This window comes from Streptomyces sp. NBC_00285 (genome assembly GCF_036174265.1).
Taxonomy (GTDB): Bacteria; Actinomycetota; Actinomycetes; order Streptomycetales; family Streptomycetaceae; genus Streptomyces.
In genome coordinates this window covers 281875-339545 of the sequence record NZ_CP108055.1, presented here as the reverse complement: position 1 = coordinate 339545, position 57671 = coordinate 281875, and the positions used below count along the sequence as shown (strand labels likewise).

Annotated in this window: 51 protein-coding genes and 7 pseudogenes (2 of these 58 only partly in view); 36 read left to right on the top strand and 22 right to left on the bottom strand. The window is 69.2% G+C overall.

Annotation, left to right across the window (positions count from 1 at the left end):
* A protein-coding gene (locus OHT57_RS01715; RefSeq protein ID WP_328744017.1) for a fasciclin domain-containing protein crosses the window boundary here: on the top strand, positions 1-103 show its 3' end. Its footprint begins 557 nt before the window's first position; the window shows 103 of its 660 coding nt (coding positions 558-660); its start codon lies off the left edge, out of view; it ends in the stop codon at positions 101-103.
* 164 nt (positions 104-267) lie between these two features.
* Here OHT57_RS01715 and OHT57_RS01710 read toward each other — a convergent pair whose 3' ends face one another.
* The 5 genes from OHT57_RS01710 to OHT57_RS01690 all read right to left on the bottom strand — a co-directional run bounded on the left by OHT57_RS01710 (position 268) and on the right by OHT57_RS01690 (position 6944).
* Complete coding sequence (locus OHT57_RS01710; protein ID WP_328744016.1) at positions 268-1461, bottom strand: RNA-guided endonuclease InsQ/TnpB family protein; 1194 nt, start codon at positions 1459-1461, stop codon at positions 268-270.
* Between the two features lie 186 nt (positions 1462-1647).
* Positions 1648-2907 carry an NAD(P)/FAD-dependent oxidoreductase gene (locus tag OHT57_RS01705; protein WP_328744015.1) on the bottom strand — a complete coding sequence of 420 codons (1260 nt, stop codon included), beginning with the start codon at positions 2905-2907 and terminating at the stop codon, positions 1648-1650.
* Positions 2908-3257: 350 nt separating this feature from the next.
* Entirely contained in the window at positions 3258-4964 is a 1707-nt protein-coding gene (locus tag OHT57_RS01700; protein WP_328744014.1) for an IS1182 family transposase, read from the bottom strand.
* Positions 4965-5258: 294 nt separating this feature from the next.
* Entirely contained in the window at positions 5259-5594 is a 336-nt protein-coding gene (locus OHT57_RS01695; protein ID WP_443053410.1) for a WhiB family transcriptional regulator, read from the bottom strand.
* 402 nt (positions 5595-5996) lie between these two features.
* On the bottom strand, positions 5997-6944 hold the full coding sequence (locus tag OHT57_RS01690; RefSeq protein ID WP_328744013.1) for a GlxA family transcriptional regulator: 948 nt from the start codon (positions 6942-6944) through the stop codon (positions 5997-5999).
* 160 nt (positions 6945-7104) lie between these two features.
* Between OHT57_RS01690 and OHT57_RS01685 the strand changes: the two genes are divergently transcribed.
* Positions 7105-8037 (top strand): NADP-dependent oxidoreductase, encoded by a 933-nt coding sequence (locus OHT57_RS01685; protein WP_328753086.1) that lies wholly within the window; start codon positions 7105-7107, stop codon positions 8035-8037.
* Between the two features lie 205 nt (positions 8038-8242).
* Here OHT57_RS01685 and OHT57_RS01680 read toward each other — a convergent pair whose 3' ends face one another.
* A complete protein-coding gene (locus tag OHT57_RS01680; protein ID WP_328744012.1) occupies positions 8243-9025 on the bottom strand; it encodes an MBL fold metallo-hydrolase in 783 nt (260 codons plus the stop codon).
* Between the two features lie 246 nt (positions 9026-9271).
* On the opposite strand from OHT57_RS01680, the gene OHT57_RS01675 reads away from it, so the two are divergent.
* Positions 9272-10219 carry a helix-turn-helix domain-containing protein gene (locus OHT57_RS01675; protein WP_328744011.1) on the top strand — a complete coding sequence of 316 codons (948 nt, stop codon included), beginning with the start codon at positions 9272-9274 and terminating at the stop codon, positions 10217-10219.
* Between the two features lie 138 nt (positions 10220-10357).
* On the opposite strand, the gene OHT57_RS01670 is transcribed toward OHT57_RS01675, so the two are convergent.
* A complete protein-coding gene (locus OHT57_RS01670) occupies positions 10358-10792 on the bottom strand; it encodes a hypothetical protein (protein WP_328744009.1) in 435 nt (144 codons plus the stop codon).
* Between OHT57_RS01670 and OHT57_RS01665 the strand changes: the two genes are divergently transcribed.
* The 4 genes and pseudogenes from OHT57_RS01665 to OHT57_RS01650 all read left to right on the top strand — a co-directional run.
* Complete coding sequence (locus OHT57_RS01665) at positions 10689-11474, top strand: IS5 family transposase (protein WP_443053584.1); 786 nt, start codon at positions 10689-10691, stop codon at positions 11472-11474. The two genes, OHT57_RS01670 and OHT57_RS01665, sit on opposite strands and share 104 nt — an antisense overlap.
* 61 nt (positions 11475-11535) lie before the next feature.
* Entirely contained in the window at positions 11536-12411 is an 876-nt protein-coding gene (locus tag OHT57_RS01660; RefSeq protein ID WP_328744008.1) for an RCC1 domain-containing protein, read from the top strand.
* Between the two features lie 192 nt (positions 12412-12603).
* Positions 12604-12798 (top strand): annotated as a pseudogene (locus tag OHT57_RS01655) (NF041680 family putative transposase); the annotation flags it as partial.
* 1 nt (position 12799) lies between these two features.
* Positions 12800-12979 (top strand): annotated as a pseudogene (locus tag OHT57_RS01650) (glycoside hydrolase family 3 N-terminal domain-containing protein); the annotation flags it as partial.
* A 23-nt stretch (positions 12980-13002) separates the two neighbouring features.
* Here the strand turns inward: OHT57_RS01650 and OHT57_RS01645 are convergent.
* The 4 genes from OHT57_RS01645 to OHT57_RS47340 form a co-directional block, all read right to left on the bottom strand.
* A complete protein-coding gene (locus OHT57_RS01645) occupies positions 13003-15126 on the bottom strand; it encodes an alpha-galactosidase (RefSeq protein ID WP_328744007.1) in 2124 nt (707 codons plus the stop codon).
* A 27-nt stretch (positions 15127-15153) separates the two neighbouring features.
* Complete coding sequence (locus tag OHT57_RS01640; protein ID WP_328744006.1) at positions 15154-16296, bottom strand: Gfo/Idh/MocA family protein; 1143 nt, start codon at positions 16294-16296, stop codon at positions 15154-15156.
* Positions 16281-16943 (bottom strand): ThuA domain-containing protein, encoded by a 663-nt coding sequence (locus OHT57_RS01635; protein WP_328744005.1) that lies wholly within the window; start codon positions 16941-16943, stop codon positions 16281-16283. Before OHT57_RS01635 ends, OHT57_RS01640 begins: the two co-directional genes overlap by 16 nt.
* A 338-nt stretch (positions 16944-17281) precedes the next feature.
* Positions 17282-17971 carry a LacI family DNA-binding transcriptional regulator gene (locus OHT57_RS47340; protein WP_443053409.1) on the bottom strand — a complete coding sequence of 230 codons (690 nt, stop codon included), beginning with the start codon at positions 17969-17971 and terminating at the stop codon, positions 17282-17284.
* Positions 17972-18209: 238 nt separating this feature from the next.
* On the opposite strand from OHT57_RS47340, the pseudogene OHT57_RS01625 reads away from it, so the two are divergent.
* From OHT57_RS01625 to OHT57_RS01615, 3 genes and pseudogenes are all read left to right on the top strand, one after another.
* Positions 18210-18469, top strand: a pseudogene (locus OHT57_RS01625) (hypothetical protein); the annotation flags it as partial.
* On the top strand, positions 18467-18976 hold the full coding sequence (locus tag OHT57_RS01620) for a DUF5060 domain-containing protein (protein WP_328753085.1): 510 nt from the start codon (positions 18467-18469) through the stop codon (positions 18974-18976). The pseudogene OHT57_RS01625 and the gene OHT57_RS01620, both read left to right, overlap by 3 nt.
* Before the next feature lie 181 nt (positions 18977-19157).
* Positions 19158-19472: pseudogene (locus tag OHT57_RS01615) on the top strand (substrate-binding domain-containing protein); the annotation flags it as partial.
* Here OHT57_RS01615 and OHT57_RS01610 read toward each other — a convergent pair.
* Together OHT57_RS01610 and OHT57_RS01605 are read right to left on the bottom strand one after the other, a co-directional pair.
* Positions 19469-20965 (bottom strand): glycoside hydrolase family 43 protein, encoded by a 1497-nt coding sequence (locus OHT57_RS01610; RefSeq protein WP_328744004.1) that lies wholly within the window; start codon positions 20963-20965, stop codon positions 19469-19471. The pseudogene OHT57_RS01615 and the gene OHT57_RS01610 sit on opposite strands and share 4 nt — an antisense overlap.
* A gap of 47 nt (positions 20966-21012) precedes the next feature.
* Entirely contained in the window at positions 21013-23862 is a 2850-nt protein-coding gene (locus OHT57_RS01605; RefSeq protein WP_328744003.1) for a glycoside hydrolase family 3 C-terminal domain-containing protein, read from the bottom strand.
* A 335-nt stretch (positions 23863-24197) separates the two neighbouring features.
* On the opposite strand from OHT57_RS01605, the gene OHT57_RS01600 reads away from it, so the two are divergent.
* The 12 genes and pseudogenes from OHT57_RS01600 to OHT57_RS01550 all read left to right on the top strand — a co-directional run bounded on the left by OHT57_RS01600 (position 24198) and on the right by OHT57_RS01550 (position 39375).
* A complete protein-coding gene (locus tag OHT57_RS01600) occupies positions 24198-25868 on the top strand; it encodes a Tat pathway signal sequence domain protein (RefSeq protein ID WP_328744002.1) in 1671 nt (556 codons plus the stop codon).
* A 36-nt stretch (positions 25869-25904) separates the two neighbouring features.
* Positions 25905-26921, top strand: coding sequence for an ABC transporter permease (locus tag OHT57_RS01595; protein WP_328744001.1), 1017 nt, complete (start codon positions 25905-25907; stop codon positions 26919-26921).
* Complete coding sequence (locus tag OHT57_RS01590) at positions 26918-27874, top strand: carbohydrate ABC transporter permease (RefSeq protein WP_280883064.1); 957 nt, start codon at positions 26918-26920, stop codon at positions 27872-27874. Before OHT57_RS01595 ends, OHT57_RS01590 begins: the two co-directional genes overlap by 4 nt.
* Before the next feature lie 5 nt (positions 27875-27879).
* A pseudogene (locus tag OHT57_RS01585) lies at positions 27880-28745 on the top strand (LacI family DNA-binding transcriptional regulator); the annotation flags it as partial.
* A gap of 180 nt (positions 28746-28925) precedes the next feature.
* Positions 28926-30806, top strand: a complete 1881-nt coding sequence (locus OHT57_RS01580) for a beta-galactosidase (RefSeq protein ID WP_443053583.1) — start codon at positions 28926-28928, stop codon at positions 30804-30806.
* Between the two features lie 160 nt (positions 30807-30966).
* Positions 30967-33024, top strand: coding sequence for a glycoside hydrolase family 36 protein (locus OHT57_RS01575; RefSeq protein ID WP_328753083.1), 2058 nt, complete (start codon positions 30967-30969; stop codon positions 33022-33024).
* Between the two features lie 46 nt (positions 33025-33070).
* A pseudogene (locus tag OHT57_RS01570) lies at positions 33071-34645 on the top strand (cellulase family glycosylhydrolase); the annotation flags it as partial.
* Complete coding sequence (locus OHT57_RS47335) at positions 34633-34830, top strand: hypothetical protein (RefSeq protein ID WP_443053582.1); 198 nt, start codon at positions 34633-34635, stop codon at positions 34828-34830. The pseudogene OHT57_RS01570 and the gene OHT57_RS47335, both read left to right, overlap by 13 nt.
* A gap of 120 nt (positions 34831-34950) precedes the next feature.
* Positions 34951-36483, top strand: a complete 1533-nt coding sequence (locus tag OHT57_RS01565; RefSeq protein ID WP_328743995.1) for an alpha-N-arabinofuranosidase — start codon at positions 34951-34953, stop codon at positions 36481-36483.
* 246 nt (positions 36484-36729) lie between these two features.
* Entirely contained in the window at positions 36730-38361 is a 1632-nt protein-coding gene (locus tag OHT57_RS01560; protein WP_328743994.1) for a transposase, read from the top strand.
* 11 nt (positions 38362-38372) lie between these two features.
* Entirely contained in the window at positions 38373-38927 is a 555-nt protein-coding gene (locus OHT57_RS01555; RefSeq protein WP_328743993.1) for a LacI family DNA-binding transcriptional regulator, read from the top strand.
* Positions 38836-39375, top strand: a complete 540-nt coding sequence (locus OHT57_RS01550; protein ID WP_328743992.1) for a LacI family DNA-binding transcriptional regulator — start codon at positions 38836-38838, stop codon at positions 39373-39375. The genes OHT57_RS01555 and OHT57_RS01550 overlap by 92 nt, the downstream gene beginning before the upstream one ends.
* 74 nt (positions 39376-39449) lie before the next feature.
* On the opposite strand, the gene OHT57_RS01545 is transcribed toward OHT57_RS01550, so the two are convergent.
* The 3 genes from OHT57_RS01545 to OHT57_RS01535 form a co-directional block, all read right to left on the bottom strand.
* On the bottom strand, positions 39450-40475 hold the full coding sequence (locus OHT57_RS01545) for a LacI family DNA-binding transcriptional regulator (protein WP_328743991.1): 1026 nt from the start codon (positions 40473-40475) through the stop codon (positions 39450-39452).
* Positions 40472-41521 (bottom strand): substrate-binding domain-containing protein, encoded by a 1050-nt coding sequence (locus OHT57_RS01540; RefSeq protein WP_328743990.1) that lies wholly within the window; start codon positions 41519-41521, stop codon positions 40472-40474. The genes OHT57_RS01545 and OHT57_RS01540 overlap by 4 nt, the downstream gene beginning before the upstream one ends.
* A gap of 235 nt (positions 41522-41756) precedes the next feature.
* On the bottom strand, positions 41757-41996 hold the full coding sequence (locus OHT57_RS01535) for a hypothetical protein (RefSeq protein ID WP_328743988.1): 240 nt from the start codon (positions 41994-41996) through the stop codon (positions 41757-41759).
* Positions 41997-42070: 74 nt separating this feature from the next.
* Between OHT57_RS01535 and OHT57_RS01530 the strand changes: the two genes are divergently transcribed.
* Positions 42071-42616 (top strand): hypothetical protein, encoded by a 546-nt coding sequence (locus OHT57_RS01530; protein ID WP_328753532.1) that lies wholly within the window; start codon positions 42071-42073, stop codon positions 42614-42616.
* Here OHT57_RS01530 and OHT57_RS01525 read toward each other — a convergent pair.
* The 3 genes from OHT57_RS01525 to OHT57_RS01515 all read right to left on the bottom strand — a co-directional run bounded on the left by OHT57_RS01525 (position 42526) and on the right by OHT57_RS01515 (position 44295).
* A complete protein-coding gene (locus OHT57_RS01525) occupies positions 42526-42786 on the bottom strand; it encodes an LPXTG cell wall anchor domain-containing protein (protein ID WP_328743987.1) in 261 nt (86 codons plus the stop codon). The two genes, OHT57_RS01530 and OHT57_RS01525, sit on opposite strands and share 91 nt — an antisense overlap.
* Before the next feature lie 45 nt (positions 42787-42831).
* On the bottom strand, positions 42832-43422 hold the full coding sequence (locus OHT57_RS01520) for a helix-turn-helix domain-containing protein (RefSeq protein ID WP_328743986.1): 591 nt from the start codon (positions 43420-43422) through the stop codon (positions 42832-42834).
* Between the two features lie 159 nt (positions 43423-43581).
* Positions 43582-44295: an SDR family NAD(P)-dependent oxidoreductase gene (locus tag OHT57_RS01515; RefSeq protein WP_328743985.1), complete on the bottom strand. Its 714-nt coding sequence runs from the start codon at positions 44293-44295 to the stop codon at positions 43582-43584.
* Positions 44296-44450: 155 nt separating this feature from the next.
* Between OHT57_RS01515 and OHT57_RS01510 the strand changes: the two genes are divergently transcribed.
* A complete protein-coding gene (locus OHT57_RS01510; RefSeq protein ID WP_328743983.1) occupies positions 44451-45059 on the top strand; it encodes a TetR/AcrR family transcriptional regulator in 609 nt (202 codons plus the stop codon).
* A 343-nt stretch (positions 45060-45402) separates the two neighbouring features.
* Here the strand turns inward: OHT57_RS01510 and OHT57_RS01505 are convergent, their stop codons facing one another.
* The gene (locus tag OHT57_RS01505) at positions 45403-46047 is read right to left on the bottom strand and encodes a pentapeptide repeat-containing protein (protein WP_328743982.1); all 645 of its coding nucleotides are present in this window, start codon (positions 46045-46047) and stop codon (positions 45403-45405) included.
* An 88-nt stretch (positions 46048-46135) separates the two neighbouring features.
* On the opposite strand from OHT57_RS01505, the gene OHT57_RS01500 reads away from it, so the two are divergent.
* From OHT57_RS01500 to OHT57_RS01470, 7 genes are all read left to right on the top strand, one after another.
* Entirely contained in the window at positions 46136-46588 is a 453-nt protein-coding gene (locus OHT57_RS01500; protein ID WP_328743981.1) for a transposase family protein, read from the top strand.
* Positions 46589-46996: 408 nt separating this feature from the next.
* Positions 46997-47443, top strand: coding sequence for a hypothetical protein (locus OHT57_RS01495; RefSeq protein WP_328743979.1), 447 nt, complete (start codon positions 46997-46999; stop codon positions 47441-47443).
* 90 nt (positions 47444-47533) lie between these two features.
* The gene (locus OHT57_RS01490) at positions 47534-47698 is read left to right on the top strand and encodes a hypothetical protein (protein ID WP_328743978.1); all 165 of its coding nucleotides are present in this window, start codon (positions 47534-47536) and stop codon (positions 47696-47698) included.
* A gap of 150 nt (positions 47699-47848) precedes the next feature.
* Entirely contained in the window at positions 47849-49537 is a 1689-nt protein-coding gene (gene murJ / locus OHT57_RS01485; RefSeq protein WP_328743976.1) for a murein biosynthesis integral membrane protein MurJ, read from the top strand.
* Between the two features lie 368 nt (positions 49538-49905).
* Complete coding sequence (locus tag OHT57_RS01480; RefSeq protein WP_328743974.1) at positions 49906-51702, top strand: thiamine pyrophosphate-binding protein; 1797 nt, start codon at positions 49906-49908, stop codon at positions 51700-51702.
* Positions 51703-51769: 67 nt separating this feature from the next.
* Entirely contained in the window at positions 51770-52888 is a 1119-nt protein-coding gene (locus OHT57_RS01475; RefSeq protein WP_328743973.1) for a 3-oxoacyl-ACP synthase III family protein, read from the top strand.
* Positions 52889-53058: 170 nt separating this feature from the next.
* The gene (locus OHT57_RS01470) at positions 53059-53463 is read left to right on the top strand and encodes a transposase (RefSeq protein WP_328743971.1); all 405 of its coding nucleotides are present in this window, start codon (positions 53059-53061) and stop codon (positions 53461-53463) included.
* Between the two features lie 88 nt (positions 53464-53551).
* Here OHT57_RS01470 and OHT57_RS01465 read toward each other — a convergent pair whose 3' ends face one another.
* Complete coding sequence (locus OHT57_RS01465) at positions 53552-53920, bottom strand: VOC family protein (protein WP_328743970.1); 369 nt, start codon at positions 53918-53920, stop codon at positions 53552-53554.
* A gap of 64 nt (positions 53921-53984) precedes the next feature.
* On the opposite strand from OHT57_RS01465, the gene OHT57_RS01460 reads away from it, so the two are divergent.
* Entirely contained in the window at positions 53985-54446 is a 462-nt protein-coding gene (locus OHT57_RS01460) for a MarR family winged helix-turn-helix transcriptional regulator (protein WP_328743969.1), read from the top strand.
* Between the two features lie 200 nt (positions 54447-54646).
* Positions 54647-55081 carry a contact-dependent growth inhibition system immunity protein gene (locus OHT57_RS01455; RefSeq protein ID WP_328743967.1) on the top strand — a complete coding sequence of 145 codons (435 nt, stop codon included), beginning with the start codon at positions 54647-54649 and terminating at the stop codon, positions 55079-55081.
* A 54-nt stretch (positions 55082-55135) separates the two neighbouring features.
* Here the strand turns inward: OHT57_RS01455 and OHT57_RS01450 are convergent, their stop codons facing one another.
* Complete coding sequence (locus tag OHT57_RS01450) at positions 55136-55384, bottom strand: hypothetical protein (protein ID WP_328743966.1); 249 nt, start codon at positions 55382-55384, stop codon at positions 55136-55138.
* Between the two features lie 263 nt (positions 55385-55647).
* Between OHT57_RS01450 and OHT57_RS01445 the strand changes: the two genes are divergently transcribed.
* From OHT57_RS01445 to OHT57_RS01435, 3 genes and pseudogenes are all read left to right on the top strand, one after another.
* Positions 55648-55980, top strand: a complete 333-nt coding sequence (locus OHT57_RS01445; RefSeq protein WP_328743965.1) for a PadR family transcriptional regulator — start codon at positions 55648-55650, stop codon at positions 55978-55980.
* A 257-nt stretch (positions 55981-56237) separates the two neighbouring features.
* A pseudogene (locus tag OHT57_RS01440) lies at positions 56238-56470 on the top strand (telomere-protecting terminal protein Tpg); the annotation flags it as partial.
* Between the two features lie 368 nt (positions 56471-56838).
* Positions 56839-57671, top strand: partial view of a hypothetical protein gene (locus tag OHT57_RS01435; RefSeq protein ID WP_328743964.1) — the 5' portion only. Its footprint extends 229 nt past the window's final position; the window shows 833 of its 1062 coding nt (coding positions 1-833); its start codon is at positions 56839-56841; its stop codon lies off the right edge, out of view.

Below are 57671 nucleotides of genomic sequence, written 5' to 3'. Positions count from 1 at the left end.
GTCCTACACCGTCAACGACTCCGCCAAGGTGGTCTGCGGCAACGTCCAGACCGCCAACGCCACCGTCTACATCATCGACAGCGTCCTGATGCCCACCAGCTGACGCCGCGTCATCCGCGGGGTGCCACACGCGTGGCGCCCCGCGGATTGGTTTCCGGCCCCGCGTCACAGACGCGTCCGGGCCGGGTCTGACGAACTGAGAGCCCATCGAGAACGAAGCCGAGAGGAACCCGCATTGACGCTCCCCTCCCTGAAGGGAGGGGATTCCTACGGCTCGCGCCGTGAGGGTTCCTGTTTCTTCGCCGACTGCCCGTCCGGAGAACTCCGTTGAGGTCTTACACCGGCTCCACAGGCCGACACCGCCCGTCCGGCGGCCAGCAGGTTCTTCGCTGCGTTCACGTCCCGGTCGTGGGTCGTGCCGCAGTCGCACGTCCACGTGCGGATGTGCAGCGGCATCTTCTCCTTAAGGGTGCCGCAGGTGGAGCACAGCTTGGACGAGGGGAACCACCGGTCCACAGCGATCACTTCCCGCCCGTACCAGGCGGCCTTGTACTCCAGCAGGTTCCGGAACTGCGACCACGCGGCATCGCTGATGGCGCGGGACAGGCTCCGGTTCTTGACCATGGTGCGCACGGTCAGGTCCTCGATCACGATCGTTTGGTTCTCACGAACGAGACGAGTAGTCAGTTTGTGCAGCCCGTCACGACGCCGGTCGGCGATACGGGCATGGATCTTGGCGACCTTCCGGCGGGCCTTGGCCCGGTTCGCCGAGCCCTTGGCCTTCTTCGCCATGCGTCGCTGGGCCAGGGCAAGACGGGCGCGGTCGGTGCGCTCGTGCCGGGGGTTGGCAATCTTCTCCCCGGTGGACAGGGTCAGCAGATGGTCCAGGCCGACATCCACGCCCACGGCGTTGCCGGCGGCGGGGAGCGGTTTCACGGACGGGTCCTCGCACAGCATCGACACGAACCAGCGTCCGGCCGCGTCCTGCGAGACGGTCACCGTGGACGGCTTCGCGCCCTGGGGCAGAGGCCGGGACCAGACGATGTCCAGGTGTCCGCGCATCTTGGCCAGAGTCAGCGCGCCGTCACGGAAACGGAAACCGCTGGTGGTGTATTCGGCGGACCTGCGGGACTTCTTCCTCGACTTGAAGCGCGGGTACTTCGCACGCTTGCCGAAGAAGCTGGTGAACGCAACCTGGAGGTGCCGAAGGCACTGCTGGAGCGGAACGGACGAGACCTCGTTGAGAAACGCCAGCTCCTCAGTCTTCTTCCACGCCGTCAGCATCGCCGAGGTGGCGTTGTAGTTCACCCGCTCCTGCCGCGTCCACGCCTCGGTGCGGGCGGCGAGCGCCAGGTTGTAGACCTTGCGGACGCAGCCGAACGTGCGCGACAGCTCAGCCGCCTGCTCGTCCGTGGGATAGAAGCGGCACTTAAATGCCCGCTTCACACACGTCGTGGTCACGCTCGCAAACTAGTGCCAGGACAGGCGAAGTTCACACCTGCGGGTCAGAGCACGGTCTTTCGCTCTGACGGCGAAACCCCGCACCCTGCCCTGCCCCGCAGGGGCTTCGTTTCCTCCCCCACCTAAAGGCGAGGGTATCTACGAAAGGACTCTGATGACGGATCGTGCAGGCGTACAGGGCGGCGTTCACCAGCGCGCTCCCAGCGCAGCGGCGGCCTCGACGCCCGACCGGCAGCCGTCCTCGTGGAACCCCCACCCGTGATAGGCACCCGCGAACACGCAGACATCACCGGCCAGCTCGTGCAGCCGCCCCTGGGCGGCTACCGACTCCGGGGTGTACACGGGGTGTTCGTAGACCATGCGGGCCAGCACCCGGCCGGGATCGACGCGGTCCTCGCCGCCGAGGGTGACGACGAACGCCTCGGCTGCGTCGAGACGTTGCAGCCGGTTCATGTCGTAGCTGACCCGCACCCGGTCGGCGCCCGCCGTGCAGGACGGCATGAGGTAGTTCCAGGAGGCACGGGCTCCTCGGGCGCGGGGCAGCAGTCGGGTGTCGGTGTGCAGGAGGGTGGTGTTGCGCGAGTAGCGAAAAGCGCCGAGCACCTCCCGCTCCCGGTCGGTCGGATCGGCGAGCAGGCGCAGCGCCTGATCCGGATGGACCGCAACGACCACCGAGTCGTACGACTCCGTGGTGCCGTCGGCCGCGGTCACCTCGGCAGCGCCGGCGTGGCGGCGCACGGCCCGTACGGGGGTGCCGGTGCGGATCTCACCGATGTGCTCGGCGACCCGGTCGACGTACGCGCGGGAACCGCCGGTGACCGTGCGCCACACCGGCGAGCCGCCGACCGACAGCATCCCGTGGTGCTCCAGGAAGCGGAACAGATAGGAAGCCGGGTAGCGCTGAGCGGTGCCGGCGTCGCAGGACCACACCGCCGACACCACAGGTGTCATGAAGTGGGCGCGGAAATAGGCAGAGAAGCCCTCCCGGTCCAGGAACTCGCCCAGCGTCAGGCCCTGCTCGCCGCCGTAGGCCAGCAACCGCCTTGCCGCCCGGTGGAATGCAGGCACCTCCACCAGCAGCCGCAGATACGACCCGCGCAGGAGTGCCCGGGGCCGGGCGAGCAGTCCGGCGGGGCCGCGTGCACCGGCGTACTCCAGGCCGCAGCCCTCGCACCGCACCGACATGCTCATCTCCGACTCCTGCGTGGTGACGCCGAGTTCGTCGAAGAGCCGCAGCAGGTTCGGGTAGGTGCGGTGGTTGTGCACGATGAACCCGGAGTCCACGCGGTGCACCCGCCCGTCGTACGACGACGTCAGCTCATGCGTGTGTGCGTGCCCACCGAGCCGGTCATCGGCCTCGTAGAGCACGACGTGTCGCGTCCGGCCCAGAATGTACGCGGCGGTCAGCCCCGCGACACCGGAGCCCACCACGGCCGTCCGCCTCATCCACTTTCCTCCCGCGCTCGCGATCAGGTCCGCGCGTAATCCGGAACAGGTCGCGCCGCGGATTGGCGAATGGGCGGATCAGATATCGAGGAGCCTCACGGGCACAGTCGGCGAGCCGCGGGGCGGGGGCGTAGGACTCGATCACCCGGTACCAAGTCTGATGAGCCGTGGCGGGCGCTGTCCCGTCCGGCGGCGCGGCCCGACATCCACGGGGCGGTCATCTCCCGCACCCGCATCAACCTGCACCGGAAGATCGTCAAGCATGCGGCGTTCACCGGTCAGTACCCGATAGCGGTCATGTCCAACTGCGTCGTCTAGCTTGACTCTGTCGGGGATCTTGGAGATGCCGGTCAGGTTCCCAGGGTTCGCCAAGACTTCAGCCGGGGTATCTCGCGTTGGTCGAGGTAGTGCTGGAAGGCAGTCGGTCGACGGGACGTGGGTGCTTCTTCGGCCGGTGGCAGTCCGCTGAGGCGCTCGATGTTGACGGCAATGGCCGTCAGAACGTGCTGAATGTGGGCCTTTCCCTGTCCTCGGTAGCGGCAGCGCCGCATGCCGTGTCCGTGGGCGAACTCGTTGACCGTGCCCTCCACTCCCGAGCGGACCGCATAGCGGGTCTTCCACTCGGGCGTCTGTTGCTCCGCGCGGACGCGAAGTTGCAGGTCACGGAGTTCTCGCGGGGGAAAGCCCACGGTTCGGGCACTGTCGGCGGTGGAGGTGCACTGGGTGCGGGCCGGGCAGGGACGGCACTGACTCTTGGTGAACCTGGCCACGATCAGCGGGGCCGCGGTGGGTGACGAGGTTGGGTAGGGGCCGTGCCAGCCCGCACTGACCTGCCCCTGGGGGCACGTGACCTGCTGACGGTCGTAGTCGATGTGGAAGTCGTCCCGGGCGAAGCCCTCGTTCTGCCGGTGTTGGCGGGTGGGGTTGCTCCGCAGCGGCCCGGAGACCGTGACCTGGTGTTCACGGGTGGCTTGTTCGAGGTGGGGCAGGGACGTGTAGCCGGCGTCGACCAGATGCTCGGCGGGCAGCAGCCCGCGCCGCGCCAGACGGGTGTGGATGCCGGGCAGGACCTGACTGTCGTGGGTGGTGGCCGCGGTGGTGGCCACGTCCGTGATCACGTTGGGGCCGTCGGGAGCACAGGTCTCCGTCAGATGAGCGGCGAACCCTTTCCAGCTGATGATGTGCCCGTGCCTCGCATAGCGGGCCGAGGTGTCGTAGGGCGAGACGACTGCCCGGGACGAGGGCGGCAGCCCGGGTCCGCCTTCCTTCTCGGCGGTGCGCCAGCGTAGCCGGCCTGCCTGGTCACGGTGGTAGTTCTGCACCATGATCTGGCGCAGGGCCTGGACGCGAGGGCCGGACGGGCGGCCTGCTCCGTGCCGGTAGAGGTGTTCCAGGAGCCGGACGGCATCGTTCCCGGTGGCCAGGATCCTGGTCGTGGGCTTGGTGGGGTTCTTGCCCAGGCGGACCGGCCGACCGTAGCGGCGGCCCCACTCCTCATCGACCAGCTCGTCCAGCAGGTGAGGGGACATACCAGCGACTTCTTCGAGTGCGGCGCGGACCGCCTCGGTGACCAACTCCAGGCGGGTCAGGTCGCGCACCGCAGCCAGGACGTGGGTGGAGTCGGTGCGCTGCGTGGTGCGCTCGCGCACCAGTCCGGCCTCCGTGAGGCGGGCCAGCGCGAGGTCGAGGAGGCGGTCAGCGCGATCGCCTTCGGCGAGACGGTCGCGGAAGTCGGCCAGCACGCTGTGGTGGAACCCGGGATCGTCCAGTTCCATCGCCATGGCGTACTTGAAGTCGATGCGACAGCGGACCGCCTCGGCGGCCTGCCGGTCCGACAGGCCGAGCAGGAACTGCAGCACACAGACGGTGGCCAGTTGAGCAGGCGAGAGCCCCGGGCGCCCATCCCGCGGGTACCAGTCGGCGAAGTCCTCGTCGCACCACAGCCCATCGAGGCGATCGCGTACCCATATCGCCGTCGTACCGCCCGGGTTGCTCGCCCGCGCGATCTGCGCGGTCAGAGAAGGGACTTGCTCACCGGAACGGGGGCGAAGGGACAACGGGCACCTCGACAACTGCATCGGTCGGCGGAACCACCCGAGCATGCCCGTTGATCATGCTGCCGCACCGAGGAACTCCAAGATCCCCGACAGAGTCAAGCTAGTAGGACTCCGTCAGGTTCCCTGACTGCGTGGAGAGTTGGCGATCAGACCGGTAAGGGCTAGTAGCAGAGCAGGCACGGGTTTTCGTGAGCGCTGTGGTGTCGAAACCAGATGATCACAGGGATGTCCCGTGCCTGCTGTTGCGTCTTTCCTCTTCCCCGCCGTGCTGGAGAAGACGAGCAGGGACCCAGGTCAGCAGACCTCGTGCAGCGCCGGGAGCACGCCACCGTCCGGGACAGCAGCATGAGCTTGATGCGTGTACTCCAAGCGGGCGGTTTCCAGCAGGCGTTGCCACGAGATAACGGTCGGCCTGCGGCGCAGGAGCGCCCGTCGCTCACGTTCGGTCATGCCGCCCCAGACGCCGTGTTCGATGCGCTGATCCAGGGCGTAGGCCAGGCATTCGGTGCGCACGGGGCAGCCGGTACATACGGCTTTCGCCAGGTTTTGCGCAGCTCCCTCGACGAACAGTTCGTCTGGGTCGGTGCTCTTGCACAGCCCGCGGTCACCCCAGTCGGTATCCGTTATCACCTCGGTACCGTCCCCTCCCCGAATCGGCCAGCGCTACGCCCGGCTATGCGGCAGGCATGTGACAGTACGCGAGTGGGGTGCTGGGCGTTCAGCAGCGGAAGAACGCCCAACTCCTTCGAGTGACGCGGGCTTGCCACAGGGCGAGCACGGGCTGTAGGGGCGCCCCGACGGGAACCTCGAGGGCGGCCCTCAGGCTCTCGCCGATGAAATCCAGGCGGTTGAGATTCCTCATCGCGGCGAGGGGCTGAACCCTTGATCTTGGATGTCCGTCAAAGCGGATCAAGCCCAGTGCGCTGTTGGGCAGCAGGCCCGCGAAGGTCTGGGTGGCGAGGGTGGACGAGGCGCGGCCCGCTCCCAGGTAGAGCTTGGGCCGCCTTCAGCAGCCCCTTCGGGGTGCCTGGTTCAGATGGGACCCAGTCCCGTCGGCGCCGTGCGGAACGTACGCCGGTAGGCCAGCGGGGACACCCCGATCGCCGCGTGCAGATGCTGCCGCAGCGAGGCCCCCGTCGCGAAGCCCACCTCGCCCGCGATCCGGTCCACGGACAGATCGCTGGACTCGAGCAACTGCCGTGCCCGGTGGACCCGTTGCTGGATGAGCCAGCGCCCGGGGCTGGTGCCGGTCTCCTCCTGGAAGCGGCGAGCGAAGGTCCGTGCGCTCATCCGCGCGTGCCCGGCCAGATCCGCGAGCGTCAGCGGCTGGTCGAGGCGCTCCAGGGCCCACTGCCGGCTCGCCGCCGTTCCCGCCGAGGACAGGTCGGGGACGGGCTGCTCGATGTACTGGGCCTGTCCGCCCTCCCGCCACGGCGGTACGACACAGCGCCGCGCCACCCGGTTGGCGAGCTCGCTGCCGTGGTCCTTGCGTACGAGATGGAGGCAGACGTCCAGTCCGGACGCGGCTCCGGCCGAGGTGAGGATGTCGCCGTCGTCCACGAACAGCACCTCGGCGTCCAGCGCGACCCCCGGGAAGAGCCGGCGGAAGGTGTCGGCCAACACCCAGTGCGTGGTCGCCGGCCGCCCGTCGAGCAACCCGGCCGCCGCGAGCAGGAAGGCGCCCGTGCAGATGGACACGATCCGCGTACCCGGCCGGATCCGGGCGAGTGCGGTCGCCATCGGTTCCGTCAGCCGGTCCGAGACAAGGGCGTGGTCGAACGGCGGGATGACCACCGTGTCGGCGGTCTCCAGCGCCTCGGGGCCGTGCTCGACGGCCACCGTGAAGTCCGCACTGGTGCGTACCGGGCGCCCGTCGACGGTGCAGGTGCGCACGTCGTACCGCCCGTCAGCGTCGGCGAAGACCCTGTTCGGGATGCCGAGTTCGAAGGGGTAGACGCCTTCGAGTGCCAGCACGGCCACGCTATGGGGGCGGTGTCCCAGAAGCTGGACCGGATGACTCCCATGACCGGGATGAACTTCATGCCTCATGGCACGATCCTATCGAATGCTGGCAATCTTGCCATTGCCGGGTGATGGCCGCCTGCCGCAGTGTTGACGCATGACTGATTCGAATGCATCGATGCGTGCGATGGGCCAGGACGTCCACGGCGGCCCCGAAGTACTGAAGGAGATCGAGGTTCCGCGGCCGGTGCCCGGCGTCAGCGAGATCCTCGTCGCCGTCCACGCGGCAGGCGTCAACCCCACCGACTGGAAGCACCGGGCCGGCGGCGCGTTCGTCGGCGAGCCGCCGTTCGTCCTCGGCTGGGACGTCTCCGGCGTCGTCGAGGCGGTCGGCTTCGGCGTCACCCTCTTCAAGCCGGGCGACGAGGTCTTCGGCATGCTGCCCTACCCGCACGGCGTCGGCGCCCACGCCGAGTACGTCACCGCCCCCACCCGGTCCTTCGCGCCCAAGCCTGCCAACGTCGACCACATCCAGGCAGGCGCCCTCCCGCTCGCCGCCCTCACCGCCTGGCAGGCCCTCGTCGACACCGCCGACGTCCGCCCGGGACAGCGCGTCCTGATCCACGCGGCCGCGGGCGGGGTCGGCCACCTCGCCGTACAGATCGCCAAGGCCCGCGGCGCGTACGTCATCGGCACGGCGAGCGCGGGCAAGCACGCGTTCCTGCGCGAACTGGGCGCCGACGAGGTGATCGACTACCGGACCGTCGACTTCGCCGAGGCCGTCAGCGACGTGGACCTGGTCCTCGACCCGCTCGCGGGCGAGACCCGTACCCGCTCTCTGGGCGTGCTGCGCAAGGGCGGAACCCTGGTATCGCTCCTCGGTGGCGGCACGCCGGAGGAGACCGAGAAGGCCGCGGAACTCGGAGTGCGGCTCGAAGGGCTGCTCGTGGAGGCTGACCACGCGGGCATGCGTGCCATCGCCGACCTGGCCGGCTCGGGCAAACTCCGGGCCCACATCGAGGCTACGTTCCCGCTCGCCCAGGCGGCCGAAGCACACGCGCTGGGTGAGACCGATCGCACGACGGGCAAGATCGTCCTCACCGTCCGCTGAGCCGCTGAGCCGCTGAGCCGGATGCCGGGGTCACGGCTGCCGTGCCCCGGGCCCCTGCGCGGCAGCGCATTGTCCAGCCTCGACGACCTCGTCCGCTGTGCGCGCGTTGTCGCAGCTGGAGACGGCCAGGCGGGGCGCGGCGGGCGAGGTGTCGCTTCGGAGGGAGAGATACGTGGACGCGGGCGTCGCCGGCCCAGGAGACGCGTCAGCTCTTGGGGCCGAACATGTAGGCGTTGGCGACGTCGATGAGTGCCGCGCCCTTGTAGTCGGGGTAACGCTCGGTGATGGCCTTCTTGTACGCGTCGCCGTCGTCATCGAGCAGTTCCCGGCCGGCGTTGACGTAGTCGGTCAGCTCGGCCCAGATGGCAGGGGTGGTCGGCGCCCCATGACCGGGCAGGATCGTGTCGTACTCCGTCTCGGCTGCGAAGCGATCGATGTTGGCCTGCCAGCCGTCGAAGTCCTTGTCCAGGAACCACAGGTGGGTGTGGTTGTAGACGACGTCCTGGGCGACCAGCACGCCCTGCTCGGGCAGCTTGATCACGACGGTGGTGTGGATCTCGCCGCCGGTCACCTTCTCGAACACGAAGGGGATGCCGTCGATGACCTCGGTGCCGGGGGTGATCTCCACGGTCGGGGTCATGTCGGCGAGCGGGATCGGGGCGCCGGTGGGCAGGTCGGTCTTGTCGCCTGTGGCGACGATCTCCGCGGTGGTCTCCGCCAGGGCGTGCACGGGGACGCCGAAGCGGGCCGCACCCTGGTAATGATCCGGGTGCGCATGGCTGACGACGAGGCGGTCGAGCGGCTTGCCGAGCTGCTTGGCGTAGGCGACGACCTCGTCGGCGTAGGCGAGGGCGAACTGCGCGTCGACGGCGACGATCCGCGACGGCGTCTCGATCAGCTGGGTGTTGACGTCCAGGCCGTCCTCGGGCGCGGTGTAGCTGTGGATGCGGACCGGACCCTTGTCGATGACCGTGATGGTGCCGTGCATGGCTCTGCTCCTGTCGAAGTACGGGTGAGGGGTAAGGGGTGGTGAGGCATGGGGAGGGGCGGATGGCTGGTGCTCGGGTTCGCGACCGACTATCGGCCGCAGCGGACATAGCTGGCTTCCACGCTGCGGGCGGGTCGCCTCTGGAACACCTCCATACTGCGGCGGAACCGGATGTCCGGCGAGATACGCTTCGGTCTCGTGATGGTCCACAGGCGACAAGCGCGGCCGAAGCCCGGTCAGCGGGAGATGGGACTGCCGAAGGTGGTCTTCCAGCCTCCGGCCGGCTCCGCCGGCGGCCTGGAGGTGATGACCCTGGCCGACTTCCGCGACCGCACCCGTGACTGGCCCTGGCACATCGCCACCCCGCACCGGCAGGACTTCCACGCCCTGCTGCTGGTCACCGCCGGCACCCTGCGCCACCGCGTCGACTTCACCGGGTACGTACTGCCGCCCGGCTCCTGGCTGTGGATCCGGCCCGGCCAGGTGCACCAGTGGCAGAACCCCGACCAGGCCGAGGCCATCATGATCCTCTTCCAGGAGGACTTCGTCGCCCCCGAGACCGCGGAACTGGCCGGCCTCGGCATCACCACTGCCCCGATGCCCCTGTACAGCCCCGACCCTGCGGATGTCCCCCTACTGGCAGCCGCGGCCGAGCAACTGGCCGCGGAGTTCCCCCAGTCGGAGCGCCATCCACTGCCGGTCCACACCGCCCTCCTGCACCGCCTGCTCGACGTGGTACTCCTGCGCCTCGCCAACCCGCAGCAACACGGTCAGGCCGCGGAATCCGCCCCCGAGCCCTTCCTGCGGTTCCGCGACGCCGTCGAACGAGACTTCTCCCGCACCCACCGCATCGACGACTACGCCCGCGAACTCGGCTACTCCACCCGCACCCTCACCCGCGCCACCCACACCGCAGCCGGCCTCAGCGCAAAGGACTACCTCGACCAGCGCCTCGCCCTGGAGGCCAAGCGCCTCCTCGCCCACGGCACCGAACCCGCCGCCACCATCGCAGCCCACCTCGGCTTCACCAGCGCCACCCACTTCGGCAAGTTCTTCCAACGCCACACCGGTCGAACCCCCCTGGCCTTCCGCGCCTCCCAACGCGCGTCGCCGCCCGCAAAGCCGCCCACGCCACCCGACCGCGTAAACGAATCCCCCATGCCAAGCGCTCCACCGCTCCGCCACCACCAGTGACCCAGTCCTTGGATCAGCACCGTCCTGAATGCCTTCAACCAGCACCCCGACCGGGCACTCCGGGTCCGCGAACTGCACGAAGAAACGGACTTGGGTGTAGCTCGTCTATAGGGACGGGGGACCGTGATCGTGTATGCGCTACTCGGATCGGCGGCGGATTGCTGAGAGAAGGCGCCGCATGCCAATCTCGTGACCGCCCGTCCCGATGACGAGCCGTCGGTAGATGCTGCCGGCCAGGCCGGGAAAAACAGCTCGGCTTTCGGCGCGCAACCGTGATCGACCCGGACTGATGTGTTCGAGGCGAAAGATCAGGGCGTAGGACGAGAAACGATGGCGCCCCTTGAGGACCAGCTCCCGTCCCGGGACCGCAGCGACCACTCGAAAACCGGGCACCGTCGAGCCTTCGGCAAGGGGCCGTGGTCCAGACGCTGTGCAGTCGGCGGATCCCACCAGTCTCGCGTAGCGCGCCATACCAGGACGCGAGAAGGATCGGTCCAGTGTCTCGCCCAGACTGCGCCAGACGTCGTCGACCCCCGCCGCAATGACCGTCGTGTGCTCATCGATGTGCGGCATCCTGTTCGTGCTCTATACCGGCATCCCCTGGCGCTACCTCCCGCAGGAATTCGGCTTCGGCTCCGGGATGACCTGCTGGAGGCGACTGCGGGAGTGGAACGAGGCCGGGGTCTGGCAGCGCCTGCACGAGATGCTGTTGGCCGAACTGCGGGCGGCCGGCATACTGGTTCTGTCCCGGGCGTCGGTCGACTCGAGCCATCTGCGGGCGATGAAAGGTGGTGCGGCCACCGGCCCGTCCCCGGTGGACCGGGGCAAGACCGGCAGCAAGCACCACGTGATCGTCGAGGCCCACGGCATCCCGCTGGCCGCCACGCTGACCGGCGGCAACCGCAACGACGTGACCCAGTTGATCCCACTGATCCGAGCCGTCCCGCTGATCCGAGGCAAACGCGGCCAACCGCTGCGCCGCCCGAAGCACCTCTACGCCGACCGCGGCTACGACCACGAGAGCTACCGCGACCAGGTCCGACGCTTCCAAATCACCCCGCACATCGCCCGACGCGGCACCGAACACGGCTCCGGACTCGGCGTACACCGCTGGGTCGTGGAAGGCGCCATCGCATTACTGCACTGGTTCCGCTGCCTACGCATCCGTTGGGAGATCCGCGACGATATCCACCAGGCCTTCATCGCACTCGGTTGTGCCGTCATCTGCTGGCGATGGCTGAGGACACCGCTCTAATTCCAGGCCAGCGTAGGGTGGAATCCCCTGTCGCGAACGCGCGCCAGCACAAGGAGGCGGGATGCTCGCTAACCTGTCGGCGCTGGCGGCCGGAAGGCGTCATTCGGTCGGACGGCGCTGGGATGGAACCGTTCTCGCCGTGGGCCATACCGCGGCCGCTGAATGTCGTGTCGAGCGATGGGAAGACGTCGTCGCGGTGGCAGCCGGCAACGTCCATACCGCAACGAACACGGGCAGGTCTCATACAGTGGGACTCCGGTCGGACGGCACGGTGTTGGCAACGGGGTGGAATGGCGATGGGCAACGTGATGTCGCCGGATGGCGAGGCGTCACGGCCGTGGCCGCAGGCTGGCGCTGCACACTCGGGTTACTCTCGAATGGCCGGGTGCTAGCAGTTGGCCGGAGTTCAGAAGGACAATGCGACGTGCAGTCCTGGCGCGAGATGGTCGTCCTCTCGTGTGGTGACTGGCACTCCGTCGGCGTCCGGTCGGACGGTTCTGCACTGGCCGCCGGGAGCAACCGACGAGGGCAGTGTGCCGTTGAAGGGTGGCGTGACCTGGCCGCCATTTCGGCCGGGTATCTCCATACCGTCGGCCTCAGAGCCGACGGGCGGGCAGTAGCGACCGGCGACCGGGCGAACGGGGCGTGCACGGTCGATGAGTGGGAAAACGTCGTGGCACTGGACGCAGGCAGCTACCACACCGTCGGAGTTACAGCGTCAGGACGGGTCCTCGCAGCGGGAGACAACAGCTACGGACAGTGCGAAGTCGTCGATTGGCGCGACATGGTCGCCGTGGCGGCCGGTTCAACGCACACCCTCGGCCTGCGCGCCAACGGCACAGTCATGGCCACAGGGAACAATGCCGACAGGCAGTGCGAAGTCGATGCCTGGTCCGGACTCCAGCTTCCCCAGGCCTCCGGGCCGCGTCAGCCTTAACTGACACGCCGTCATTCCCGAGCCGCAGAGACTTCATTCTGATTCCAGTCCTAAGCTTGACGTTCATCGTCCGTGGTCGAACATGGCCTCGAACTTGCTGACGTTTTCGGCTGAGTGCCTGACGTGAGAGCGGCCTTCGCCTGATCCTGTGCTCCGTCACAGAGGCACTTGCCCAGTACGAAGGCCGTAGCGATGAGTCTGCTGCAGCGGGACATCCCGCGGGATGCGTTTGCCCAACTGTCATGCTTCCGGACGGAGTTCTATGCCTGCCTGACCCAGAGGCCCGACGCCTTGTTCGAGCTGAGTGACGCCTTGCTGTGTGCGGACGGCCCGGTGAGGACGTTGGTCGAGCTGTCCCTGGCTCCTGAGCATCAGCGCGGGCATGGTGCGGGTCGGCGACGCCGTCGCCCAAGAGACGCGGGCGATGCGCGCACGCGACGACCGGGTGGGGCTCAACGTGTGGGCGCCGACGGTCAGTCTGCTCCGGCACCCGCTGTGGGGCAGGAACGAGGAGGGCTACGCCGAGGACCCGCACCTGACGGCGGCGATCGCCACGGCGTACACCCGACCGTCGCTATTTGTTCTGCCGGTTCACTCCGGGCGGGTGGAGAGACGGAGCAGCACCGCCGAAGGGGCCGACGGGAGGGAGACGTCGAGCGTCGCGGCCTCCGGGTCCCACGTGGCTTGCGCCTTCGTGGTGGAGGGGTACAGCACGTCGACGCCGACCCGGGCGCCGCGAAGGGTCGGGAACGGGAGAACGGCCGACTCGTCGGAGTCGTCACCGGGACGGCGCCACACGGTGACGTACGTGGTGTCGGGTGTGTGCAGAGTCAGGGCGATCCACGGGTCGTACCAGCCGGGGAGGCCCAGCGGCCAGGCGGGGACAGCGGTGGCCAGGTCACTGCGGATCGTCTTGTGGACGGCGACCGCCTCGTGCGCCAACGCGAGGGCATCGGGGGCGAGTTCGGGGAGGAGGCCGGAGAGGTGGATACGGCCGAGGAGGGCGCTGGCCATGGTGAAGGCGACCTCGTCGAGAGAGTCGTCGGGCAGCGGGTAGGCCCACACCGCCCCTTGTTCCGGCGTGACCGCGGTGGGTGCGGCCGCCGCGATCGGGGCGTACAACTCCAGGTTCTGCTGGTCGCTGGTGGAGTGCAGCTGGACGCGCGAGAGAAGGGCGTAATCGGCGCGCTTGCCGCCGGAGGCGCAGCTCTCCAGGACGAGGCCCGGGTGGCGGTCCAACACGCCGTCCAGCCAGTCGAGGAAGGCGCGGTTGTGGCCGAGCAGGCCGTCCGCCGGGGCCTCACCGGGGTGACTGCTGGTGCCGGAACCCGCGTCCACGTTGTAGTCGAGTTTGAAGTAGCCGACGCCGAAGTCGTCGACGAGCCGGTCCACCACCGCGTCCAGGTGGGCGCGGGCGGCGGGGTGGCGCAGGTCGAGGTGGAAGCGGCCGTTCGCGTTGACGCGGGCGCCGTGGCGGCGGAAGAACGCCTCGTCGGGCAGGGTGTCGGCGATCGGGCTGTGCACGCCCACCACTTCGGGTTCCAGCCACAGTCCCGGCACCATGCCGCGCTCCCGTATCCGATCCATGACCTCCCCCAGGCCGCCCTCGCCGGGAAAGCGGGAGGGGGCGGGCTCCCACGCGCCGACGGTGGTCCACCAGCCGCCGTCCCCGTCGTCGTACCAGCCGGCGTCGATGACGAAATACTCGGCGCCCGCCTCGGCGGCGGCGTCGATGTGCGGCAGTAGGCGGGCCGTGGTCGGGTCGCCCATCAGGCAGTTCATGTAGTCGTTGAAGATGACGGGAAGATGCTGGTGGTCGGGGTGCGGGCGGCGGATCGCCCGCCGGTATCGGGTGAGGGCGGCGAACGCCTCGTCGGTGCCGCCGGCCTCGGTGAGGGCGAGGGCCACGGGTACGGTCGTGAAACTCGCCCCCGGCTCAAGACGGTGCGACCAGCCGTGCCGGAGGTTGGTGGGGCCGGACAGGGACAGGAATCCCGTGTCCCTGCTCTCCCCGCAATCCCACTGCCAGCCACCACCGTTGGTCTCCAGCTGCCACAGCCAGGTCCGCCCCGTCTCGCGGTCGCTCAGCGCGCCCATCGGCAGGTGACCGCCGGTGGAACAGGAACCCTTCCCGGCGATGGTGAAGGTCCCCATGCGGTAGGGCTGGTGGACGCGGCCGTTGATGTACGGGACGGCCTGGCGCAACGGGCGCCGCTGCCAGCGGTGCTCGTTGATCCAGTCGCTCTCCGCCCACAGCAGGTCCGCGGTCACCAACTGCGCCGGGTCCATGGTGAGGACGCCGAGGACGAGGGAGGTGACCGACTCCAGGTCGAGCGGGTTGCTGCCCCCGTTGCGCAGCTCCACGTGTGCGCGCAGGACGGGGATGCCGTCGGGCGAGCGGTAGACCACGTCGGCGGCGAGGTCCGTCTCGGGGTCGTGCAGGCGGACGGTCAACTGGTGCCAGGCCCCGTCACGTTGCACCTCGTGGCCCACGTGGCGCAGTCGTGCGCCGACGCCGTCGACCACCTGCCGGCCCGACGAACAGCCGCCCACCATGGCCTCGACCAGCGGCAGCGACTCCCTCGAACCAGCCGGCCTGGGCGCGGTGTCGGGGGCGCCGAGGTGACGGAGTCGCGGACGGCCGTCCTGGTCGGCGTCGATGATCAGGCGCAAGGCGTCGTGGCCCCAGTCGAGGAGGACGCGGGTGTCGATCATGATGAGTGTTCCTTCGCTTCTTCGGTGTCAGTGGCCGGTGTGCGCGGCGAACGCCCGGCCCGCCTGCGGCGGTACGGCAGCCGGCCGCACGAGGGTGCTGGTGATGTGGACCGGCTGTCCGGCTTCGGCCGTGACGAGCAGCGCCTCCATGACCTCCAGGACGTGATAGGCGAGGCCGCCGTCCGCGCGGTGCGGGGTGTCGGAGGCGTGGGCGGCTGCCAGGTCGGCGATGCCGTAGCCGCGCTCGGCGCCCGGGTAGCCGCCCCGCACGGGGACGTCCTCCCAGTCCTTGGTCTCCGCGCCGGCCCGGCAGAGGCGCACCGGGCCGTCGAAGTAGTTCGGGTCGGGGACGGACAGCGAGCCTTGCGTTCCGTAGATCTCGATGTGCGGCAGGCCCGCTGCCCAGACGTCGAACGACATCACCAGCGTCGACAGGGCCCCGCTCGCGTGCTCCAGAACGCCGGTCACGTGGGTGGCCACCTCCACCGGGAATGTGGTGCCCGCGCGCGGGCCGTGGCCGACGGTGCGCTCGGACCGCGAGGCCGAGGTCATGCCGACCACCTTGCGCACCGGACCGAGCAGGGTGACGAGCGCGGTGAGGTAGTACGGCCCCATGTCGAACAGCGGTCCGCCGCCCGGCCGGTAGTAGAACTCCGGTGCCGGGTGCCAGAGTTCAGGGCCAGGGACCGTCATGAAGGCGGTCGCGGCGACGGATGTGCCGAGCTCCCCGCCGTCCAGCACCGCGCGGGCGGTCTGCACGCCCGCGCCCAGGACGGTGTCCGGCGCGCAGCCCACCCGTACCCCCGCCGCTTCGGCCGCGTCGAGGACGGATCGGGCCTCAGCCGTGGTTGCGGCCAGGGGCTTCTCGCCGTAGACGTGCTTGCCCGCGGCGATCGCGGCATGGGCGACCTCGGCGTGGGCGGCGGGGACGGTCAGGTTGAGGACGAGGTCGACGTCGTCGGCCGTGCACAGCTCATTGACGGTCGTGGCGCGGGCGCCGGGGACGGTGGCCGCGACGGCGCGGGCGCGGGCCGCGTCCAGGTCGGCGACGGCCGTGACGCTCAGATTCGCCAGCGTGGGGAGGGTCCGCAGATAGGCGCCGCTGATCTGTCCGGCGCCGACCAGCCCGATCCGCAGGGCTGCGGGGCGTTCCGTCAACGGGTCGCCCATGCCATGCCCTTCCGGATCATCGTGTCGACCTCGGGAACCTCCAGGTCGGCGAAGTTGTGTCCGAGGGTGGTGACGAACACCCGGCCCGCGCCCCAGCGCTTGGCCCAGGTGACCGGCACCGGCGTGCCGACGAGTTCGGGATGGTCGGGATCGGGGCCGTACCCGGCGACGGCGAGTACCTCGATCGCAGGATCCACGTGCAGGTAGTACTGCTCGGTGGTGACGGTGAAGGGTGCGATCCCGGCCAGCACCGGATGATCGTCTTTTCCCGGCACCGGACGCACCTCGAAGGTCGTGAACTCCCGTGCGTGGTGCACGAACTGGCCGCCCGTCATTATCTGATAGCGGGTCTCGGCGCGGAACGCGTCGACGATGCCTCCGTGCCAGCCGGCCAGACCGGTCCCCGCCCGGACGGCCCGGCTCAGGCCCTCCGCCTGCGGGCCGGTGATCTCGCCCATCGTCCAGCACTGCACCACCAGGTCCGTGGCGGCCAGCAGCTCCTCATCGAGGTAGCTGTCGAGCGTGCCGGAGACGGTCACTGCGTAGCCGTCCGCCTTGAGTGTCGTGACGTAGCGGTCGGTGGCGGCCACGGGGACGTGCCCGTTCCAGCCCCCGCGGACGACCAAGGCCTGCTTGACAGACGTCACAGGCTGCTCCCGGGGGCATCGGTCAGGTCCACGTCCACGGGAGCCTGGGTAACGGCAGGCGCGAGCCGTATAGCGAACGCGTGGGCCAGATCGCGGCCGGGCACGGTACTGAGGGGGGCTGTCACGCTTCTTCGTCCCGACAGCTCAAATCGCCTTTGCTGAAGGGTGCTTGGTGTTTGCGAGCGTGACGTTCCGTGGGTGACCATGGTGTCTCCTCGAGTGCGGATGCCGTGGAGGGCGCCAGGAAGCCTGGGAGAGCTCCCAGGAGTTGGCGGTGTGGAAGTCGGTGCGTCAGGGGGTGGGGGAGTGCAAAGAGGAACGCTCCGCTCTGTTCGATATCACGAACTACGGTCGAAACGTCGAGCATCAAAAGGAGTAGGAGCCCCGTGGACAACATCAACCCCTTGAGCGATGCCGTCGGGGGAGTTGGCTGGTGGGTGCTGAAACCACGGGTGGCGTCCCGGCCCAGTTCCCTGGACGGTCCCGACACGGAGGCCACCTCCTCGTGCTGCACCACGAACCCGGTGGTTCCCAGCCGCTCGGCGACCCTGCGAGGGTGCGTTCGGCGTACCCGTCGTGCCGTTCGTAGATCCGGGAGCCGTAGCCGATGAAGTGCCCTGCTCCCGCAGTACCTGGATGCGCGGGCCGTCGAGCTCGACGGCCATGAGAATCACGCCGTCCGCGAGACCGCTCGCCGCAACGCGCCGCACGCCCTCAGGACCTTCGTCGCTCGTGATCAGCACGACGTCGTAGGCGTGACGGCGGGCGGTAGTGGTGACGCAGACGGCGGCCTCCATCATGACCGGGAGGTACATGTCGGTGCGCAGCGGCATGGCCAGCGCGATGATGTGCGAGCGGCGGCCGGCCAGCGCCTTGGCGCCGGCGATGGGGTGGTAGCCGAGCTCGGCCACGGAGCGCTGCACACGGCGCCGGGTCGCGTCGGACGCTGAGGTCCTGCCGTTGAGCACGTCACTTACCGTGCTGGTCGAGACGCCCGCGCGCCGGGCCACGTCGGCGATGGTCACCATGGTGGTGTCTCGGCTTCCTTCCTGTCGGCCGGGGCGGCCCTTCCCCCGAGGGAGAGCGCGAGAGTGTCGAAGCGCTTCACATCACGACGCAAGGTAATGAGGTCTTTTCAGCGAAACAAGGGTTGGACCAAAAGAAGCTTTCTACATTTCGGGCATTGACACCCGACCAGGGGCACGATGACAGCGTCGAAGCGCTTCATCACTGCTTTCCTGTCCCACTCGTTGAGGGGTTTCTCCCGTGGGTTCTGCCTTCCTGCCCGACGCCGGCCGGCCACCGTTTTGCGATCCCGCTCGCCCACAGGTGAAGCGCGTCGACGACCTGCTGCAACGGCTCACGCTCGACGAGAGGATCGCCCTGCTGCACCGCCTGTCGAGCGCCTGGGTGTCGCCTCCTTCCGGACCGGTACGGGGGCGCTGCACGGCGTGGACTGGCTCGGCGAGGCCACGGTCTTTCCGCAGGCAGTGGGGCTCGGCGCCACCTGGGACAAGGACCTCGTGACCTTCGCCGAGAGAACGGATCCCAACCCCGCGACCGAGCCCCACACCCCCTGGTCCCCGGTGGACATCGCGTTCGAAGCCGCGCAGGACCACCAATCCCCGTACACCGAGGTCGAGTTGGAGGCCGAGTTCAGACACCCCGCCAGCGGAACGGTCGTCCGCAAGCCGGCCTTCTGGGACGGCGGCCGCCGCTGGGCCGTCCGCTTTGCCTCACCCGGACTGGCCGGTGAGTGGAGCTGGCGGACCGTCAGCAGCGTGGCGGATCCGGGACTTCACGGCCGTACGGGAACCCTGACCATCGGCGAGACGGACCCCGCCGCCGCCTCCCCCTTCCGCCGCCACGGCTTCTGGCGGATGTCACCGGGCGGCCGCAGCCTCGTGCACGCCGACGGCACGCCCGCCCTCATCGCCGCCGCCACGGCGTGGGGCCTGCCCTGGCGCGCCACTGCCGAGCAGGCCCGCACGTACGCCGTCGACCGCGCCGCCAAGGGTGCCGCACGTGCTTGACGGGTGCGTACAGGGTCAACCGTTGTTCGTCGGCCTGCACATCGGATACCTCGGCGGCGTAGCGGGCGGTGCAGCCAGTAGCCGTCGGTGAACTTCATCAGGAGGGTGCTCCGTTCGTACGGGGTGCGTCATGGTGTGGGCTGGAAGCGTGCGCTGACTCGTGCGGACGGAGCCGGCCGGCGAGGCTGGAAGGAAGGCGGCGCTGGTGCTGCTGGGCCGCGCCGATCGGCCGACCGCCGTTCTCACCGCCAACGATCTGCGGGCCCTGGGCGGCTACCAGGCGGCTCGGGAGTCGCGGCTGACCATCCCCGGCGATCTGAGCGTGGTCGGATTCGATGACCTGCCGGTGGCTTCCCGGGTGGAGCCGCCGCTGACGACGGTTCACCAGCCCCTGGTGGAGCCGGTCGAGTGCACGTGCTGTCCCTTCGGGCGGGTGGGTGGGGGCCTGTGGCGGTCCGGAGGCACCGGGACCGCCACAGGTGTCTGCAGGCCCTAGCGAACCAGGGGTGCGTAGTCGAACCAGTCGAAGTGGGTGGTCCCGGTGGCGGCGTAGAGGCTGATGACGCGTCCGGTGAAGCCGCCGGCGACCTCGGTGGAGAGGTAGCGGCCGTCCAGGGTGGCCAGGTCGGTCGCCGTTCCGTCGGCGGACTCGAAGCCGAAGACAAGGGAGTCCGGGCCGGTGCGCGCGCAGTGCGGCTCGGGGGCGGGTCCGGTGCGGACGAAGAGGGTCACCGGGCCTGCCGGGAGGGTGTGTTCGGCGGTGATGGTGCGCAGCGAGCCGATCCTGGCGATGACCGAGAGTCGGCCCCCGGGGGTCGCCTCGATGCTGTAGTGGTGGAACTCGTCCAGGCGCACGGCGAGCCCCCCGCTGCCCTCGGCCGTATCGATCAGGGTGCGGGCACGGAAGGCGAGGTGCTGCTGGCGGCGGCCCAGCAGGACCACGTCGGGCTCGTCCAGGGAGGCGCCGCGGGCGCGCAGGGTCAGCCAGCTGTCGCGCTCCTTGGTGCTGACCAGCTCGGTGGGCCGGTCGCGCAGGGAGATCCAGTGGTGTGCCAGGTCGCCCGGCTCGAAGTCGTCCCGCTCCGGCTCGGGGGTGGGGGCCGCCACCGGCCAGGGCAGCTCGGCGCGCTCCACGCCGACCTCGCCGATCACGGGCCAGCCGTCCTCCCAGCTGACCGGGGCCAGGAAGGTCTCGCGGCCGAGTACGTGCCAGCCGGGGGTGCCGCCCTGGGGCCGGACGGCCAGCAGCAGCATCCACCAGCTGCCGTCGGGCGCCTGCACCAGGTCGGCGTGGCCGGTGTTCTGGACCGGCTTGCTGGTGCCGCGGTGAGTGAGGATCGGGTTGGCCGGGCACGGCTCGAAGGGGCCGCTGGGGGAGGGGCCGCGGGCGATGGAGACGCTGTGGCCGCGTTCGGTGCCGCCCTCGGCGAGCATCAGGTACCAGTGGTCGCCGATGCGGTAGAGGTGCGGCGCCTCGGGCGCGGTGGCGCCGGGGGTGCCGGACCAGACGGGGTAGGGCTCGCCGAGGATTTCGCCGGTAGAGGGGTCGAGGCGGACCTGGGCGACCCCGGCGTAGGTGCACCAGCAGGTGCCGTCCTCGTCCCAGGCGAGGTCGGGGTCGATGCCGGGGACGCCGGGGACGCGGACGGGATCGGACCAGGGGCCTGCCGGGTCGGTCGCGGTGTAGACCATGTTGCCGCCGCCGGAGGCGACATTGGTGACGATCAGCCAGAAGCGACCGTCGTGGTGGCGCAGGGTAGGGGCGTACAGGCCGCCGGAGGAGGGGGTGTCCGGAGGGAGGTCGAGCTGGCTGGGGCGGTCCAGGGCATTGCCGATCTGGGTCCAGTTGACCAGGTCGCGGCTGTGGAAGACGGGCAGGCCGGGGAAGTACTCGAAGCTGGAGCAGACGAGGTAGTAGTCCTCGCCGACCCGGCAGACGCTGGGGTCGGGATGGAAGCCCGGGATCACCGGGCTGGTGGCGGAGGTCATCGGTGTGAAGTCCTTGGCGGCGTGGTGGGCGGGTGGGTGGGCGCCGTTCAGGGCGCGAACGTCAGCGCGGCGAGACGCTGTTCACCGGTGAGTACGACCGTCAGTTCGCTGAGCGTGCCGTGCTGGTGGCCCAGGGCGGCGCTGACGGTGGTCCAGGTGTACCGGTCGCCGGTCGAATCCACCGGCAGTGCAGCGAGCAGCAGTCCGTCCGCGTAGACGTCCAGGCCGGCCGGGCCGGGCGCGGTGCGGGAGACCTCGGCGGTCAGCGTGGCCGCGCCGGTGAGGTCCACATTGCGGAAGACCAGCCGCGCGGCCTGGTTCGCGGCAGGCGTCACCGCGTCCCCGTCGGTGCGGCCGGCGTCGACGATGACGGCGTCGCGGTAGTCGTCGAAGTCCACGGCACGCAGTGGCCGGCCGACGGCCCGGCGGGGAGCGGGAGCCGGTCCGTCCACGGTGAACCGGGCGGTGAGCACGGGGTCGGCGGCGCTGCGGGCGACGAGCAGTTCGTAGCGGCCGGGGTCCACGGTGAAGGCGCCGGTGGCGACGTCCCAGTGGGCCAGTGCCTGCTCGACGGGCAGCCGGAACTCCAGCTCCGTCCACTCGCCGGCCGCCAGCCGGACCTTGCGGAAGTCGGCGAGGCGCAGCAGTGGTGCCTCGTAGCGTGCGTCCAGTGCGCGGACGTAGAGCTGGACGGTCTCCATTCCGGCCCGCTCGCCCCGGTTGCCCAGGGAGACCCGGGCCGTGACCGTTCCGTCCTGGGGCAGGCGGTCGGCGTCGAGGGCGAGCCGGGAGTAGCTGAAGTCGGCGTAGGAGAGCCCGTGGCCGAAGGGGTAGAGGGCGGGGGTGCGGTGGTACTGGTAGGTCCAGCCGGCCTTGATGATGTCGTAGTCGAGGCGCTCGGGCAGTTCGTCCTCGCCCTGGTACCAGGTCTGCGGGAGGCGGCCTGACGCGTCGGCATCCCCGCGCAGCACGCGTGCGAGGGCGCGGCCGGTCTCCTGGCCGGCGTGGGAGGTCCACAGGATCGCGGGGACGTGCTCGGCGGCCCAGTCCACCGCGTAGGGGTAGCTGGACATGACGACCAGGACGGTGTCCGGCTGGGCGGCGAGGACCGCGCGCAGCAGGCGGTCCTGGTTCGGCGAGAGGTTCAGTCCGGCCCGGTCCTGCGTTTCCCGGCCGTTGATGTGCGGGTCGTTGCCCAGGACGACGACCGCGGTGTCCGCCGCGGCTGCGGCGGCGACGGCCTCGGCGACGCCATCACGGACGACGGTGCGGGTGAGGACTGCCGCCACCTCCGGCGACTCTCCGGACATGGTGACAACGCCGGTGGCGGCGTGGACCTGCGCGTACCGGCCGGTGAGGACGCTCCGCAGCAACTCGCCCCCGTCGCCGTCGGGTTCGAGCCGGAAGGTCTCGCGGACGTACCAGTCGCCGGGCTGGTCCCGGTCGGCGGCTACCCGGCGGTCGGCGTCGCGCAGGGAGGCGTAGCGGCCGGTGACGGCCGAGCGCAGGGTGAGCACCCCGAGATCCCAGTCGAAGAGGTCGAACTGTGCGGACGGGTCGCTGTCCTGGGCATCCGCAACGGTCAGCATCCCTTCCGGGCCTGCGGCGGTCAGCGCCCGGCCGTCCGCCGTGCGCAGCACGATCCGGTCCACGCCCTCCACGCCCTGGACGCCGAGGCCGTCGGCGACGGTGATCCGGTAGGGGTGGCTGCCGCTGTACCAGTCCTCGAACAGGGTGCAGGCCAGTGTGCCGACGACAGCGACCCGGCGGTCGGCGGGCAGCGGGAGCAGCCCCTCGTTCTTCAGCAGCACCACGGACTCGGTGGCCGCGCGCAGGGCGAGCTCCTGGTGGGCGGGGGAGTTGACGACCTCCCAGCCGATGCCGGCGTAGGGGTCGTGCTCGGGGTCGAACTCGCCCAGGCGGAAGCGGAGGGACAGCTGCCTGCGAACCGCCCGGTCCACGTCGTCCATGGTGAGCAGGCCGCGTTCGAGGGCTTCGGTGATGCGGCCCACGGTGACGGAGGAGTCCTCGCCGTGGTCGGTGAAGGAGTCGATGCCGGCCTTGAGGGCGGCGGCGTGCGACTCTGCGTGGTCCTCGTAGTAGTGCTCGGGGTCGACCAGGTTGGACGGGGCCTCGGCGTCGCTGACCACGAACAGCTCGTGCCCGGTGGGTTCGGCCCAGCGCCGCAGCTGCTGCCCGATCAGCGGACTGACGTGGCAGGGACGGCCGTTGACGAGGTTGTACGCGGCCATGACGCCGGTGGCGGCGCCGGTGGCGATGGCGAGCCTGAAGGCGGCCAGGTCGTACTCGTGCAGCACCCGGGGGCGCAGCCCGGAGGAGGTGGTGCAACGGCCGTCCTCGTTGTTGTAGCCGAGGAAGTGCTTGAGCACGGGGGCGGTGCGCAGATGCTCCGGGTCGTCGCCGGACATGCCCCGGCAGAAGGCGTCGCCGAGCCGGGCGGAGTGCGCGGGGTCCTCGGAGTAGCCCTCCTCGTTGCGTCCCCAGCGCGGGTCGCGTAGCAGGTTCACCACCGGCGCCCAGCCCTGGAGGCTGGTGCGGCCGGTGCCGACGGTCGGCGGGCGGTGGTGGTGGAAGGCGCGCTGTTCGACCGAGACGGCCTCGGCGACCTCGCGGACCAGGCTCTCGTCCCAGCTCGCGCCGAGGCCCACGGCCTGCGGGAAGGTGGTGGCCTCGCCCAGCCGGGCGACGCCGTGCAGGGTCTCGGTGCCGGTGCGGAACTCGCCGACTCCCAGCCGGGGGATCGCCGGGGAGTACTGGTGCAGCATGGCGATCCGCTCCTCGGCCGTGAGCTGGGAGAGCAGCTCGTCGACGCGCTGGGCCAGGGGAAGCCCGGGATCGCGGAAATGGGGCGTGGCGGACACGGCGGCAGTGCTCACAGGTCAGGATCCCTCGCTGAACGGGGCAGTCGGGCCGACAGGCGCGGTCGCGCAACCCTGCCGGTGGTGAAGCCCTTCGACGCTGACAGGCGATTACACCAGCGTCAAGAGAAAGTTTCGTTGGTAGCTGCCGGAAACTTTAAGTTGTCGTTTCTCTGTGCATGCCTTGCCCTCCGAGGAAAGTGGCGCTTAACCTCTCGGCAACATCGAAGCGCTTCGACGGCTTCCGGCGGACAGGCCGTCAGTTCCCTGCAAGGGTCCGGCTGCACTACAGCGCATCTGCACGACGCTCGACTCCTCATCCCACCCTCGAAGGGCAGCCCATGAGCATCGCCATGAGTCGTAGAACTTTCGTGAACGGCGCGGTCGCTGTGACGGGAGCAGCCGCCCTGTCCCCGGTGCTCTCCGCCTGCGGCGGGGGCAAGTCCAGCAGCAAGGGCGGCGCCAACAGCAAGACCGGTCTGGCATCGGTGCTTCCCGCCTACGTGGCGAGCACGGCGGTCAAGCCGGACATCCCCTCGGTGACCGGAGCCGCAGGTTCCTTCACCGACCCGGGCTACCTGACCTACCCGGCCCACCCGGTGGCCACCGTCTCCGGCATACCGGGCAAGGGCGGCAGCTACACCGCGGTGACCCCCATGTGGGACGCCCTCCCGCCGGCGGGCAACTCGTTCTACCAGGGCATGAACAAGGCGCTGGGCGTCAACCTCACCATGAAGCCGGCGAACGGCAACGACTACGCGACCATCATCCCGACGATGACCGCGGCGAAGAAGCTGCCGGACTGGATCAACCTGCCCAGCTGGTGGAACAACAACTTCAACATGGGTGGGCTGGTCGGCAACCAGCTGGCGGACCTCACGCCCTACCTGGCCGGGGAGAAGATCAAGAAGTACCCCAACCTGGCGGCGATCCCGACCCTCGCCTGGCAGGTCAGCGCCTGGGAGGACAAGATCTACGGCATTCCCACCTTCGCCAGCGGGATGCCGCTGTCCGGATCGGTGTTCTACCGCCGGGACATCCTGGAGGCCAAGGGGATCACCGCAGACCAGGTCAAGTCCGCCGAGGACTACATGAACCTGGGCAAGGAGCTGACCAATGCCAAGGGCGGAGTCTGGGCGTTCGGCGAGGTCTGGACCTCCCTGTACCAGGCATGGGGACTCCCGGACAAGTACACGGTGGTGGACGGCAAGCTGGTCCACTTCTACGAGATGCCCGAAATGCTGGAGGCCCTGGACTGGCACTACCGGCTGGCCAAGGCGGGATACGTGGACCCCGACGCACTGGCCGGCAACACCAACAACGCCGGCACCCGCTTCTTCTCGGGCAAGTGCCTGATCCAGGGTGGCGGCACCGGGGCCTGGAGCCTCAGTGACTACCAGTCCGGAACCGCCGCGAACAAGAACTACCGCCGGGACGCCTTCAACATCATCGCCGCCGACGGCAAGTCCGACCCGCAGATGTTCCTCGGCGCCTCCACCAGCATGCTGAGCTACTTCAACGCCAAGCTCTCCGGCGACCAGATCCAGGAACTGCTCGCGGTCGCCGACTACCTGTCCGCTCCCTTCGGCTCGGCCGAGTACACGATGGCCACCTACGGCGTCGAGGGCGTCCACTACACCCTGCAGAACGGTCTGCCCACATACACCGACGAGGGCAAGAAGACCGCTCTGCCGAAGACCTTCCCGTTCCTGGGCGCGGGTCCCTCGGTGGTGTTCAATCCGGGTGCCGAACAGGTCACCCGCGACTCCCTCGCCTGGTGCACTGCTGCGAGCAAGCACGCCTACAAGCCGGTCTTCTACGGCATGAACATCACCTTGCCGTCGCGCTACAGCACCATCGCCAACGCCCAGTCCGTCCAGGACACCATCAAGGACGTCACCCACGGCCTGAAGAAGGTCTCCGACTACCAGGCGGTACTGGCCAGTTGGAAGAGCAGCGGCGGCGACCGGCTCAAGGCGTGGTACCAGACCGAGATCCTCGACAAGCTCGGCACGGGTCAGTAGTCCGCACCAGCAGGCGGCGCCACGCAAGGAGGAACCGTGACCGTGACATCCACCATCAAACCCAAGAAGACCCAGGGGAGCCGCAGAACCGAGCGAGCGGCCGGCGCGCGGAGCGGCCGGGCGGACAAGAGCCTCCCGGGTACCGGGATGACCTGGCGGATCCGGCTGCGCCGGGACAAGTCACTGATCATCATGACCCTCCCGGTCGTGGCACTGCTGCTGGTCTTCAACTACGCGCCGCTGTTCGGTCTGATCACCGCCTTCGAGTACTACGACCCGCTGGTCGGGGTGATGCACAGCGACTGGGCCGGTCTCGACCAGTTCCAGCAGCTGTTCAACGACCCGGTGTTCTGGGCGGCGCTGCGCAACACCGTGTGGCTGAGCTTCGTCCAGCTGGTCCTCTTCTTCCCGGTTCCGGTCGCCCTCGCACTGATGCTCAACTCGGTGATGAGCCCCCGGATCCGCAACTTCATCCAGTCCGTGGTCTATCTGCCGCACTTCTTCTCCTGGGTGCTGGCCATCACCGTCTTCCAGCAGATGCTCGGCGGGGCCGGCGTGCTCAACCACCTGCTCGCCCAGCACAATCTGGGCAGCTGGGACATCATGACCAACCCGCGCACCTTCGCGCTGCTGATCTCCGGCCAGGCGGTGTGGAAGGAAGCGGGCTGGGGGATCATCGTCTTCCTCGCCGCGCTGGCCGCGGTGGACCAGAACCTCTACGAGGCCGCTGCGGTGGACGGGGCCGGCCGGTGGCGGCGGATGTGGCACATCACCCTGCCCGGCATGCGCGGCGTCATCGTGCTGATGCTGGTGCTGCGGCTGGGCAACGCGCTCAGCGTCGGCTTCGAGCAGTTCCTGATCCAGCGCAACGCCGTCGGCCACGACACCGCCGACGTCCTGGACACCTTCTCCTTCTACTACGGCATCGCCACCAACAACTACAGCTACGGCGCGGCGGCCGGACTGTTCAAGAGCGTGATCTCGCTGCTGCTGATCTGGGGAGCCAACAGGCTCGCACACGCCTTCGGTGAGGACGGGTTGTACCGCAAATGAGCCAGACACTCAGTGACACCCCGACCCCGGCTCTGACGCTCCGTCCTGACCGGCATCCCAACCGCCCGGTGTGGGAGGAGCCGCCCACGGCCGTCGGGCAGGGCCTCAAGGGCGGCGTGCTGCTGCTGGTGCTCGCAGCGGTCCTGGTGCCGCTGTGGATCGTCGTGGTCACCAGCTTCTCCACCCCCGGCGCCATCAACCGGGCCGGCGGCCTGGTCATCTGGCCCGACGGGCTGACGGTGGCCGCCTACCACCAGATGCTCGTCGATGGGCCGGTCACCCGGGCCGTCCTGGTCAGCCTGGGCATCACCGTCGTCGGCACCCTGCTCTCCATGGTGGTCTCGGTGCTGTGCGCCTACGGGCTGTCCCGCTCCCGTTCCTTCGGTCACCGCGCCATCCTGCTGGTGCTCGTCATCACCATGTTCGTCGGCGGCGGCCTCATCCCCACCTACCTGGTCGTCACCGCCCTCGGCGGCTACGGACAGTACTGGGCGCTTATCCTGCCCAGTTCGGTCTCCGTCTTCAACATCCTGGTGCTGCGCTCCTTCTATTCCGGGACCGCCTCCGACCTCATCGACGCCGCCCGCATGGACGGCTGCACCGAGTGGCGCATCCTGTGGTCGATCGTGCTGCCGACCTCCCGCGCGGTCACCGCGGTGGTGGCGCTCTTCTACGCGGTGGGCTACTGGAACTCCTTCTTCAACGTGATGCTCTACATGCCGACCGACAGCACCAAGTGGCCACTGCAGTACGTGCTGCTCCAGTACGTCAGCAACGGGATGACCATGCCGGGCGCCACCAACGGCGGCTTCGGCTCCCTGCACACCCAGACCGCGCCGCTCTCCCTGCAGATGGCGGTGGTGGTGCTGACCCTGGTGCCGATCCTGATGGTCTACCCCTTCATGCAGAAGCACTTCAAGACCGGCATGCTCACCGGCGCGATCAAGGGCTGACCGGCATGGTGACACTGGCAGAAGTGGCCGAGGCGGCAGGCGTCTCCCCGAGCACCGTGAGCTACATCCTCAGTGGCAAGCGGGCGATCTCCACCCCCACCAAGAAGCGGGTCGAGGAGGCGATCGCCCGCCTCGACCACCACCCCAACGCCGGTGCCAGGGCGCTGGCCGGACGACGCTCGCACATCCTCGCGCTGGTGGTACCGCTGCGCACCGACATCGACGTGCCGGTGATGATGGAGATCGCCATCTCGGTCACCACGGCGGCCCGCCGCTTCGGCTACGACGTCCTGTTGCTCACCCATGACGAGGGATCGGAAGGGGTGCGCAGCGTCGCCGCCAGCGGTCTCGTCGACGGCGTCATCCTCATGGACGTCCAGCTCGACGACCCCCGCATCGCCGTCCTGCGCGAGACCGGCATCCCCGCCGCCCTGATCGGCCTGCCCAGCGACCCCGTCGGACTCGCCTGCGCGGACCACGACTTCGCCCACGCCGGGGCGCTCTGCGCCGAGCACTGGCCGAGCTGGGGCATCACTACGTCGCGTTCATCGGCTACGCGCCGACGGTCTACCAGCGCCACTCCGGCTACGCGGAACGGACCCTGACCGGCTTCCAGGACGCGGCGGCAGCCCTCGGCCTGCGGGTGCTGCACCGTCCCTGCGAGGGCACCTTCGAGTCCGTGGCCGGGGTGGTCAGCCGGATCCTGGCCGACCGTCCCGACACCACCGGATTCGTCGTCCACAACGAGGGCGCGATCCAGCCGCTGCTCTCGTTGCTGCGGGCCTCCGGGCGGGTCGTCCCCGAGGACGTCTCGGTGGTGGCGCTGTGCCCCGAGGCCCTGGCCGAGCAGTGCTCACCGCGGCTCACCGCGGCTCACCGCGGTCACCGGTCCGGCACCGCGCACGCAGCCCGTCCCCGGCCTCGCCCCTACCCGAAAGAGTGTGAAGTGAGCACCAGCAGACTCACCGCCCGGCTGGGCGGCCTCGCCTTCGGCGGCGACTACAACCCGGAGCAGTGGGACCAGGAGACCTGGAAGGAGGACGACGCCCTGATGAGCCGGGCGCGGGTCAACCTCACCACCCTCGGCGTCTTCTCCTGGGCGCTACTGGAACCCGAGGAGGGCCGGTACGAGTTCGCCTGGCTGGACCAGCAGCTCGACCGGCTGCACAGCTACGGCGTCGCCGTGGACCTGGCCACCCCCACCGCCTCCCCGCCGCCCTGGTTCACCCTGGCGCACCCGGACGCGATGCCGATCACCGCCGAGGGAGCCGGGCTCGTCCACGGCAGCCGGGACACCTACTGCCTGGCCGCTCCCGCCTACCGGCGGGCCGCGCGCGGGATCGCCACCGCCCTGGCCGCCCGCTACGGCGAGCACCCGGCGCTCGCCCTGTGGCACGTCCACAACGAGTACGCCGCGGTCTGCTACTGCGACCACGCCGCCGCCGGCTTCCGGCGCTGGCTCCGCGAGCGCCACGGCAGCCTGGAGGCGGTCAACGCGGCCTGGGGGACCGCCTTCTGGAGCCAGCGCTACGGCAGCTGGGAGGAGATCCTGCCGCCCCGGGCCACCCAGTGGCACCACAATCCGGCCCAGGTGCTCGACTTCCGCCGCTACTGGTCCGACGAGGCCCTCGCCGCCTACCGCGAGCAACGTGACGCCATTCGCGTCCACAGCGACCTGCCGGTCACCACCAACCTCATGCTGCCCGGCTACCAGAACCTGGACCTGTGGGCCTTCGGCCGTGAGCTGGACTTCGTCAGCATCGACCACTACCCGATCGCGCCGGGCGTGGACGCCGCCGCCGACACCGCCTTCGGCGGCGACCGGGCGCGTTCCTTCGGCGGCGGAAAGCCCTGGCTGCTGATGGAGCAGGGAACCTCCACGGTGTACGGGGAGAACGCCACCCTGCCCAAGGAGCCGGGCGAGATCCTGCGGCACTCGGTGCAGCACCTGGCCCACGGCGCCGACGGCGCGCTGTTCTTCCAGTGGCGCCAGTCCCGCTCGGGGGCCGAGATCTGGCACTCGGCGATGGTCCCGCACGCCGGGGCGGACTCGCGGATCTTCCGCGAGGTCTGCGAAACCGGGGAGGCGGTGGCGCGGCTGGCCGAGGTGGCAGGTTCACGGGTCGTCGCCGAGGCCGCCGTGCTGCACGACACCGACTCCTGGTGGGGGCTCGAGAGCCAGGGGCTGCCGTCGAAGGATCTCGACTACCCCGGCACTCTGCGCCGCGCCCACCGTGCCTTGTGGGACGCGGGCGTCACCGCGGACTTCGCCCACCCGGAGACCGAGCTGTCGGCGTACCGGCTGGTCCTGGCGCCCGCGCTGCACCTGCTCTCCGACGCCGCGGCCGAGAACCTGCGCGGCTACGTCGAGCAGGGCGGCACCCTGCTGGTGCAGTACTTCAGCGGCGTCGTCGACGAGAACTACCGGGCCAGGACCGGCGGTTACCCGGCCGAGCCGCTGCGCGAGGCGCTGGGCATCCGGGTCGAGGAGCACCGCCCGCTCGCGGCGGGGGCCGTGCTGGGGCTGTCCGACGGCATGGCGGCAGGTGCCTGGAGCGAGTACCTCCGCACCGAGGGCGCGGACACCGTCGCCGCCTACGCCGACGGACGCCCCGCACTGACCCGCGCCGCCTACGGCGAGGGCGCCGGTTGGTACCTCTCCACCCGGCTGGACGACGCCGGATACTCCGCACTGCTGCGCCGCCTGCTGTCCGAAGCCGAGGTCCGACCCTTCCTGCCCGGCCTGCCGCCCGGCGTGGAGGCGGTCCGCCGCAGCGCCGACGACGGCCGCTCCTGGCTCTTCCTGCTCAACCACGGCCGTGAGCCCTGGCACGTCCCGGTCGTCGGCTGGGAGCTCCTGTCGGACCGTCAGTCAGCGGACGGCGGCGTGACGCTGCCTCCGGGCGGCGTTGCGGTGCTCCGGCTGCCGTGATGCGCGGCGACTCATACCGGCCCACCCCCGATCCAGGACGTGAGGAACACGACATGCCCCTGACTGACCCCGGGCTGGCGCCCGGCACCACCCGAGAGGACGTACCCCAGTGACGCACGGCACAGCGCAGACGATCCGCTGGGGCCACCCGGCCCTGGCCATGGAGATCGCCCTGGACGAGGACGGCGCCGCCCGACTCGTCCACCTCGGGACACCCGAAGAGGCGGACGGCGCGAGGCGCCCCGGCGCACCGCTGCCGCTGGTCGAGGTGACGGCGGGGGGCCAGGGCCGGCACCTCATCGGCACCGACCTCGCCTCGCGGCTGCGCCACCGCTCCCACCGCGCGGGCCGTGACGGCGACTGGCACACGCTGAGCGTCGAACTCCACGACCCCGGCATCGGGCTCACCGCCGAGGTGCGCTACCGCTCCCCGGACGGCCTGCCGGTGCTGCGCAGCGAGGTGCTCCTGCGCAACGAAGGGCCGGGTGCGCTGCAACTGGAGTCGGTCAGCTCGCTGGTGACCGGCGGCCTCACCCAGGACGGACCGGCGGGCCTGGACTCCGCCGACCTGATGTGGGCGGATAACGAGTGGTTCACCGAGCTCCGCTGGAAGCAGGAGCAGCTGCGGGACTCCTCGCCCGCCCTCAACGGCCGGGTCATGACCGGCCGGGGCGTCCGGTCCAGCAGCCGGTTCCTCCCCATGGGCGGCCTGACCGACCGTGAATCGGGTCGCACCTGGCTGTGGCAGATCGAGCACAACGGCGGAGGCTGGCGCTCGGAGTGCGGCGTCCGTGACGAGACGGCCTATGTGGCGCTGTTCGGTCCCACCGACGCCAATCACAGCTGGCGGCACCTGCTGGAGCCGGGGGCCGAGTTCCGCACGGTACCGGTGGCGCTCGCTTTCGCTGCGGACGGCGGCCCCGACGAGGCGTTCGCCGTGCTCACCCGGTACCGCCGGATCACCCGCCGCCCGCACCGGGACCACCTCCACCTGCCGGTGATCTTCAACGACTACATGAACTGCCTGATGGGCGACCCCACCACGGCCAAGCTGCTGCCACTGGTCGATGCTGCGGCCGAGGCGGGGTCGGAGTACTTCGTCATCGACGCCGGCTGGTACGACGAGGACAACGGCCACTGGTGGAGCACTGTCGGCACCTGGGAACCGGCCGCCAGCCGCTTCCCCGGGCCGCGCGGGATCCACGAGGTCCTGGACCGCATCCGGGAGCGGGGGATGGTGCCCGGCATCTGGCTGGAACCGGAGGGGGTCGGCGTGTCCAGCCCGGTCGCCAAGTCCCTGCCGGAGGAGGCGTTCTTCTGCCGCGACGGGCAGCGTGAGGGGGATGGCGGCAACCGGTACCACCTCGACCTGCGCCATCCCGCCGCCCGGGCCCACCTCGACCAGGTCGTGGACCGCCTGGTCGGCGAGTGGGGCGTCGGCTACCTCAAGCTCGACCACAACACCGACTTCGCCCGCGGCACCAGCAGCCACCCCGGGGAGGCCCCGGCCGACGGGCTGCTGGGCCACAACCGGGCCCTGCTCGACTGGCTGGACGGCGTCCTGGACCGCTACCCGGACCTGGTGATCGAGAGCTGCGCCTCGGGCGGCATGCGCACCGACCACGCCATGCTCTCGCGGCTGCAGCTCCACTCCACCAGCGACCAGGAGGACCTGCTGCTCTATGCGCCGATCGCCGCCTCCGCGCCCACCGCCGTCACCCCCGAACAGGGTGCGGTCTGGGCCTACCCGCAGGCCAAGGACTCCCCCGACGAGGTCGCCTTCACCATGGCCAACGCCCTCCTCGGCCGCATCCACCTCTCGGGGAAGATCACCGAGCTCGGGGCCGGGGAACGAGCGCTGGTCCATGAGGGGGTGGCGGTGTACAAGTCCATTCGCGCCGACCTTCCGCAGGCCGTCCCCGCCTGGCCGCTCGGCCTGCCGGCCTGGGAGGACCCATGGATCGCCCTGGCCCTGCACACCCCGGCCACCACCTACCTCACGGTCTGGCGCCGCCCCGGAGCGGACGACACCGCAGTCCTGCGGCTGCCCCGGCTGCGGGGAGCCGATGTCAGCACCGACCTGCTCTACCCCAGCAGCGGGCGACCGCACTGCGCCTGGGATCCGGATGCGGCCGAGCTCACCGTGACCCTGCCGGCGGCACCGTCCGCCGTGCTGTTGCGACTCCGGCAGTCGGCCCGCCCCACGCAGACTTCCTGACCAGCACTGCGCCAGAGATCCACTCATCTCGAGAAAGGCACATGGCATGAGCGACATCCAGCCACCCGCGCACCGGCGCGCCAGAGGCCGCGGCCTCGGCCGCCTGGCCGCCCTGCTGACGGCCCTGGCCGTCATGCTGGGCCTGTCCGGCACCGCCGCGTTCGGCGCCACCGACGTCCACGGCGCGGCGCGGCACCCGGTCGTCAGCGTCCCGGCCAAGGCCATCGACGCCGTGGCGCAGATGCAGCCCAGCTGGAACCTGGGCAACTCCCTGGACGCCCCCAGCGAAACCGCCTGGGGCAACCCCCTGACCACCAAGGCGATCTTCGACACCATCGCCGCGAATGGCTTCCACAGTGTCCGCATCCCGGTGACCTGGGGCACCCACCAGTCCGCCACCGCGCCGTACACCATCGATGCCACCTTTGTGGCCCGGGTCAAGCAGGTCGTGGACTGGGCGCAGGCCGCCGGCCTGTACGTCGTGCTCGACGCCCACCACGACTCGGTGAATTGGGTCAACAACATCGTCACGGACCATGACAATGTCATGCCCCGCTTCGCCTCCACCTGGTCGCAGATCTCCGAGGCCTTCAAGTCCGAGCCGCGCACCCTGCTCTTCGAGAGCATCAACGAACCGCGGTTCCCCGGTGCCACGACCGCGCAGGCGACCCAGTACCTGAACGAGTTGAACGTCTCCTTCCACACCGTGGTCCGCGCCTCGGGCGGGGCGAACGCGACCAGGATGCTCGTCCTGCCCACCGTGGGCGGCGATGGCGCCCAGCCCCTCCTGGACGACCTGTCCACCACCATCAACTCCCTGCACGACAGCCAGCTGGTGGCGACCGTGCACTTCTACAGCTACTACCCGTTCAGCGCGAACATCGCCGGCGGCACCCTGTACGGCGACATCGCCCAGAAATACCTGGACGACTCCTTCGCCGATATGCACGACACCTTCGTCGCCAAGGGCATCCCGGTCTACCTCGGCGAGTACGGCCTGTTGACCAGCCCCAACTACTTCTGGCCCGAATCAGTCGAGCGTGGCGAGCAGCTGAAGTACTACGAGCAGCTGGGATACGCGGCGCGCAAGTACGGCGTCACCACCGCCCTGTGGGACGCCTTCAACTACCTGAACCGTGAAACGCTCCAGTGGCGTGACCCGGACATCATCGCGATGATCAAGTCGAGCTGGACCACCCGCTCGGGCACGGCCTCCTTCGACAAGCTCTTCGTCTCCAAGTCCGCCCCGATCACCGCCGAGTCGCTCACCCTGAACCTCAACGGCACCCACTTCCTGGGCGTGTGGCAGGGCAACACCAAGCTGCGCCCGGGCAGGGACTACACCGTCTCCGGAACCACGCTGACCTTCACCGCCAGTGCGCTGACCCGCCTGGTCGGCGACCGCGCCTACGGTACCGACGCCACGGTCCAGGCCCGGTTCTCCACCGGGGTGCCGTGGAACATCGACATCGTCACCAACGACAACCCGACAGTGGCGGCGGCCAATGGCACCACCGACGGCCTGACCATCCCCACCCAGTACCGGGGCAACAACCTGGCGACCATGCACTCCACCTACGCCGACGGCACCAACGCCGGCCCGACCGACTGGACCCCCTACCAGACGTTCAACGAGACGTTCTCGCCCGACTACCCCAACAGCACGATCGTGCTGCCCCCCCCCTGTTCCTCAACTCGCTGCGTGACGGCGACACAGCCACGCTGGTCTTCCACTTCTACAGCGGCCAGACCGCCACCTACCAGGTCACCAAGAACGGCAGCACGGTGACCGGCACCGTCGGCTGACCACCCGTCAACCACGCCCCGGCCGTCGGAGACCTCTGACGGCCGGGGCTCCCCAGGCCCCGAGGAGCCCTCGTGGCCGCCCCTTCCATCGATACAAATCCCACTCCCTGGAGCCACCCCGTGCCCACCGCCACCGCCACCGCGGTCATCAACCTCGACATCGAGGGCCCGACGATCAACCGCCACCTCTACGGTCACTTCGCCGAACACCTCGGCCGCTGTATCTACGGCGGCTTCTGGGTCGGGGAGGACTCGCCGATACCCAACGAGGGGGGTATCCGCCTGGATGTCGTGCGGGCTCTGCGCGCGCTGAACATCCCGAACCTGCGCTGGCCGGGCGGCTGTTTCGCCGACGAGTACCACTGGAAGGACGGCATCGGCCCCCGGGACCAGCGCCCCCGCATGGTCAACACCCACTGGGGCAACGTGGAGGAGAACAACCACTTCGGCACCCACGAGTTCATGGCCCTGTGCGAGCTGCTCGGCGCGGAGCCGTACATCAGCGGCAACGTCGGCTCCGGCACGGTGCAGGAGATGAGCGATTGGGTGGAGTACCTGACCCGTGACGGCGACAGCCCGATGGTGCGGCTACGCAAGGCCAACGGCCGGGAGGAGCCGTGGCGGGTGAAGTTCTGGGGCATCGGCAACGAGACCTGGGGCTGCGGCGGCAACATGCGCGCGGAGTATTCCGCCGATCTGGCCCGCCAGTACGCCACGTACTGCCGTGACCACAGCGGCAACACGCTGTACCGCATCGCCTCCGGCGCGAGCGGCGACGACTACAAGTGGACCGAGACGCTGATGCAGCAGATCAGCTGCTTCGGCTGCGAGGCAACGCCCCGCAACTTCTTCCAGGGCCTGTCCGTTCACCAGTACACGGTGATCGGCCCGTGGGAAGCGAAGGGCAGCGCCACCGACTTCGACACGGACGACTACTACCGCACGATGCTGGAGGCCAAGCGGATCGACCGTATCCTCACCGGCCATTCCACGGTCATGGACTGCTATGACCCGGGCCGCAGGGTCGGGCTGGTCCTGGACGAGTGGGGCACCTGGTGGGACACGGAGCCCGGCACCAACCCGGGCTTCCTGTTCCAGCAGAACGCCCTGCGCGACGCCCTCGTGGCCAGCACCCACTTCGACATCTTCCACCGGCACGCGGCACGCCTGCACATGGCCAACATCGCCCAGACCGTCAACGTCCTGCAGGCCATGCTGCTCACCGACGGCGACGCGCTGGTCCTGACCCCGACGTACCACGTCTTCGAAATGAACAAGGGCCATCAGGACGCCACCTCGCTCGCCGTGCACCTGCAGGCCCAGAACGCCCAGCGCCGGGTGGGGGACAGCGAACTCGACACGCTCTCCGCCTCCGCCAGCATCAAGGACGGCACGGTGCTGATCTCACTGACCAACCTGGACGCCCAGGAGCCCGCCGAGGTGACACTCGACCTGCGCGGCGGCTCCGTCGGCGAGCCGACCGGCCGCCTGCTGACCGCGGACCGGCTCCAGGTCCACAACACCGCGGAGACGCCCGAGGCGGTGGCCCCGCGCCCGTTCGACGCGGTGAAGTCAACCGGCCAGGGAATGGTGCTGACGATTCCCCCGCACTCGTTCCTCACCATCCAGGCACCCGTGGCCCACCCGCGCTGAGGCCTGCCGCGGCGTCTGCGCCCACCATCGACCGAGGGTTTGGAGCTGCTGCCGTTGGAGTGCGTTCAAGAGGGTTTGGGCGAGCGGGAGTGAGAGCTGTTGGTCTGTCTTGTGTCACGCGCCTCGGTGGTGGTGTCGGTTTCAGTGGGGAACTGGCGTTCTCGCATCGAATGCGTGACCTTCATGGGAGGCGCTCGTTTCCCATGGCGACGGGATCTTCGGGTGGGGCCGGGCGGGGGTGACAGGGTGGGTGAACTGAGGAGTCTCGCCGCGCCGTTCGTCGCGTCCGGTCCCAGCGGTGTGGCCGCGCGGACCCGCCTCAGGGAGCTGACACCCGACGACGAGATGATGCTGCGGCTGGTGGGCAGGCATCTGGGGTCGCTGGCCTCGAAGGATCTCAAGGCCCGTTGCCGGGACGGCCTTTCGCATTCCGGTCAGGCGTGGGCGGTGCGTAAGCGGGAGCTGACGCCTCTGTCGTCGTCGCGGTGGGCGGGCAGTATCACCAAGGCCACGCACGACCAGTGGGCGCTGGCCCGCCGTGGCCAGTGGGCGCACCTGCAGCACCTGGAAGCGGGGATCCGCACCATCGAGGACCGGCTGTCCCTGCCGGTCGGGCAGAAGGGGACGAAGAAGGCGCCCGGGGGGTACCGGTCGGCGCGGGAGTGGCATGCGAAGTCCCGGCGGCTGCGGGTGCTTGAGGACCGGCTGACGGCAGCGCGGGCCGACCGCGAGGCCGGCATCGTGCACGTCGTACGCGGCGGCAAGCGTCTGGCCCGTACCCGGCACCACCTGGAGGCGGCCCAGCTCACGGAGTCCGCGTGGCGTGGGCGGTGGGAGGCGGAGCGCTGGTTCTGCCAGGCGGACGGTGAGTCCGGCAAGCGGTACGGCAACGAGACGATCCGGATCAGCCCCGACGGTGAGGTGAGTATCAGGCTTCCCGCGCCGCTCGCCCATCTGGCGAATGCCCCGCACGGACGGTATGTCCTGGCCTGCCGGGTCGCGTTCGCGCACCGGGGCACCGAGTGGGCGGATCGCGTCGCAGCCAACCGGGCGATCGCCTACCGCATCCACTACGACGCCGGCCGCAACCGCTGGTATCTGACCGCGTCCTGGCAGATCCCGCCCACCCCGACCCTCCCGATCGACGCCGTGCTCACCCATGGCGTGATCGGCGTCGATATGAACGCCGACCACCTGGCCGCCTGGCGCCTGGACATCCACGGCAACCCGACCGGCGCCCCGCTCCGCTTCTGCTACGACCTGACCGGCACCGCCGATCACCGTGACGCCCAGGTCCGACACGCCCTGACCCGCCTGCTGCACTGGGCCCGCATGTGTGGTGTGCAGGCGATTGCGGTGGAGGATCTGGACTTCGGTGCGGAGAAGACCCGGGAGAAACACGGCCGCAGGAAACGCTTCCGGCAGCTGATCTCCGGCATGCCCACCGGGAAACTCCGCGCCCGGCTGGCCTCGATGGCCGACGCCACGGGTATCGCGGTCATCGCCGTCGACCCGGCCTACACCAGCCGGTGGGGCGGGCAGTACTGGCAGAAGCCCCTCACCACGAAGAACCGTAAGACCACCCGCCACGATGCTGCTGCCGTGGCGATCGGAAGGCGCGCCCAGGGACACCCGATCCGGCGACGGACGGCACCGCCCCCACCACACCGGAGTGATGCGGTGGGGCATCGGACCGCCCAGGCTGATCGGCGTGTCCCCGGGCGTGAGGGAACCCGTCCCCGCATCCCCGGACCACGGACACGATCCGTGAGCGCCGGACGCGGAGCGAACGCGGGCAACCAGAACGCCCAACACCGTCCGGGGCGTTCGGCCGAGCATGAGACCTGGCAACAGGACTCACACCCGCTCAGTCCCTAGGAACGGTAAACGTGGCAACCATCCAGGACGTGACGAAGGCCGCCGGGGTCTCGGCGATGACCGTCTCCAATGTCATCAATGATCACCCGAACGTGCGCAGGGCGACGCGGGAGAAGGCCCTCGAGGCGATGGCCCGGCTCGACTACCGCGTCAATCTGGCAGCCCGCAACCTGCGCAAGGGCCGGACCGGCACCATCCGTCCAGCCATTCCGGGGGTCAACAGTGCGTACGGCGAGTTGGCTGCCGCCATCGTCGCCGCGGCCGCGCGGTACGACCTGCGGGTGAGCATCGAGCAGACCGGTGCGCTGCGCGAGAACGAACTGGCGGCGCTGTCCCTCTCACGCAACCGGCTGTACGACGGACTCCTCCTCAGCCCCGTGGGCATGGGCTCGGCCGATGCCGAGTGGCTCAACGTCGACTACCCGGTGGTCATCCTTGGTGAGCTGATCATCGGGGCCGGTGGACCACGTCGCCATGCCCAATGTCGACGCGTCGAGGGCGGCCACGCGCCATCTGATCGATCGGGGCTGCCGGCGCATCGCGATCCTGTGCGGGCCGGTGGGTGAAGAGGTGGACGTGTCCAGCCTGCGCCACACCGGATACCGGCAGGCACTGGAGGATGCCGGTCTGCGGGTGGATCCCGCTCTGACCCAGAGCATGGAAGCGTTCACGATGCGGGCGGGTGCACAGGGCGCCCGGGAGATGGTGGAGAGCGGGCTCGGCTTCGACGGTGCGTTCTGCGTGACGGACACCCTGGCGATGGCCGTGCTGCGCGGCCTCGCCGACGTCGGGGTGCGGGTCCCCGAGCAGGTCAAGGTGATCGGCTTCGACAACGTCGAGAGCAGCGAGTTCCTCGTCCCCTCGCTGTCCACCATCGATCCGGATCACGGCGCCATGGCCGAGCGGGCGGTCGCGCTCCTCGCCCGGAGGATCGGCCAGGCCGAGCTCCCGCAGGACCGGGAGGAGTTCGTCAGCCACTTCTCCCTGGTGGTACGGGAGTCGACCGGCGGCTGACCCGGCAGCCGCCCGCCCGACACAGAGCTGCTGACCGGCCATCAGGTTTGGCTGGGAGGACCACTACGACATGCTCAGCGCTTCGGCCGGGCCGTGCTGCCGCGGACGGTGAGGGTCGTGGCGATCTCGGTGCCGCCCTGCTGGACCTCCTCGCGACGGCCGAGGGCGAGCGCCAGTTCGGTCGCGGCGGCTGCCATCTCGTTGAGGGGCTGGTGCACCGTGGTCAGCGGCGGCTCGGCCCATGAGGAGATCGGCAGGTCGTCGAAGCCGACCACGCTCAGGTCGCGGGGGACGGACAGCCCGAGTTCTCCGGCGGCCTGGTAGACGCCGAGCGCCTGCGGGTCGGAGACGGTGACGAAGGCGGTGGGCCGCTCGGGGAGGGCGAGCAGCTCGAGCGCGGCGGCCCGGCCGCCCTCGCGGGTGAAGGGGGAAACGGCCAGCAGCTCGGGATCGGGCGTCAGTCCGTCCTGGGCGAGCGCCGCGAGGAAGCCCGACTGCCGGGGCACGATGACGGGCTGGCCGGTGCCGCTGATCATGGCGATGCGGCGGTGCCCCAGGTCCAGCAGGTGCCGCATCGCGGCCTGCCCGCCGCGGAAGCCGGTGGAACCCACGAACGGCACCTCGTCGGGGAGGTCGTCGAGCGGATCGATGATGACGAAGGGAATGCCCGCCGCGGTCAGCTGCTCGCGTTCCTCCGGCGAGAGCCGGTTCACCGCCAGGACGCAGTTCGGCCTGCGGCCGGCTGTCTCCTCGATCGAGCGCCCCGGTGGGCCGTCACCGCGGACCTCGGAGACCATCACCACGGCCCGGTGCTTGCGCGTTGCCCGCTCCACTCCGCGGATGACCTCAACCGCCCACAGGCTGTCGAGCTCACGGAAGACCAGCTCCACGACGTTGCTGCGGTTGCCGACCGGCTTGCGGTAGCCGTGGAGGGTGATGAGTTCCTCGACGCGCGCGCGGGTCTGGTCCGAGACGCCGCCGCGCCGGTTGAGCACCTTGGACACGGTCGGAATGGAGACGCCCGCCGATTCCGCGATGTACGCGATCGTGACGGCGCCCGCTTCCGCGCCCGCTTCCGCCCGGTCGTCCGTCGCCTTCATGCCGTCCCGTTCGTCGTGCCGCCGTGCTGCCGCGGAGGCGCGGTGCTCTGGCGGACCACCAGTGCGGTGGCGATCTCCACCCCGGTCTGGGGTAGTTCCCCGCCCCGGCCCAGCGCGAGCGCCAGGCCGGCGGCGGTGGCTGCCATCTCCCGCAGCGGCTGGTGCACCGTGGTCAGCGGAGGATCGAGCAGCGCCGCGACCGGCAGATCGTCAAAGCCTACGACGCTCAGATCGCCGGGAATGGACAGCCCCAGCTCCCTGGCGGCCTGGTAGACGCCGAGCGCCTGCATGTCGGAAGCGGCGAAGATCGCGGTCGGCGGGTCGGGGAGCGAGAGCAGCTGCCGTGCGGTCGCATGGCCGTCCTCGAAGGTGATGGGCGTCCAGGGCGTCAGCCCGGGCTCCGGGGACAGGCCGGCCTCGGCCAGCGCGGCGAGGTGGCCGGCCTGCCGGGCCACACAGTAGGGGTGGTCAGGACCGTTGATCATGGCGATGCGGCGGTGTCCGAGTCCCAGCAGGTGCCGCGTCGCCGCCTGGCCGCCGCGGAAGTTCGTGGAGCCGACATAGGGCGTGCCCTGCGACAGCTCGGTGATCGGGTCGTAGACGACGAAGGGGATGCCCCGCGCCGTCAGCCGCTCGAGCGCCGAGGCCGGGAGGGGCCGCACCGACAGGCAGGGGGCTCCGGCGCGCAGGGGCAGCAGCTCACCGGAACGGGCCGCGAATCCGCTCACCACGAGCCCGACCCGCTGCTCCCGCGCGACGGCTTCGATACCCTGCAGGATCTCCTCGCTCCACATGTTCGTCAGCTCGTGGAAAACCAGCTCGACGAGCTCGCTGTTGTCACCCGGCTGGTCGGCGCCGTGGTGCCGCAGCAGTTCCTCCACGCAGGCGCGGGTGCGCTCCGGCAGGGCGTGGTGGTCGTCCGACGGCGTCGGCGGCTGCGGGGCAGGGGCCGGGAGGTCGGCGGGATCGGTCATGCAGGCGATCGTGATGGAGCTCCGGGTGTCGCCCGAAGCGGACGGGTTCTCGCCCTCGCCTTTGTCCGTCACATTCGCCTCCTGGTTCACGCCGGTGCGTCCACGACCGCCGCCCTTGCCGGACAGGCCCGGCCGAGGGGCGGCCTGCCTGCCGGGGCCATTGTGGCACTTCAGCACCGGGCAGGGATTGGTTCGCCTGGGCGGGACCTTTCGGCAGGCTTCGAGGGCCGGCGCGCCCTCCTGCTGCGCACACCCGCGCGCCGGCCCCGTGGACCGGGCCCGGCGCGCGGGTGTTCCTGCTCGGCTGCTAGGCGATGATCGCGTCGACCAGCGAGGCCCAATTGCCCTGTGATGACGGGTTCTTGGTGACGGTGACGGTGACCTTGAGGATGTGGGTCGCGGTCGGGTCGAGTCCGTCGGCGGTGAACACCGGTGCGTTCACCCCCTGGCTGGAGCTGCGGTACAGGTCCACGGAGGTGGCCGCGCCGCCGTCGACGGAGACGCTCATGATGCCCTGGCCGTTGCAGGCCGTGGAGTTCAGTGCCACGTAGCTGCCCTCGAAGCTCAGGGTGGCGGTGTCGCCTGTGGTGTTGGACCAGGTGTTGCCGCTGCCGCGGCTCGGTGAAGGTCCGGAGCACGGCGTACTGGGAGCAGAACGACCTTGCGCTCAGGAACGCCGGGCCGCTCACCGCGCTCACGGTGGAGGTGCACGTTGCGCTGACCGGCTCGGTGCAGCAGACCGGCAGCTGGCGGACCCTGCCCAGCGACGACTTCAGCGTTACCATCCAGCAGACCGGACATTCGCTGGTCTACCGGTGGGTGCTGAAAGCCGGACGTACCGTGCCGCCCGGCCAGCACGTGTTCGCCGTCCAGTTCAACCACGCGACGGGTACGCGCAGCGCCGCAGGCGACAACTACCGCGTGGACGCACAGGGGCAGGCGGGCGGCGCAGTCTCGGTCTGGGGCGGCTTCGCGGGCCGATGGACCGCCGCCGCCGGAGCGGAGACCGACGGCCGGGGCGCACTCCCCGGGTGGGCGGTGTCGCTGCCGGCCGTCGGTCACTCCTTCACGTGGTCTCACTTCCCGTGCAAAGCCCTGCGGCGATGTCCGCGAAGCACCAGGACGCTTCCGGCGATGATGGCCAGCAGGCCACCGAGGGCGCTGTAAGTGACCGTGCTGCTCACCCCGGTGGAGGCCAGGCTGCCGGACGTGCTGCTCGGGGTCGGCTGGGCGACGGGTGCGCCGGTCCCCGCCTGCGCGCGAGTGCCGATGGTGCCGGAGGCGGAGACAACCGGCGCGGCGGCGGTCGGTGTGGCGGCGACCGACGGCTTGTGCACGCCGGCAGTCCCCGATGCGGGCTTCAGCTGAAGGGTCGTGGTCGATCAGCTGCATGTGAAACGCGTGGGCGTGGTCTTCTCGTCTGCGGAGACGACGTACTCGTCTTCTCCGAGCAGGGTGCCATCGAAGACGCGCGCGTAGAGGTCCAGGACTCGTTGAGCGATGGCGCGGAAGTTCGGGTCGCGGATGAAGATCCAGGAACGGTGCTGCCAGGGCTTGAGTGCGTCGTCCCTGAGCCGGCGGCGCACAGTGGAGGCGGAGATCGTCTCGGTGATTGCCCGGGTGACGGCCTCGCGCGCGAGCTCGGGGCATGACCAGCACGAGAGCGGGGCTTCGAACTCGGTGGGCAACTGGCAGGCCAGTGCCTTGACTTCGGCGATCTGCAGCGCGGTGAATGTCGGAGGCCGCCCCGATCGCTTGCGGTCGGCCAGGGCGGGCACCCGGCCGGCCGCGAATCGGCCGCGCCAGCGGCGCACGGTGTCCACGTGCAGGTGGGTTTCGGCGGCGATCCGGGCGTTGCTGCGGCCTCGTGCTGCCAGGGGCACGATCGTCGCCCGCTGGCGTGCCTGGTGCGGGGTCTTGTGGGCGTAGGCCATTTTCTTGAGCCGGTGGCGCTCGCCAGCGGTCAGTTCCAAGGGTGCGGCGGAGCACACGGGCGGAAGGAGGGCGGCCCATCTGTCCGTGGTGGAGAACGAAGTGGCGGGGCCGGCTTCTCGCACGGGCCGTCGGCTCGCCCGGGCCACAGCCTGAGCATTGGAGCCGGTGAAGCTTCCAGGTCGGAGCCAAATTACTTGTCAGGCGTTGGAGTGAACACCGATGCCGCCGGAGACGGTGAGGTTGTCGCCGGTGATGTAGCCGGCGGCGTCCGAGGCGAGGAAGGCCACGGCTTCGGCGATGTCGGCGGGAGCGCCGACGCGGCCGAGCGGGATGTCCCGGGCCCAGGAGCCGATCATTTCCTGGGAGACACCCATCTTGCTGTAGGCAGGGGTGTTGATCAGTCCCGGGCTGACCGCGTTGACGCGGATGCGGTGGGGGGCGAGTTCGAGTGCGAGGGACCGCATGAGGGGCAGCAGAGCGCCCTTGGCCGCTGTCATCGCGGCCCCGAGCCCTTCGGCGGCGCCCACGGTGAACACGACCGAGGCGCCCTCGTTGAGGAGCGGCAGCGCCTTTTGCAGGGTGAAGAAGTGTCCCTTGACGTTGATGTCGAACAGGGCGTCGAAGGCGTCTTCGTCGGTTGATTCGATCGGGCCGGGGCGGGAGATGCCCGCGTTGAGGAAGAGCAGGTCGAGGGAGCCGAGTTGTCGGCGCGCCTGGTCGATCGCCTGGTCGATGTCCGGCAGGGACCGTGCGTCGGCCCGGACAGCCGTGACGTCTTCGGGAAGTCCGGCGTCGGCGACATTGCCGAGGCCGGTGACCATGACGCGGTAGCCGCGGGAGTGGAGCAGTTCGGCGGTCGCCTTGCCGATGCCGCTGGTTCCACCGGTGATCAAAGCTGTGGGTGCAGGCATGATGCGCTCCTTTGCGTACTTCTGGGCGGGGGCGGCTCTGTCCGTGGGGCAGTTGGCGGTGCTGCGGCACCGCCCTGGCAGCGTACGACAAGTTGGCAGCGACTGCCAAGCATCGTGTGACTGCCAGACTGGCAGTGCTGGGCTAGTCTGGTGACATGAAGCAGGAAGCCAAGTCAGCGACGAGCGCACCGACCACGCTGTGGGACCGGACACGGCAGCTGGCTTCCCAGGAGATCCTCGAGACGGCACTGCGCCTGTTCATCGAGCAGGGCTACGACGAGACGACCATCGCCCAGATCGCCCGGGAGGCCGGCGTTTCCCAGCGCACTCTCTTCCGCTACTTCGGCACCAAGGAGGACCTTCTCGGCGGCGGCCAGGACCAGTTCGGGCAGGTCCTGATGGACACGATCAGCGAACAGCCCGCCGATGCCGGTATCTGGGAGGCCCTGCGCGCAGGGGTGGCTGCCGTACTGGCCTTGCATGACAGCCGCGAGCAGGCCCTGGAGCGGTTCCGCCTCCTGCACAACACCGCCTCGCTGCGTGCCGGTTGGCTCGAAAAGCGACTGCGGTTCCAGGAGAACCTGCTGCCGCTCATCGAGACCCGCATGGACGCTGCTGCCGGCAACGAGGGTGCGAGGGCCCGCGCGGTGATCGCGACGGCGTTCGCATGCCTGGATGCCGCATCGATGACGTGGGTCGCCAACGGCGGCAAGAGCGAAATCATGGACCTGTACGACGAGTGCCTGGCTGCGGTGCGCGGCTGACCCGCAGCGGCCGACCGGCCCGGGAACCGTGGACGGAAACTGGGCACACCCGCTGCCACAGACCGGTTCCACATCTGGATCTCCCAGCTGGGTTCAGATGGGCCACGCTGGCGTCATGCGCAACGAGATGGCACGTCCGCTCCGCTACTTGGACTCCACATGTCGAGTGCTCGAGTCAACCCCCGAAGGACTTCCGGAGCCGACCACTAACGACCTTGGGAGCGATATCAGCTCCCGGATCTGCCTGGCGGTCTGGAGCTCTGCGCAATCAGGACGCCGCTGAGGCGGAGTGACGCCGGTCAGGCGGATCGCGATCGCCGCAGTCTTGACCGGCGCGTCCTGGTCAGGGATTGGACCTCAGCGGGGGTGCCTGCCACGTCATCCCGGGCGGCTGGGGTAGGGGCGAGGGCTCGGGTCCGGGGTCATCGGTGTCGACGATTCCGGCGGCCGTGTGGTCGAAGTCGTCGGGCCAGCGGGTGTGCTCACTGGCCAGGGCGCCGGTCAGGCGTGCTTCGACAAGGTTGGCGGTGCGCAGGTCGGTGCCGCGCAAGTCGGCCATGCGGAGGTCGGCGCGGTGGAAGACCGCGCCGTGGGCGTCGGCCTTGCGCAGGTTTGCCTCGCGCAGGTCGGTCTCGGTGAAGTCGGCGTCACGCAAGTCGGTTTCGACCAGCTTCGCGGCCCGTAGGTCGCCCAGAATGCAGCGAGCCCGGCGGAGAATCGCCGTCGTGAGGTCAGCGTGCCGCAGGTTGACCGAGACCAGGGACGCCTGGGTCAGATTGGCGTGGTACAGGCCCGCCGCCTCCATGCAGGCGCGGTCGAAGTTGACCTCGGGGAACCACAGTCCGTCGCAGTCGGCCCGGCGCAAGTCGGTGATGCTGAGGTTGACCCAGGACTGCTCCCGGTGCTGGCACAGCACGCCGAGCGCGGTCAGCGCCACCTGGGCGTCGGCGGGGCGGGTCTCCAGGGGTGCGATGTCGTTGATGGGCACGTCTGCCGCCCCCGCGCCCACCGCTCCGGCCGCAAGGCGTTCGTCTCCGGCAAGAAGAAGCAGAACACCGTCAAGACCACGACCTTCAGTGACCCGCAGGGTCGCACCGCTGTTCAGCGGTGTGGTCCGGCCGGGACGTATGCACGACTGGACCGCCGTGCGCACCGAGGGCATCGCCGAGCAGTTCCACCGGCACCCCAAGGTCAAGGCCGAGGTCGACGAGGGCTACCGGGGCCTGGCCAACGAGTTCCCCGGCCAGGTCAGCGCTCCGCCGAAGAAACTGAAGGACGACGCGCCGCTGGGCGAGCACCACGCCTGGCGCGAGCAGCGACGCCGCCAGTCCTCCGCGCGGATCTGCGTAGAGCACACCAACGCCGAGTACAAGCAGTGGCGGCCCCTGCAGCGGTTCACCGGCTGCCGCGAGACCTACGCCGAGACCCACCTCGCGATCGCCGCCCTGGTCTCTGACCGCTCCGCCCGGCGGGCAACCCGCCGCAAGTCGAGCACGGAACTGGTGCTCGCCCGGCAGGCCGCCTGCTGATCACCCACCAGCCAACCCGCCAGGCCAACACGCCCCGAACTCAATCGCTCCCAAGGTTGTAAGCCGGGTGGCTCACCCGTCACCCCACGGCCCTGGCCGAGGAGGACCGGACCGATCTGAAGCAGGTCCTGGCTCGCTGTCCCGAACTGGACGCGGCCGCTGGGTATGTCCGCGACTTCGGCGAGATACTCAGCAACCGTCTGGGTGCCACGCTCCCTGCCTGGATCGATGCAGTCGATGGGAGCCGTGAACCGTATCAAGAAGATCAAGGGACAGCTCTACGGCCGAGCCCGATTCGAGCTTCTCCGCAAGATGATCCTGCTCCAGTGACCCTCAGCGTCCCGTACCAGTAGATCTGGTCCAACGAACTCGATCGACGCAGGCCACCGGGGCTCGTAGCCTCTCGCTGTGACAGATACGACTGAGGCGCGAGACGCCTTCAAGAATCGATGCGCCAACGCCGCACGCACGCTCGTATCATGCGTCGGCTACTCCATCAGTCGCATCTCGTTCAATGTCTTCGCCGAGGAAGACTCCCTGGAGATTGCTCTCAGGGAAGGGCCGTGCAAGCCGGACGTAGTAATCTCCCTCTCCAATCTCCACCACCTCTCGGTCGACAAGTGCCCGCCGCTCGACGGCAACTTCATCGACGAGATCTCCTTGATCCACCTCCCGGCACTCCCGAACCCATGGCCTGCGGATGCCGCTGACCGCGTCAGGCGGTTCGACGGACTCTGCGAGCTCGCATGGCTGCGGATCGTTGGACCGGCCGAAGTTGACGCTGTCGCATCGATTCTGACCGTCTACACCGCAATGAGCGACGACCGGGCCTCAACGGTTCGAAATCAACGGTGATGACGGCCGCAGCGTCACCCGGCCCGGCCCGGCCCGTCACGATCGAACATCGAGGTGATGCTCTGCGACGACTCCCCAAGATCTGCCGCGGTGAACCAGCTGCGCGCGGACGGCTTCGACGTCCGTGACGAGGACGTGGCCCTATCGCCGTTTGTACGGCAGCAAATCAACGTGCTGGGCCGGTACTCCTTCCAGATTCCTGACCTGCCCGGCGGACTGAGACCTCTACGCGATCCGGATGCCAGCGAGCAGTGAGGACCGTCCCGGCCTGACGCACCTGCGTACTGCACGACCCCACGGCCCGGAGTGTCCGTTCGCCGCAGTGCGGCGACTGGGGACTGCGGGCCGACCGGAGAACCCGGGGCAGTGCCCATGATGATGATCTGTACGCCGTAGATTGGGCGCATGGTGGAGGGGACGCCGGGCGCGGCGAGAACGCGGTTACCGGGGAAGCAGAAGCGAGGGCGGCATGCCGCCGCGAAGTCCGGCGCGGCAAAGGGCGGGCTGATGCGCTCGTCCATGCTGATGGCAGCGGGGACGGTGGTGTCCCGGGCAACGGGCCTGCTGAGAACAGTCCTACAGGCCGGGGCACTCGGGACGGGACTGCTCGCTACGACGTACAACCAGGCCAACGTGGTGCCGGCGAGCCTGTACTTCCTGCTCATCGGCGGTGCGCTGAACTCCGTACTGGTTCCGCAGCTGGTGAGGGCCAGGATGGAGCAGCCCGATGGCGGACGGGCCTTCGAGCAGCGTCTGGTCACCCTCACGATGTCGGTGCTGGGAATCGGCACGCTGCTGGCTGTCTGGGCGGCGCCGCAGATCATCAGCCTCTATCAGAGCGACTCACCGGCCAACCACGAAGCGTTTCAGCTGACGGTGGTCTTCGCGCGGTTCCTGCTCCCGCAGATCTTCTTCTACGGACTGTTCAGCATCCTGGGCCAAGTGCTCAACGCCCGCAACAAGTTCGGCGCGATGATGTGGACCCCTGTCCTCAACAACGTCGTCCTGATCTCCATGTTCGGTGTGTACCTCGGCATGATGACCGTTCCGGACTCCGTCCAGGACATCTCCCAGGCCCAGGTCACGCTGCTCGGCGCGGGCACCACACTCGCCCTGGCGATCCAGGCGCTCGCCCTGATTCCCTTCGCCAGGGCTGCCGGCTTCCGCTTCCGCCCACGTTTCGACTGGCGCGGCACCGGGCTCGGCAAGAGCATCAGCGCGGCCCGTTGGACCCTGCTGTTCGTCCTCACCAACCTCGTAGCCAGCACGGTGGTGACCCGCTATGCCTCCGCCGCAGACACGGCACTGCCCAATGGCGGCGTGGGCTTTTCCGCCTACACCTACGCGCAGACCATCTGGTCGCTGCCGCAGTCCGTCATCACCGTCTCGCTGGTCACCGCCCTGCTGCCGCGAATGAGCCGGGCCGTTGCCGAACACCGCCTCGACGACATGCGCGGTGACCTCTCCCGAGCCCTGCGGATCAGCGGCGTCGTCATCGTTCCCGCCGCTTTCTTCTTCGTCGCCCTCGGCCCGCAAATGGCGCAGGTGGTCTTCGCTCACGGAGCAGCCCATCCGGCATCCATCGTGCCGCTGGGCCAGATGCTCCAGGCTTTCGGACTCGGGCTGATCCCCTTCTCGGCGCAGTACATGCTGCTGCGCGGCTTCTACGCCTTCGAGGACACCCGCACCCCGTTCTGGATGGCCGTGTGGATCAGTACGGCAAACATCGCCCTGGCCACGGTCTGCCATCTGCTGATGCCTCCGCGCTGGGCCGTCACTGGCCTGGCCGGCGCCTACGCCGCCTCGTACGCCATCGGCCTGCTCATCACCGCGATGCTGTTGCGACGACGCCTCGAAGGCCGGCTGGACGGCAAGCGACTGTGCCGCACCTACGGCAAGCTGACGGCCTCTGCTCTCGCGGCGGGAACGCTGGGTTGGTCCGTGGCCCGCTCATGCTCCAGCACCGTCACCTCGACCACCTGGGCACCCGCTCTGGGCCTCGCCGCAGGAGGCCTCACGATGCTCCTGGTGTTCGTGCTGCTCGCACGAATCCTGAAGATCAGCGAGCTGCGGAGCCTGCCGGGCCTGGGGTGAGCGTCCGAACCGGGGCGCGGGTCCGGGGCCGGTGTGTCCGGCCAGGCGACCGGGACGTCCGGGCGCAGCCCGTAGGCGGCTTGGACAGCGGCGATCGCCTGCTCGTAGGTGTCCGTCTCGGTGTCGACAGTCAGCCCCACAACCGCCCCCTCCCGTGATGATGAGCTCCCCGCTCTGCCGGCCTGACCCGTCCCGCCCGGCCTTGCGGGGCCGGGCGCCGCACCACCCCGGGCACTTCCTGCCTCCGAAGTGGAGAGAGACCACGTCAAGCCAAGGGGATCACAGCCACTTCAAGATCTTGAAACGGCGGTGCCCCTGTGGAACAGTGCTGATCCGGGCTGTCCGAATGGAAGAGTTGGTGTTACGCCATGCTTTCCGAGGTTGGCTTCCATCTGGCCGGAAGCGGCAAAAGGTTGTTTTCCGACTACTTGCTCCGGGTGTTGAAACAGAGCAGCGTTGACACGTTGTTCTGTGTCCCCGGAAGTGCCATTGGCCCATTGCTGGATCGAACCCTCACCGACGTGGACCTGCGGCTCGTTGTAGCGCGGCACGAGTCGGGTGCAGTGGCCATGGCGGACGGCTACGCGCGCGCGACCGGCAGGCTGGGTGTCGCCATGGTGACCAGCGGGCCCGGAGCGTTGAACGCCCTACCCCACCTGGCGGTTGCCCAGGCAGACGGTTCACCGGTACTCCTGATCAGCGGCGCGGTGGCCCGAAGTCATCACGGGCGCGGAGGCTTCCAGGAGGGGGCCGAGGACGGGGTGGACGTGGTCGGTGCGTTGGGGCGGTGCGTCAAGTACAGCAGAGAGATCGGCAATTCCCACTCCGCCCCGCAACTGGTCGACAACGCTGTGCGTCACGCGTTGACCGCCCCTCGCGGAGCCGCGCACCTGAGCGTTCCCGTCGACCTGTTCACCGAGGATGTCGATTCCGGGGAGTTCGGTGGGAAACCGTTGTTGCCGTCCGAAACGATCCTCCTCGGCGGAGTCGTCGAGATCGTGCGGGCGCTGCTGGCCGCCGAACGCCCCATGCTGGTGCTGGGAAACGGGGCACGCGAAGCCCTCAGATCCGATCCGGGCCTGGGCAAGGCGCTCGCTGGGTTCGCTGAGCGGTTCGCCGTTCCGACCGCGACCACGATGAAGGGCAAAGGACTTTTTCCCGAGACTCATCCGCAGGCCCTGGGTGTGATGGGGGTCGGTGGTTCCCGCCGAGCACACGTCTACCTGACACGGAACCCTCCTGACGTGGTCGTAGTGGTCGGCAGTGGCCTCGGGGAATGGGCGAGCGCCAATTGGTCTCCCGCGCTGCGGGGAACACGGGCGCTGGTGCAGGTCGACGTAGACCCGGCGAAGATCGGCCGTGCCTATCCGGTGGACCATGCAGTGCATGCCGACGCGGGGGAGTTCCTGCGTGCCATGCTGGCGGAGGCGGACGAGTCAGCCGCCCACCGGCCCCACCAGGAGCCGTTGCGCCGTCGACGTGATGCGCTCGAGGACCTGCCGGATGTCGTCGCCGAGGCATCGGTCGCCGAACTCGGTGGTGTGCCGGTCACACCGCAGGCCCTGATGCACCACCTCCAGCGGTGGACGGCGGGTATCCCGGAGGCGCTGGTGTTCGTCGACATAGGGAACAGCACCGGGTGGTTCACGCAGCGGGTGGCGGTCGATCCGCCGTCGCAGGTGCACTGCCCGCTGGGGATGGCGAGCATGGGCTGGGCCAGCGCCGCTGTGATCGGCGCCAAGCTCGCCCGGCCGGAGGCGACCTGTGTCACGATCACCGGTGACGGCGGGTTCCTGATGAACGCCACGGAGATCGCCACCGCGGCCCGGCTGAGGGTCGGGGCGATCTGGGTGGTGCTCGACGACAACGCCTTCAACATGGTGCGACAAGGCATGGACCATTCGTTCCCCGACACGATGCGCACCACCGACGAGGACTTCGGGCTGGGCGGCCCGAACCTGGTCGGGCTGGCCGAGAGCCTAGGTGCGCGAGCCTGGCGCGTCGGCGTCCCCGACCAGATCCCGATCGCGCTTGACCAGGCGAGACGCGCCGCTGAGCAGGATCCGGGCCCGCAGGTGATCTGCGTGAGCATCGATCGCGACGAGCCGGGCCCCTTCCGGGACCGCAACGAATCAGTCGGTCTTTCCTTCCGAGCGCCTCGCTGACCACGAACTGAGCCATCGATACGCCCCGCCCATCCGCCCCAGTCTGCACTGAGTAAGGAGTACGTCCTTGACCAGCATCGGAGCCGGTATATCGGCGATCGCCCTGGAGTTTCCGACCCACGTTCGACGCAACGAATTCTGGGAGCGGAACCACCCCGAACTGGTGGCCAACAAGGACGACGGGACCTATCTCCGTGTGGTCGCCTCCAGTGACGGGACCGAGACGGACAACGCTTTTGACATCGAGCGCAGGCCGTACCTGTCCGATACGTTCCGCGGCGCACGGGAACGGCGGGTGATCGCGGCGGAAGAGACAGCCATCGATCTGGAGCAGAGGGCACTGCTGGGGCTCTGCCGCGCCCGGGGTATCGACCCCGGCGAACTGGACGCGGTCATGGTCAACTCGTGGCTGCCCGACACCCTCGGACCGCAGAACGCCGCCCACCTGACCGCGCGGCTTGGACTCCGCGTGCCCGCGTGGAACTTCGAGTCCGCGTGCAACTCCGTGCTGGTCGGCCTGCAGACCGCCGCGGCGCTGGTGCGGGCCGGCGACTATGAGCGGATCGCCCTCATCACGTCGATCACGTCGTCCAGAAACGTCGACCCGAGCAGCACCCTGTCATGGTTCCTGGGCGACGGGTGCGGCGCGCTGCTCATCGAGCGCTGTCCGACCGGTCGGGGGATCATCTCGTCGAAGGTGATCGGCACGCAGGAGACATGCGGCGTTGCGGAATTCCTGATGGAGGTCGACGAGGTGGAGGCCGACGACACCATTCGGACGCCGAGGATCAGGATGCGGATGGAGAACACCGCCGCGGGCAGGATCATGCGGGACAGCGCCGAGCAACAGCTCACGACCTGCGTGCGCGGCGCGCTCGACAAGGCCGGGTACACGATCGACGACGTCGACTTCCTCGTCGTCAACACGCCGGTCGCCTGGTTCGCCGCGTTCTGCGCCAGGGCATTGGGTGTCGATCCGGCGAAGACCGTCAGCACCTTCGGCACCTATGCGAACGTCGGCCCGGTCCTGACGACCGCCAACCTGTTCGAAGCGGCCAGCACGGGCAGGATCAAGGCGGGCGATGTCGTCGTCCTGTTCGGGATCGGCTCGGTGTCCACGGCCGGAGCGGCCGTCCTGGTGTGGGGTGAGGACGTCGCCCTCGGCCCCCACCCTGTATCAGGCTGAACTGGCCGTGTTCCTGGGGCTGAGAGTGGGTGATCGTCCCGTTGAACCGGGGGAGGACATCGTCCTTCCGCCGCCTGGCGAGATAGCCGAAGACACCTTGGTGCGGCGGGAAGTCGTTCGGGAGGCAGGCCCGTTGGCAGCCCGGGCTCCGGGCACCAGCGAAGGCGATCGTGTGGAACAGCAGCTGGTCCGCCCAGCTGCCGACGAGCGATCTGCCACCAGGGCAAAGTGCTCGGGTCGGTGATCAGGGGCCCGGCAAAGTCATGAAGTTAGGCCGTGACCTGCGGTGTCATAACTGCCTCATTACCAGCGACCGCAGCGCCGATCCCGCCACCCTGGCGGCCTGGGTCCGCGGCCACTGGGAGATAGAAAACCGGCTTCACTGGGTCCGCGACGTGACTTATCAGGAGGGTAAATCGCTGGTCAGGACAGGAAACGCGCCCCGTGTAATGGCCTCGCTGCGGAGCCTGGTCATCAGCCTGCTGCGCTTGGACGGCGAGGCCAACATCGCCGCCGCTAACCGCCACCACGCCCGCGACCCGCAGCGAACGCTAAAGCTGCTTCAAACTGCATGAGCGGCTTTGCCGTGTCCCTGGCGGCTGGCCTGCCGTTGTGAGAAGCCCGCTCAGGGCGCCTGCCGCGCCGGAGACCAGGCCGCCCTGCTCAGCCGCGGTCGTGGAGGGTCACCTGGTAGCCGTCGGGGTCCGCGAACGTGAAGGTGCGGCCGAACGGCCCATCGACGGGCGCTGAGACGATCGTCGTGCCGGCGGCGGCGAGGGCGTCGTGGATGTCCTGCGCGTCGGGGGCGTGCAGCCACAGCGCCATCCCCTGGCCCGGCTGCGTGATCGCGTCCAGGTCGACGTCCGCGACGACGTCGCGGACAGCGAACGCGATCGGCTTGGTGTCGAACACGACAGCGTGCGGCGGTCCTGCGTCAGAGCGCTTCAGTCCCAGGTACTGCTCGTAGAAAACGGCAGAGCGCTCCAGGTCGCGCACCTGCAGTGAAATGAAGTCGGGTCCGGTAACGGCCACGATTCTTACCTCCTCATGGTATGTCAGTCTTCTGACATGCCGGAATTTATGTCAGACTGCTGACATGAGTCAAGGCGAGCCCGGAATCGAGCTGGACACATCGCTGGGGTACATGCTGAAGGCGGCCGCGAGCGCTCTGCACTCCGCCCTGGAGGCCGTGCTGAGTCCGCTTGGCATGACGATCACCCACTACTCCTGCCTGGAGCTGCTCGCCCAGCGACCGGGTCTGTCGAACTCCGAGCTTGCCCGCGGCGCCTTCGTCACCCGGCAGTCGATGAATGTGCTCCTGCAGGCCCTCGAGCGCCAGGGACTCGTCATCCGCCCAGCGCGGGCGCCCGTGGGCAGGGCCCTGCCCACCGAGCTGACTGCCCGCGGGCGCCGCCAGCTAGAGATGGCCAGCGCCGCGGTTCGCCGCGTCGAGCAAGACATGCTGGCCAATCTGGATGCCAACGGACAAGATCAGATGCGGCGCCTGCTCACTACGTGCATCGCCTCATTGACCGAACCGCCCGCATCGGCGACGTAACTGCTCCGGAATTAACGACTTTGCCGTGTCCCTGGGCCGGTGATACAGGCCGTGAACGAGCACCACGGCGGCCAATTCGCCCGCCTCCTCAGCTCGGCGTCAGGCCAGTGATCGCAGCTCTGGACCGTGGCCGGCCATCACTCAACACCTTGATCCACTTCTGAGACGCGCCCTGGCGACCTTAGTCAGAAATTCCGACAATGAATCCTGTGGACCACCGGCTGCACCTTTATCACACCCTCGATGAGCTGGACCCGCCCCGGTGGGCGCCTCCTGTCTCTGACGCGACTCATTTGGTCCGCAAGGTGCATGAGTTGCGGCGTGTTCCCCTGGGCGAACTCGGTCCGGCGGATCTGCGCACCCTTATCTCCCAGCAGGTGGCGATGGAGTACGTCCTTCCGCTCGCAGTGCACTTGCTGCTTGAAAAGCCGCTGCTTGACGCCTGCTTCTACGAGGGCGACCTGCTGCTGGCCACTGTGAGAGTCCCCGCTTCGGCCTGGTTCCTGTTCCCGGATCTCGGCGCGCGGTTGCGCACTGTAATCACGGCTTTGTCGGAGACAGTAGTCGCCAGCCTGCCCGGCGGCGCCGCCGAGGAGCTCGCCCGCTTCGTAGCTCGGCCTGAGTTCCGGCGCTGACCGATGAAGCCGCGGGTGAGGCGCTTGCTTGGCAGTGTTGACCGGGCGTTGCCGTCAGGTTCGCACCCGCAGGAAGTTCGTGGCGACCTGCTTCCACTGGGCCCACCGTCCTCGGGCTCCTGCGTGAGACTGCCGATCCGCGGGCTCGGCCAGCAGCGTCTCCATGAGGGTTTGGTAGTGCGCCAGGCTCTCGGCCCGTCCGGGGGTGAGGAGGTGCTGGACGACGTTGATGGCGATCGCGGCCTCGGCGTCCATCCCGAGGACCGGTACGAAGCCTCCGACACGGACCCGCTGGTCCCACATCTCGTCGGATAGCAGTGTGCGCAGGATCTGGGGCTCGTGCGGGGCCCGTTAGATCAGCAGGACTCCCAGGAGCCCGCTGCCTTTGGTGCAGGCGCGGACCGCCGCTGATGGCTCGAATCCGGCGCGGCGCGCCCGGTGGTCGCGTGATGCAGGCGGGCGCCGTGACCCGTAAGCATGGTGGCGCTGGTGCACCAACGTGGCATCATTTCCTCTATATAGGCTGTATATGGGCTATGTAGAATAAGGGTATGGGGAAGTTGCGTATGACCCTGCAGACCCAACTGGTGCTGCGGGCTTTGCTGGAAGACCCCGCCAAACAGCGCTACGGCCTGGAGCTGTGCGAGCTGGCGGGGCTGCCGTCGGGCACGATCTATCCGATCCTGGCGCGCCTGGAACACGTCGGCTGGGTGGACAGTACCTGGGAAGATCCCGCCGTACACGAGGAAGCCGGCCGTCCGCGCCGCCGCTTCTACCGGATCACAAAAGACGGCGCTGAACAGGCGCGCAGTGCCCTCGCGCATGCCTACCGCGCCCGCAATCAGCCTCTTCCGGGATGGGCTGCCGCACGCCCGATAGCCGATGGGGGAGTGTCATGAAGACCCGGCGCCGGTGAGCGCCCCAGCAGCGCCAGCGGCATGACAAGACCTTGTCGTGGTGACCGCGGTGGCCGGTGTCACGTCCAGGCCACCGGCGGTGAGGATCTTGTACAGGGTGGCCGGTCCGCTGCCACCGGGGATGGCGCGCTTGCCTTTGCCTCACACATAGGTCGCGACCAGCGTCTCTCTGAAGGCCTCACGTTGCAGCGCGTCGGCGACGGCCCAGGTCACCTCTGCCCGGCTGATGGCAGCATCACCGCCGGCGCAGGGGAGAGCCAGCACCGAAGGCGGACCAGGACCGGATCCGCCACCTGGCCGTCGCCCTGCCGCCCGTCACTTCGACGCACAGGAAGCCGGCGCCAGCGACCAGGAGTTCGCCGCCGAAGCGCTCAGGGAGGTGTACTTCCAGGACGGCGGCGGCCGCCGCCGTCCTGGAAGCCTGGACGAGGTCTGCTTCACCGACATCGAGCACCTCGAGTTGGACCTGTAGCAACGCGCCCCGTACAGGCTGCGAGCCCGGACCAGCCGGAAGCCTCACTCCATCCCGTCCCGGGAAGACCGCCTCGGTGCGTGCGGGCATCAGCCATCGTCACAACGCGGTGGGCGAGGAGACCCGCCTCTGTCCCACCCTTCCCGGGCTTGGCCCTGCGCTCAATTGGCTGGGGAGGCTCAGATGTTGCTCAGACCGCTTGCTGGGGTCTCTGCCGCGATGGTCGGATCACCACGTGTTCGAGCGGCACCGGCTGCTCACCGCAAGGGGGACTCGTGGAACGTGACCGCCGAGGTCTGCCAGTGAGCGCTATGCACGTGAGAGTCAGGACGGCAGCCGCGTACGTCGTCGCCGGCATGGTCCATCTCATGACGGCCGCGCTGTTCATCGGCGGGGTGTTGCTGATTGTTTTCGGGTGGAGCATGGTTGTTCAGCCCATGATGGGCCTGGCGCTTGTGGGCCTGGCTCTTGCTCTGCGTCCGCGGATCGGGCGGCTGAATCCCGACCTGCCGACGCTGCGAGAGGCAGACGCCCCGGCATTGTTCGACTTGTTGGCCGGCATAGCCGACACGTGTGGAGTGCGGCCTCCCGAGACGGTCCAGCTCGCTGCGGAGTTCTCGGTCACCGTCACCCACTACGGGTTCTCCCGGAAGCGGTGCCTAGTTGTCGGTCTCCCGCTGTGGGCCGCCTACCCGCCCCAGCAGCGCGTTGCCGCCGTAGCCCATGCGCTGGCCTATGCGGCTCCTCGCAACGCCCGTTCCGGTGCGTTCGTCGCCATGGCCCTCGAGTCACTGGCTGCCGGGTCGGGGACCATGCGAACCAACGACACCGCGTACATCTCCTGGAATGCCAATCCTCTCGCCTTCGGTGCGGACCATGTGGCGACCGGAGCACGGAACTTCAACATCCGGGGCAAGTTCAGCGAGTGGGTGCTGGTAATCCCGAGGGCTGCCATGTCCGCGACAGCGCGTCTGCTGCTCTGGCTCACGCTCCCGGCCATTTGGTGCGCGCTGTTGGAGGCGGACGACGCTGCAGCCCGTACGGCGTCCAGCGAGGCCGCCGTCGCCGCGCTGAACGACCAGGACCTTGCTCGCCCGGTCTGTGTGGAAGCGCATCGCATGGTAATCGAGACGAAGACACTCGCCCCGAGGCGATCCGCCCGATCCCCCCAGCAGGACTTCTGGGAGAAACTCGCCCGTCA

Excerpts from the sequence above, each read along its gene's own strand:
- OHT57_RS01705 (WP_328744015.1), bottom strand. The coding sequence starts at position 2,907 with ATGAGGCGGACGGCCGTGGTGGGCTCCGGTGTCGCGGGGCTGACCGCC.
- OHT57_RS01685 (WP_328753086.1), top strand. The coding sequence starts at position 7,105 with ATGCGTGCGATGGGCCAGGACGTCCACGGCGGCCCCGAAGTACTGAAG.
- OHT57_RS01680 (WP_328744012.1), bottom strand. The coding sequence starts at position 9,025 with ATGCACGGCACCATCACGGTCATCGACAAGGGTCCGGTCCGCATCCAC.
- OHT57_RS01675 (WP_328744011.1), top strand. The coding sequence starts at position 9,272 with ATGGGACTGCCGAAGGTGGTCTTCCAGCCTCCGGCCGGCTCCGCCGGC.
- OHT57_RS01670 (WP_328744009.1), bottom strand. The coding sequence starts at position 10,792 with ATGCCGCACATCGATGAGCACACGACGGTCATTGCGGCGGGGGTCGAC.
- OHT57_RS01660 (WP_328744008.1), top strand. The coding sequence starts at position 11,536 with ATGCTCGCTAACCTGTCGGCGCTGGCGGCCGGAAGGCGTCATTCGGTC.
- OHT57_RS01645 (WP_328744007.1), bottom strand. The coding sequence starts at position 15,126 with ATGATCGACACCCGCGTCCTCCTCGACTGGGGCCACGACGCCTTGCGC.
- OHT57_RS01640 (WP_328744006.1), bottom strand. The coding sequence starts at position 16,296 with ATGGGCGACCCGTTGACGGAACGCCCCGCAGCCCTGCGGATCGGGCTG.
- OHT57_RS47340 (WP_443053409.1), bottom strand. The coding sequence starts at position 17,971 with ATGGTGACCATCGCCGACGTGGCCCGGCGCGCGGGCGTCTCGACCAGC.
- OHT57_RS01610 (WP_328744004.1), bottom strand. The coding sequence starts at position 20,965 with ATGACCTCCGCCACCAGCCCGGTGATCCCGGGCTTCCATCCCGACCCC.
- OHT57_RS01600 (WP_328744002.1), top strand. The coding sequence starts at position 24,198 with ATGAGTCGTAGAACTTTCGTGAACGGCGCGGTCGCTGTGACGGGAGCA.
- OHT57_RS01590 (WP_280883064.1), top strand. The coding sequence starts at position 26,918 with ATGAGCCAGACACTCAGTGACACCCCGACCCCGGCTCTGACGCTCCGT.
- OHT57_RS01580 (WP_443053583.1), top strand. The coding sequence starts at position 28,926 with ATGAGCCGGGCGCGGGTCAACCTCACCACCCTCGGCGTCTTCTCCTGG.
- OHT57_RS01575 (WP_328753083.1), top strand. The coding sequence starts at position 30,967 with ATGGAGATCGCCCTGGACGAGGACGGCGCCGCCCGACTCGTCCACCTC.
- OHT57_RS01550 (WP_328743992.1), top strand. The coding sequence starts at position 38,836 with ATGCCCAATGTCGACGCGTCGAGGGCGGCCACGCGCCATCTGATCGAT.
- OHT57_RS01545 (WP_328743991.1), bottom strand. The coding sequence starts at position 40,475 with ATGAAGGCGACGGACGACCGGGCGGAAGCGGGCGCGGAAGCGGGCGCC.
- OHT57_RS01515 (WP_328743985.1), bottom strand. The coding sequence starts at position 44,295 with ATGCCTGCACCCACAGCTTTGATCACCGGTGGAACCAGCGGCATCGGC.
- OHT57_RS01510 (WP_328743983.1), top strand. The coding sequence starts at position 44,451 with ATGAAGCAGGAAGCCAAGTCAGCGACGAGCGCACCGACCACGCTGTGG.
- murJ (WP_328743976.1), top strand. The coding sequence starts at position 47,849 with ATGGTGGAGGGGACGCCGGGCGCGGCGAGAACGCGGTTACCGGGGAAG.
- OHT57_RS01480 (WP_328743974.1), top strand. The coding sequence starts at position 49,906 with ATGCTTTCCGAGGTTGGCTTCCATCTGGCCGGAAGCGGCAAAAGGTTG.
- OHT57_RS01460 (WP_328743969.1), top strand. The coding sequence starts at position 53,985 with ATGAGTCAAGGCGAGCCCGGAATCGAGCTGGACACATCGCTGGGGTAC.
- OHT57_RS01455 (WP_328743967.1), top strand. The coding sequence starts at position 54,647 with ATGAATCCTGTGGACCACCGGCTGCACCTTTATCACACCCTCGATGAG.
- OHT57_RS01450 (WP_328743966.1), bottom strand. The coding sequence starts at position 55,384 with ATGTGGGACCAGCGGGTCCGTGTCGGAGGCTTCGTACCGGTCCTCGGG.
- OHT57_RS01445 (WP_328743965.1), top strand. The coding sequence starts at position 55,648 with ATGACCCTGCAGACCCAACTGGTGCTGCGGGCTTTGCTGGAAGACCCC.